Source organism: Sphingomonas jeddahensis (assembly GCF_001981525.1).
GTDB classification, from domain to species: Bacteria; Pseudomonadota; Alphaproteobacteria; order Sphingomonadales; family Sphingomonadaceae; genus Sphingomonas; species Sphingomonas jeddahensis.
This window is the reverse complement of record NZ_MPSB01000006.1, coordinates 114,822-170,772: the sequence shown is the minus strand read 5'-3', so window position 1 is coordinate 170,772 and position 55,951 is coordinate 114,822. Positions and strand designations below refer to the sequence as shown.

At 67.6% G+C, this 55,951-nt stretch carries 56 protein-coding genes (2 of these 56 only partly in view); 24 read left to right on the top strand and 32 right to left on the bottom strand.

Annotation, left to right across the window (positions count from 1 at the left end):
• The 4 genes from SPHI_RS08800 to SPHI_RS08785 form a co-directional block, all read right to left on the bottom strand.
• Positions 1-664 carry the 5' portion of an ATP phosphoribosyltransferase regulatory subunit gene (locus SPHI_RS08800; RefSeq protein ID WP_076744547.1) on the bottom strand. The gene continues 434 nt to the left of window position 1, outside the view, so the window shows 664 of its 1,098 coding nt (coding positions 1-664); it begins with the start codon at positions 662-664; its stop codon lies off the left edge, out of view.
• Entirely contained in the window at positions 661-1,068 is a 408-nt protein-coding gene (locus SPHI_RS08795; RefSeq protein WP_076744546.1) for an endonuclease domain-containing protein, read from the bottom strand. The genes SPHI_RS08800 and SPHI_RS08795 overlap by 4 nt, the downstream gene beginning before the upstream one ends.
• A 96-nt stretch (positions 1,069-1,164) precedes the next feature.
• Positions 1,165-2,742: a phosphoglycerate dehydrogenase gene (gene serA / locus SPHI_RS08790; protein ID WP_076744545.1), complete on the bottom strand. Its 1,578-nt coding sequence runs from the start codon at positions 2,740-2,742 to the stop codon at positions 1,165-1,167.
• Between the two features lie 120 nt (positions 2,743-2,862).
• The gene (locus SPHI_RS08785) at positions 2,863-4,014 is read right to left on the bottom strand and encodes a phosphoserine transaminase (RefSeq protein ID WP_076744544.1); all 1,152 of its coding nucleotides are present in this window, start codon (positions 4,012-4,014) and stop codon (positions 2,863-2,865) included.
• 316 nt (positions 4,015-4,330) lie between these two features.
• Between SPHI_RS08785 and SPHI_RS08780 the strand changes: the two genes are divergently transcribed.
• Entirely contained in the window at positions 4,331-4,978 is a 648-nt protein-coding gene (locus SPHI_RS08780; RefSeq protein ID WP_076744543.1) for an extensin family protein, read from the top strand.
• A gap of 11 nt (positions 4,979-4,989) precedes the next feature.
• Complete coding sequence (locus SPHI_RS08775; protein ID WP_076744542.1) at positions 4,990-5,874, top strand: LOG family protein; 885 nt, start codon at positions 4,990-4,992, stop codon at positions 5,872-5,874.
• Between the two features lie 146 nt (positions 5,875-6,020).
• Here the strand turns inward: SPHI_RS08775 and SPHI_RS08770 are convergent, their stop codons facing one another.
• Complete coding sequence (locus tag SPHI_RS08770) at positions 6,021-6,305, bottom strand: J domain-containing protein (protein WP_076744541.1); 285 nt, start codon at positions 6,303-6,305, stop codon at positions 6,021-6,023.
• On the bottom strand, positions 6,305-7,117 hold the full coding sequence (locus SPHI_RS08765; RefSeq protein ID WP_076744540.1) for a division plane positioning ATPase MipZ: 813 nt from the start codon (positions 7,115-7,117) through the stop codon (positions 6,305-6,307). Before SPHI_RS08765 ends, SPHI_RS08770 begins: the two co-directional genes overlap by 1 nt.
• 50 nt (positions 7,118-7,167) lie before the next feature.
• Between SPHI_RS08765 and panC the strand changes: the two genes are divergently transcribed.
• Positions 7,168-8,010, top strand: a complete 843-nt coding sequence (panC, locus tag SPHI_RS08760; protein ID WP_076744539.1) for a pantoate--beta-alanine ligase — start codon at positions 7,168-7,170, stop codon at positions 8,008-8,010.
• A 71-nt stretch (positions 8,011-8,081) separates the two neighbouring features.
• Entirely contained in the window at positions 8,082-8,378 is a 297-nt protein-coding gene (locus tag SPHI_RS08755; protein WP_076744538.1) for a hypothetical protein, read from the top strand.
• Between the two features lie 105 nt (positions 8,379-8,483).
• On the opposite strand, the gene SPHI_RS08750 is transcribed toward SPHI_RS08755, so the two are convergent.
• Positions 8,484-8,762, bottom strand: a complete 279-nt coding sequence (locus SPHI_RS08750; protein WP_076744537.1) for a hypothetical protein — start codon at positions 8,760-8,762, stop codon at positions 8,484-8,486.
• Positions 8,762-9,754: a glycerophosphodiester phosphodiesterase gene (locus tag SPHI_RS08745; RefSeq protein ID WP_076744536.1), complete on the bottom strand. Its 993-nt coding sequence runs from the start codon at positions 9,752-9,754 to the stop codon at positions 8,762-8,764. The genes SPHI_RS08750 and SPHI_RS08745 overlap by 1 nt, the downstream gene beginning before the upstream one ends.
• 99 nt (positions 9,755-9,853) lie before the next feature.
• Here SPHI_RS08745 and SPHI_RS08740 point away from each other — a divergent pair, with 99 nt between their 5' ends.
• From SPHI_RS08740 to SPHI_RS08720, 5 genes are read left to right on the top strand one after another with little or no spacing between them, the layout of a single operon-like run.
• A complete protein-coding gene (locus tag SPHI_RS08740) occupies positions 9,854-10,345 on the top strand; it encodes a 2Fe-2S iron-sulfur cluster-binding protein (protein WP_076744535.1) in 492 nt (163 codons plus the stop codon).
• The gene (locus SPHI_RS08735) at positions 10,342-11,316 is read left to right on the top strand and encodes an FAD binding domain-containing protein (protein ID WP_076744534.1); all 975 of its coding nucleotides are present in this window, start codon (positions 10,342-10,344) and stop codon (positions 11,314-11,316) included. Before SPHI_RS08740 ends, SPHI_RS08735 begins: the two co-directional genes overlap by 4 nt.
• Positions 11,313-13,517 carry a xanthine dehydrogenase family protein molybdopterin-binding subunit gene (locus tag SPHI_RS08730; protein ID WP_076744533.1) on the top strand — a complete coding sequence of 735 codons (2,205 nt, stop codon included), beginning with the start codon at positions 11,313-11,315 and terminating at the stop codon, positions 13,515-13,517. Before SPHI_RS08735 ends, SPHI_RS08730 begins: the two co-directional genes overlap by 4 nt.
• A gap of 5 nt (positions 13,518-13,522) precedes the next feature.
• Positions 13,523-14,446, top strand: a complete 924-nt coding sequence (locus SPHI_RS08725; protein ID WP_076744532.1) for an XdhC family protein — start codon at positions 13,523-13,525, stop codon at positions 14,444-14,446.
• Complete coding sequence (locus tag SPHI_RS08720; RefSeq protein ID WP_076744531.1) at positions 14,433-15,023, top strand: nucleotidyltransferase family protein; 591 nt, start codon at positions 14,433-14,435, stop codon at positions 15,021-15,023. The genes SPHI_RS08725 and SPHI_RS08720 overlap by 14 nt, the downstream gene beginning before the upstream one ends.
• A 395-nt stretch (positions 15,024-15,418) precedes the next feature.
• On the opposite strand, the gene grxD is transcribed toward SPHI_RS08720, so the two are convergent.
• The 6 genes from grxD to SPHI_RS08690 all read right to left on the bottom strand — a co-directional run bounded on the left by grxD (position 15,419) and on the right by SPHI_RS08690 (position 20,515).
• Positions 15,419-15,745, bottom strand: a complete 327-nt coding sequence (grxD, locus tag SPHI_RS08715) for a Grx4 family monothiol glutaredoxin (RefSeq protein WP_076744530.1) — start codon at positions 15,743-15,745, stop codon at positions 15,419-15,421.
• 38 nt (positions 15,746-15,783) lie between these two features.
• Positions 15,784-16,017 (bottom strand): BolA/IbaG family iron-sulfur metabolism protein, encoded by a 234-nt coding sequence (locus SPHI_RS08710; protein WP_076744529.1) that lies wholly within the window; start codon positions 16,015-16,017, stop codon positions 15,784-15,786.
• Position 16,018: 1 nt separating this feature from the next.
• Positions 16,019-16,342 carry a DUF1476 domain-containing protein gene (locus SPHI_RS08705; protein ID WP_076744528.1) on the bottom strand — a complete coding sequence of 108 codons (324 nt, stop codon included), beginning with the start codon at positions 16,340-16,342 and terminating at the stop codon, positions 16,019-16,021.
• Between the two features lie 69 nt (positions 16,343-16,411).
• Positions 16,412-18,595, bottom strand: a complete 2,184-nt coding sequence (locus tag SPHI_RS08700) for a sodium-translocating pyrophosphatase (protein WP_076744527.1) — start codon at positions 18,593-18,595, stop codon at positions 16,412-16,414.
• 261 nt (positions 18,596-18,856) lie between these two features.
• On the bottom strand, positions 18,857-19,747 hold the full coding sequence (thiL, locus tag SPHI_RS08695) for a thiamine-phosphate kinase (RefSeq protein ID WP_076744526.1): 891 nt from the start codon (positions 19,745-19,747) through the stop codon (positions 18,857-18,859).
• A gap of 132 nt (positions 19,748-19,879) precedes the next feature.
• A complete protein-coding gene (locus SPHI_RS08690; protein WP_076744573.1) occupies positions 19,880-20,515 on the bottom strand; it encodes an MBL fold metallo-hydrolase in 636 nt (211 codons plus the stop codon).
• Between the two features lie 102 nt (positions 20,516-20,617).
• Between SPHI_RS08690 and pabB the strand changes: the two genes are divergently transcribed.
• The 7 genes from pabB to SPHI_RS08655 all read left to right on the top strand — a co-directional run bounded on the left by pabB (position 20,618) and on the right by SPHI_RS08655 (position 28,244).
• Positions 20,618-22,417, top strand: a complete 1,800-nt coding sequence (pabB, locus tag SPHI_RS08685) for an aminodeoxychorismate synthase component I (RefSeq protein ID WP_233130798.1) — start codon at positions 20,618-20,620, stop codon at positions 22,415-22,417.
• Positions 22,418-22,610: 193 nt separating this feature from the next.
• Complete coding sequence (locus tag SPHI_RS08680) at positions 22,611-23,810, top strand: pyridoxal phosphate-dependent aminotransferase (RefSeq protein WP_076744525.1); 1,200 nt, start codon at positions 22,611-22,613, stop codon at positions 23,808-23,810.
• Positions 23,811-24,091: 281 nt separating this feature from the next.
• The gene (locus SPHI_RS15420; RefSeq protein ID WP_269844740.1) at positions 24,092-24,223 is read left to right on the top strand and encodes a hypothetical protein; all 132 of its coding nucleotides are present in this window, start codon (positions 24,092-24,094) and stop codon (positions 24,221-24,223) included.
• 138 nt (positions 24,224-24,361) lie between these two features.
• Positions 24,362-25,225, top strand: coding sequence for a UDP-2,3-diacylglucosamine diphosphatase (locus SPHI_RS08670; protein WP_076744523.1), 864 nt, complete (start codon positions 24,362-24,364; stop codon positions 25,223-25,225).
• A gap of 5 nt (positions 25,226-25,230) precedes the next feature.
• A complete protein-coding gene (locus SPHI_RS08665; protein ID WP_076744522.1) occupies positions 25,231-26,247 on the top strand; it encodes a glycosyltransferase family 4 protein in 1,017 nt (338 codons plus the stop codon).
• Between the two features lie 107 nt (positions 26,248-26,354).
• Positions 26,355-27,032 carry a DUF1013 domain-containing protein gene (locus tag SPHI_RS08660; protein ID WP_076744521.1) on the top strand — a complete coding sequence of 226 codons (678 nt, stop codon included), beginning with the start codon at positions 26,355-26,357 and terminating at the stop codon, positions 27,030-27,032.
• A gap of 123 nt (positions 27,033-27,155) precedes the next feature.
• Positions 27,156-28,244 (top strand): MBL fold metallo-hydrolase, encoded by a 1,089-nt coding sequence (locus SPHI_RS08655; RefSeq protein WP_076744520.1) that lies wholly within the window; start codon positions 27,156-27,158, stop codon positions 28,242-28,244.
• 141 nt (positions 28,245-28,385) lie between these two features.
• On the opposite strand, the gene purH is transcribed toward SPHI_RS08655, so the two are convergent.
• The 4 genes from purH to SPHI_RS08635 all read right to left on the bottom strand — a co-directional run bounded on the left by purH (position 28,386) and on the right by SPHI_RS08635 (position 33,866).
• Positions 28,386-29,957 (bottom strand): bifunctional phosphoribosylaminoimidazolecarboxamide formyltransferase/IMP cyclohydrolase, encoded by a 1,572-nt coding sequence (gene purH, locus SPHI_RS08650; RefSeq protein WP_076744519.1) that lies wholly within the window; start codon positions 29,955-29,957, stop codon positions 28,386-28,388.
• 161 nt (positions 29,958-30,118) lie between these two features.
• Positions 30,119-31,852 (bottom strand): heparinase II/III family protein, encoded by a 1,734-nt coding sequence (locus SPHI_RS08645; protein WP_076744518.1) that lies wholly within the window; start codon positions 31,850-31,852, stop codon positions 30,119-30,121.
• Entirely contained in the window at positions 31,849-32,508 is a 660-nt protein-coding gene (rpe, locus tag SPHI_RS08640) for a ribulose-phosphate 3-epimerase (RefSeq protein ID WP_076744517.1), read from the bottom strand. The genes SPHI_RS08645 and rpe overlap by 4 nt, the downstream gene beginning before the upstream one ends.
• Before the next feature lie 56 nt (positions 32,509-32,564).
• Positions 32,565-33,866: an RsmB/NOP family class I SAM-dependent RNA methyltransferase gene (locus tag SPHI_RS08635; RefSeq protein WP_076744571.1), complete on the bottom strand. Its 1,302-nt coding sequence runs from the start codon at positions 33,864-33,866 to the stop codon at positions 32,565-32,567.
• 41 nt (positions 33,867-33,907) lie between these two features.
• Here SPHI_RS08635 and SPHI_RS08630 point away from each other — a divergent pair, with 41 nt between their 5' ends.
• Both SPHI_RS08630 and SPHI_RS08625 read left to right on the top strand, forming a co-directional pair.
• A complete protein-coding gene (locus SPHI_RS08630; protein WP_076744516.1) occupies positions 33,908-34,069 on the top strand; it encodes a DUF1674 domain-containing protein in 162 nt (53 codons plus the stop codon).
• Between the two features lie 92 nt (positions 34,070-34,161).
• Positions 34,162-36,015 carry an AsmA family protein gene (locus SPHI_RS08625; RefSeq protein ID WP_076744515.1) on the top strand — a complete coding sequence of 618 codons (1,854 nt, stop codon included), beginning with the start codon at positions 34,162-34,164 and terminating at the stop codon, positions 36,013-36,015.
• 94 nt (positions 36,016-36,109) lie between these two features.
• On the opposite strand, the gene SPHI_RS08620 is transcribed toward SPHI_RS08625, so the two are convergent.
• Genes SPHI_RS08620 through tsaD form a run of 3 tightly spaced genes read right to left on the bottom strand, consistent with a single transcriptional unit; the run spans position 36,110 to position 38,639 of the window.
• Positions 36,110-36,634, bottom strand: coding sequence for a DUF1697 domain-containing protein (locus SPHI_RS08620; protein ID WP_076744514.1), 525 nt, complete (start codon positions 36,632-36,634; stop codon positions 36,110-36,112).
• A gap of 11 nt (positions 36,635-36,645) precedes the next feature.
• On the bottom strand, positions 36,646-37,617 hold the full coding sequence (locus SPHI_RS08615; protein ID WP_076744513.1) for an NAD(P)H-dependent glycerol-3-phosphate dehydrogenase: 972 nt from the start codon (positions 37,615-37,617) through the stop codon (positions 36,646-36,648).
• The gene (gene tsaD / locus SPHI_RS08610; RefSeq protein ID WP_076744512.1) at positions 37,614-38,639 is read right to left on the bottom strand and encodes a tRNA (adenosine(37)-N6)-threonylcarbamoyltransferase complex transferase subunit TsaD; all 1,026 of its coding nucleotides are present in this window, start codon (positions 38,637-38,639) and stop codon (positions 37,614-37,616) included. Before tsaD ends, SPHI_RS08615 begins: the two co-directional genes overlap by 4 nt.
• Before the next feature lie 65 nt (positions 38,640-38,704).
• Between tsaD and hemC the strand changes: the two genes are divergently transcribed.
• The 4 genes from hemC (at position 38,705) to SPHI_RS08590 (ending at position 42,883) form a co-directional block, all read left to right on the top strand.
• Positions 38,705-39,610, top strand: coding sequence for a hydroxymethylbilane synthase (gene hemC / locus SPHI_RS08605; RefSeq protein WP_076744511.1), 906 nt, complete (start codon positions 38,705-38,707; stop codon positions 39,608-39,610).
• Complete coding sequence (locus SPHI_RS08600; protein WP_076744510.1) at positions 39,607-40,275, top strand: uroporphyrinogen-III synthase; 669 nt, start codon at positions 39,607-39,609, stop codon at positions 40,273-40,275. Before hemC ends, SPHI_RS08600 begins: the two co-directional genes overlap by 4 nt.
• Before the next feature lie 23 nt (positions 40,276-40,298).
• Positions 40,299-41,189, top strand: coding sequence for a hypothetical protein (locus tag SPHI_RS08595; protein ID WP_076744509.1), 891 nt, complete (start codon positions 40,299-40,301; stop codon positions 41,187-41,189).
• Between the two features lie 290 nt (positions 41,190-41,479).
• Entirely contained in the window at positions 41,480-42,883 is a 1,404-nt protein-coding gene (locus SPHI_RS08590) for a M20/M25/M40 family metallo-hydrolase (protein WP_076744508.1), read from the top strand.
• Between the two features lie 135 nt (positions 42,884-43,018).
• Here SPHI_RS08590 and SPHI_RS08585 read toward each other — a convergent pair whose 3' ends face one another.
• From SPHI_RS08585 to SPHI_RS08555, 7 genes are all read right to left on the bottom strand, one after another.
• A complete protein-coding gene (locus SPHI_RS08585; RefSeq protein ID WP_076744507.1) occupies positions 43,019-43,600 on the bottom strand; it encodes an ABC-type transport auxiliary lipoprotein family protein in 582 nt (193 codons plus the stop codon).
• A gap of 1 nt (position 43,601) precedes the next feature.
• Positions 43,602-44,564: an MlaD family protein gene (locus tag SPHI_RS08580; protein ID WP_076744506.1), complete on the bottom strand. Its 963-nt coding sequence runs from the start codon at positions 44,562-44,564 to the stop codon at positions 43,602-43,604.
• A complete protein-coding gene (locus SPHI_RS08575) occupies positions 44,564-45,373 on the bottom strand; it encodes an ABC transporter ATP-binding protein (RefSeq protein WP_076744505.1) in 810 nt (269 codons plus the stop codon). The genes SPHI_RS08580 and SPHI_RS08575 overlap by 1 nt, the downstream gene beginning before the upstream one ends.
• Positions 45,373-46,470, bottom strand: coding sequence for an ABC transporter permease (locus SPHI_RS08570; RefSeq protein WP_076744504.1), 1,098 nt, complete (start codon positions 46,468-46,470; stop codon positions 45,373-45,375). Before SPHI_RS08570 ends, SPHI_RS08575 begins: the two co-directional genes overlap by 1 nt.
• Before the next feature lie 200 nt (positions 46,471-46,670).
• Positions 46,671-47,936, bottom strand: coding sequence for a DUF445 domain-containing protein (locus SPHI_RS08565; RefSeq protein ID WP_076744503.1), 1,266 nt, complete (start codon positions 47,934-47,936; stop codon positions 46,671-46,673).
• A 55-nt stretch (positions 47,937-47,991) separates the two neighbouring features.
• Positions 47,992-51,258, bottom strand: a complete 3,267-nt coding sequence (locus tag SPHI_RS08560; protein ID WP_076744502.1) for an efflux RND transporter permease subunit — start codon at positions 51,256-51,258, stop codon at positions 47,992-47,994.
• 4 nt (positions 51,259-51,262) lie between these two features.
• Positions 51,263-52,441 carry an efflux RND transporter periplasmic adaptor subunit gene (locus tag SPHI_RS08555; protein WP_076744501.1) on the bottom strand — a complete coding sequence of 393 codons (1,179 nt, stop codon included), beginning with the start codon at positions 52,439-52,441 and terminating at the stop codon, positions 51,263-51,265.
• Between the two features lie 212 nt (positions 52,442-52,653).
• Between SPHI_RS08555 and SPHI_RS08550 the strand changes: the two genes are divergently transcribed.
• A complete protein-coding gene (locus SPHI_RS08550; protein ID WP_076744500.1) occupies positions 52,654-53,373 on the top strand; it encodes an SIMPL domain-containing protein in 720 nt (239 codons plus the stop codon).
• A gap of 63 nt (positions 53,374-53,436) precedes the next feature.
• Here SPHI_RS08550 and SPHI_RS08545 read toward each other — a convergent pair whose 3' ends face one another.
• The 3 genes from SPHI_RS08545 to SPHI_RS08535 form a co-directional block, all read right to left on the bottom strand.
• Positions 53,437-53,694 carry a GlsB/YeaQ/YmgE family stress response membrane protein gene (locus SPHI_RS08545; protein WP_076744499.1) on the bottom strand — a complete coding sequence of 86 codons (258 nt, stop codon included), beginning with the start codon at positions 53,692-53,694 and terminating at the stop codon, positions 53,437-53,439.
• A gap of 97 nt (positions 53,695-53,791) precedes the next feature.
• Positions 53,792-54,091, bottom strand: a complete 300-nt coding sequence (sciP, locus tag SPHI_RS08540) for a CtrA inhibitor SciP (protein ID WP_076744570.1) — start codon at positions 54,089-54,091, stop codon at positions 53,792-53,794.
• Between the two features lie 103 nt (positions 54,092-54,194).
• Positions 54,195-54,422, bottom strand: a complete 228-nt coding sequence (locus SPHI_RS08535; protein WP_076744498.1) for a hypothetical protein — start codon at positions 54,420-54,422, stop codon at positions 54,195-54,197.
• A 127-nt stretch (positions 54,423-54,549) separates the two neighbouring features.
• Between SPHI_RS08535 and mnmA the strand changes: the two genes are divergently transcribed.
• Positions 54,550-55,656 carry a tRNA 2-thiouridine(34) synthase MnmA gene (gene mnmA, locus SPHI_RS08530; RefSeq protein ID WP_076744497.1) on the top strand — a complete coding sequence of 369 codons (1,107 nt, stop codon included), beginning with the start codon at positions 54,550-54,552 and terminating at the stop codon, positions 55,654-55,656.
• Positions 55,657-55,875: 219 nt separating this feature from the next.
• Here the strand turns inward: mnmA and SPHI_RS08525 are convergent, their stop codons facing one another.
• Positions 55,876-55,951, bottom strand: partial view of a PhzF family phenazine biosynthesis protein gene (locus tag SPHI_RS08525; protein WP_076744496.1) — the final stretch only. Its footprint extends 716 nt past the window's final position; only the last 76 of its 792 coding nucleotides appear in the window; its start codon lies beyond the right edge, outside the window; it ends in the stop codon at positions 55,876-55,878.

Genomic DNA, 55,951 nt, shown 5'->3' with positions numbered 1-55,951 from the left:
CGAATCCGCGCAGCCGCGCCACTGCCGCCGCAAACGGCCCCGCCGCTTCGATCAGCGGCAGATAGGCAGGCGCGATTTCGGCAACCGCGCCGGCATCCTTCGCGTCGAGCCGGTCGCGCAAATGCTCGACATCGTCCACCGGCAACGGCCCCGCCGCCAGCGTATCGACCAGATCGGGCAGCGTGAAATCGACCGACACCCCCGTCGCGCCCGCTGCGGCGAGCGCCTCGACGGCAACGGTCACCACCTCCCGCGCGGCCGCGACCGTATCGAGCCCGATCAGCTCGCACCCGATCTGCCGCGCCTCACGCTCGGGCTGCAACGCCCCGCCGCGCAGCTTGAGGACCGATCCGGCATAGCTCAGCCGCACCGGGCGCGGATGATGCGCCATGCGCGTGGCCGCGATGCGCGCGACCTGCGCGGTGATGTCCGGCCGAATCGCCATGGTACGCTGGCTGACCGGATCGACGAACCGCACCGCATCGGCCAGCCCGCCGTCCTTCAGCCGCGTACCCAGCCCCTCGGCAAATTCGGCGAGCGGCGGATCAACGCGCTCATAGCCATAGGAATGCGCCACGCCGAGCACGCGCGATTCCACCGACGCCGCACCATGGGCATGCGGCGGCAGCCGATCGCGGAATCCCTCAGGGAGAAGTGTGGTCATGCGGCAGGCGGGGCAGAAATCTCCCTCTCCCCTCGGGGGAGAGGGTCGGGGAGATGGGCAGTCACGAGCGCAGCGCTGATCGCTTCCAGCACACCCGCCTCGTTCCGCATCACGTCAGCGTTGGTGAAACGCAGCACACGATATCCTTCACGTTCCAGCACAGCCGTCCGCTGCGCGTCGCGCGCTTCGTTGCCCGCGTGGGTGTCGCCGTCAACCTCGATGATCAGCTTGCGCGCTCTGGCGCAGAAGTCGGCGATGTAGCGCCCGATCACGACCTGGCGACTGAACTTGACGTTGCCGAAGCGCTTGCCGCGCAGGTGATACCAGAGGCGTGCTTCAGCCGGCGTCATCTCGCTGCGCATTGCCTTGGCGCGCTTCAGCAGTTCGGCGTCGGTTCTTGTCACTGCCCCTCTCCCCTGCCCTCTCCCCGCCAGCGGGGAGAGGGAGAAGGAGTGCTCCTCCCGCTCGCGGGTCGCAAGCGTGAGGTGGAGCAGGCTAAATCAGAACCGCAGCCCCATCGCGGTCTTCACGCCCGGCAGCGCCTTGACCTTGGCCAGCAGTTCCGCCGTCACCGGCTCGTCCACCGAGAGCAGCAGCACCGCCTCGCCGCCTGCCTGGCGCCGGCCGAGATGGAACGTCCCGATGTTCACACCCGCCTCGCCGAGTGTCGTGCCGAGCCGCCCGATGAAGCCCGGCGCATCCTCGTTGACGACATACAGCATCGCCCCGGTCAGATCGGCCTCGACCTTGATGCCGAACAGCTCCACCAGCCGCGGCGCCGAATCGCCGAACAAGGTGCCCACCACCGAACGCTCGCCATCCGCGGTACGCACTGACACGCGCAACAGCGTGTGATAATCACCCTCGCGCTCGGTGCGGATCTCGCGCACTTCCATGCCGCGCTCGCGCGCGAGCACCGGCGCGTTGACCATGTTGACCGTGTCGGTCTGCGTGCCGAGGAAGCCCTTCAGCACCGCGCTGGTCAGCGGCTTCGGGTTCAGCTCCGCCGCCGCGCCTTCCATGTGCACCGACACCCGGTCGATCGCGCCATGCGCCAGCTGGCCGACGAGGCTGCCGAGCTTCTCGGCCAGGCCCATGTAGGGCTTCAGCTTGGGCGCTTCCTCCGCGGTCAGGCTCGGCATGTTGAGCGCGTTGGTGACGCCACCCGACACGAGATAATCCGCCATCTGCTCGGCGACCTGGATCGCCACGTTGACCTGCGCCTCGGTGGTCGACGCGCCGAGGTGCGGCGTGGAGATGAAGTTCGGCGTGTTGAACAGCGGGCTTTCCTTGGCCGGCTCGGTCACGAACACGTCGAGCGCCGCGCCGCCGATATGGCCGCTGTCGAGCCCTTCCTTGAGCGCCGCCTCGTCGATCAGCCCGCCACGCGCGCAGTTGATGATCCGCACGCCCTTCTTGGTCTTGGCGAGATTCTCGGCCGACAGGATGTTGCGTGTCTGGTCGGTCAGCGGCGTGTGGAGCGTGATGAAGTCGGCGCGCGCCAGCAGCTCGTCCAGCGTCACCTTCTGCACGCCCAGTTCAACCGCGCGCTCCTCGGTCAGAAACGGATCGAACGCGACGACCTTCATCTTCAGCCCCAGCGCGCGATCGGCGACGATCGAGCCGATGTTGCCCGCGCCGATCAGGCCGAGCGTCTTGGCCGTCACCTCGATGCCCATGAAGCGGTTCTTCTCCCACTTGCCTGCCTGGGTCGACCGATCCGCCTCCGGCAAGTCACGCGCCAGCGCGAACATCAGCGCAATGGCGTGCTCGGCGGTGGTGATCGAATTGCCGAATGGTGTGTTCATCACCACCACGCCCTTGGCTGAGGCAGCGGGAATGTCGACGTTATCGACGCCAATGCCGGCGCGCCCGACGACCTTCAAATTGGTCGCCGCTTCAAGGATCTCCTTGGTAACCTTGGTGGAGCTGCGGATCGCAAGGCCATCATATTCGCCGATGATCGCCTTCAGCTCGTCCGGCGTCTTGCCGGTGATTTCGTCCACCTCGACGCCGCGCTCGCGAAAGATCTGCGCGGCCTTGGGGTCCATCTTATCGGAAATGAGAACTTTTGGCATGGGTCGTGTCCTAGATACAGCCGTCATCCCCGCGGAGGCGGGGATCCATAGCCGCTGTCCGAGCGGCTCCATCGACGACTTGCGTGTATGGATTCCCGCCTTCGCGGGAATGACGAGCAATCAGGCGGCGCGTGCCGTTGCGTAGGCCCAGTCGAGCCATGGGCCGAGCGCCGCGATGTCGGCGGTATCGACGGTCGCGCCGCACCAGATGCGCAGCCCCGGCGGTGCATCACGATACCCGCCGATGTCATACGCCGCACCTTCGGCCTCGAGCAGCGAGACCATCTTCTTGATCACCGCTTCGTCGGCATCCACCGTCAGGCAAACGCTGGTGGTCGAGCGCGACGCTTCGTCCACCGCCAGATGCCCCAGCCAGTCACGCGCCTCGACGATCTCGTTCAGCGCCGCCGCATTGGCATCCGAGCGCGCGATCAGTCCGCGCTCGCCCAAGCTCTTGGCCCATTCGAGCGAGAAGATCGCGTCTTCCACCGCCAGCATCGACGGCGTGTTGATCGTCTCGCCCTTGAACACGCCCTCGGCAAGCTTGCCCTTGGAAACGAGGCGGAACACCTTGGGCAGCGGCCACGCCGGGGTGTAGCTTTCCAGCCGCTCGACCGCGCGAGGTCCAAGGATCAGCACGCCATGCGCGCCCTCGCCGCCCAGCACCTTCTGCCACGAGAAGGTCGCGACATCGATCTTGTCCCACGGCAGGTCGTAAGCGAACACACCGCTGGTCGCGTCGGCGAAGCTCAGCCCCCCACGGTCGTCGGCGATCCAGTCGCCGTTCGGCACGCGCACACCGCTGGTGGTGCCGTTCCAGGTGAACAGCACGTCGTTGGACCAATCGACCTGGCCCAAATCGGGCAACTGGCCGTAATCGGCGCGGATCACCGTCGGATCGATCTTGAGCTGCTTGACCGCATCGGTCACCCAGCCCTCGCCGAAGCTCTCCCAGGCGAGCGCGGTCACCGGGCGGGCGCCCAGCATCGTCCACATCGCCATCTCGAACGCGCCGGTGTCCGAGCCCGGAACAATGCCGATACGGTGCGTGTCGGGGATGCCCAGCAGCTCGCGCATCAGGTCAATGCAATATTGGAGGCGCTGCTTGCCGATCTTCGAGCGGTGCGAGCGGCCCAGCGAATCAGCCGCGAGCTTGGCGGCGTTCCAGCCCGGAGGCTTGGCGCAGGGGCCGGAGGAAAAGTAGGGTCGCGCCGGCTTTGCGGCGGGTTTCGCAGGCGCAGTGGTGGCGTCGGCGAGCGTCGTATCGGTCATGTCTGTCTCTCCTTACAGAGAGCACGCGCGGCGTTGGGACCGCGTGGCCCGCCGACGGCCCTAACGGCAGAAGGCGTGCTGTCAAGCGATCCACGATGAACGCCGTTCGTCCCGAGCGAAGTCGAGGGACAAGCCACACGCGCACCGCTTGGGAGCACGTGCCTCGACTTTGCTCGGCACGAACAGCGTGAAGAGCCACGCCCCATCCTGCCCCCACCTCCGTTCGCCCTGAGGCTGTCGAAGGGCCGCTTTCCTTCTGGAGCAAAGGGCTAAAAAGAAGCGCAGTGCTTCAACAAGATCAGCACGAACGGGGGATGTGTTGCGTACCGTTTATCTGCTCGCATTAGTGGTGAGCCTCGCCGCGTGCGGCCGCTCCGAGCCGCCGAGGCGATCCGATTCGCGAACGCCCACCAAGCGCGTCGAAGGGCCCTCGTCCCGCGAAACCGCCCAATGCCACCGCGACCTTCGCGAACTCGGCGTCGCGTTCGAGGCTTTGCCCGATCGCCAGTTCGGCCCAGGCTGCGGCATTGTCGGCACGGTGAAGCTGCTCGACATCGGCGTACCCACCACGAACCTCGGCGCGGTGCGCTGCGGCGCGGCGCGCACCTATGCGCAATGGGCGCGCAATGCGGTGGCCCCCGCCGCCTATCAGATCCTCGGCAGCGAGCTCGCCAAGGTCGAAAGCATGGGCACCTACAATTGCCGCAACGTCGCCGGGAGTTCGCGCCGCTCGGGCCATTCGATCGCAAATGCCATCGATATCGGCGGCTTTCAGCTCAAGGACGGCCGCCGCCTTACCCTACTGAACGACTGGAACTCGTCCGACCCCCAGATTCGCCGCTTCATGCAGGTGATCCATCGTTCCGCCTGCAAGCGTTTCGGCACGGTGCTCGGGCCCAACTACAACAGCGCGCACCGCAACCACTTCCATCTGGAGGACGACAAGGCCGATTTCTGCCGCTAAAGACCTACGAAATGACAGAAACACGCGTACCGAGCCGCACCTTCCCGCGCGCTCGCCAGGATGCCGAATCGGCGAAGGGCAACATTTCGACGCCCCAGACCGAGAACCCGGCCTACAAGCTCGCCTTCCAGGACATGGATTTCCTGCTGCGCGAGGATCTGCGCCCCGTCCGCTTCCAGCTTGAACTCTTGAAGACCGAGCTGCTGCTGGAAGAGGCGCATATCGGCTCCACTTTCGTGGTGTACGGTTCGGCGCGCATCCCCGAGCCGGCGAAGGCGCAGGCGATGCTCGACATGGCGGACCCCGAGCACCGCCACATCGCCGAGCGGCTGGTCGCCAAGTCCAAATATTACGACATGGCGCGCGAGCTCGCCCGCCTTGCCAGCAACTTTCCGCGCGACGAGCAGGGCAAGCGGCATTTCGTCGTTTGTTCAGGCGGCGGACCGTCGATCATGGAGGCCGCCAATCGCGGCGCGGCGGACGTTCATGCCGAATCGATCGGCCTCAACATCGTCCTGCCGCACGAACAGGCGCCCAATCCGTATGTGACGCCGTCGCTGTCGATGCAGTTCCACTATTTCGCGCTGAGGAAGATGCACTTCCTGCTCCGCGCCCGGGCGCTGGCGGCGTTCCCCGGCGGCTTCGGCACCTTCGACGAACTGTTCGAGCTTTTGACGCTGATCCAGACGGGCAAGGTTGCGCCGATTCCGGTGCTCCTCTTCGGCCGCGAATTCTGGGAGAAGGTCGTGAACTTCGAGGCGCTGGTCGAGGAAGGCGTAATCGCCGAGCGCGACCTTGGCATCTTCACCTATGTCGAAAGCGCTGCCGAGGGCTGGGCCGTGGTGCAGAAATTTTACCAGGAGCGCGCCGAGAGGGATCCGCAGCCGCCGGCGTGAAGCCTCTCAATCCTCCCACGCCAGGGGAAGGTGGCAGCGGGAAGCGCTGACGGAGAGGGCGGACGGCGGTGCCCTAACGGCTGTTCCGCTACCTCCCTCTCCGAGGCCTTTAGGCGCCACCTCCCTGGGCGGAGGAGGATCACAAACTACCCAACTCGCCCCAACAACAAATCGCGCGCTGCGTTAAGCGCGCGCGCGTCCTCTGCCGAACCGCCGCGATCCGGATGCGCGTCGGCCATCAGCCGGCGATGCGCCGAGCGAATCGTGGCCTCATCAGCCGCGCGATCCACGCCGAGCAGCCGCCGCGCAGCAGCCGTATCCACCGGCTCGCCCGCCGCGACACGGCGCGTCTTCGGCTTCGCGCCCCATCCATCCTTCCACAGCCGCCAGCCGGCATAAGCCACCAGGAGTGCGAGCAGCAGCTTCCACATCAGGCGACCTGCGGCACGACGGGCTCGGGGAGCGACAGCCCGGCCATCATCTCACGCAATTCCTGCCGCGCGGCGACATGGCCGAGGCCCATCCCGCCGAACTCCTTCGTGTCGAGCATCGTCAGCCCCGACGGAAACAGCTCGCGATAGATCACGCGCTCGCCCAGTCCCGGGATGATGCGGAAACCCACGCGCTTTGCCAGCTGATCCAGCGCTTCCGACACACGCCGCATGTTGCGCGCCTCGATATGCTGCAGGCGGTTGCGCAGCACCACCCAATCGATCGTCGATCCGTCCGCCTTGGCCCGCGCCTTGCGCGCATCCCAGATCAGCTCCGAATAAAAACTCGGCCGGGTCACCTTGAAGGTTTCGGGATGCACCTGCCCGATCAGGTCGAAATCGACAAAGCTGTCGTTCATCGGCGTCACCAGCGTGTCTGCGCGCGTGGCGGCGGCGCGGGCATAAGGATCGTCGCGGCCCGGCGTATCGATCACCAGAAAGTCGCTGCCCTCCAGCAGATCGGCATAGGCCTCCTCGAAATCCTCGTGCGCGGTCCGATAGCGGGGTATCGCAAGGTCCGAGCCGATGCGCCGTACCGTTTCGGTACGATTGTCGAGGTATCGCCCCATGGTCCGCTGACGGTGATCGAGGTCGAGGCACGCGACGCGCGCACCGCGCACCGCAAGGGCGATGGCGACGTGAACCGCCGTTGTGGACTTACCCGTTCCGCCCTTCTCGTTGGCGAACACGATCACATGGGTATTGTCGGAACCAGTCGGCAAATCGTCGCATCCTTTGTTGATCGCGTGCATCGATCCCCATAGATGCCCGCCGTTTCCGTTTCGAGTGGAGTTTCGCCCGCGTGCAGACTGTCCGTGATTTGAACGACCTGCGCGCCGCGATCGCCGCCTTCCGCGCAGAGGGCGCCCGCATCGCGCTGGTGCCGACGATGGGTGCGCTTCACGCCGGCCACATCGCGCTGGTCGAGGCCGCCAAGCGCACGGGCACGAAGGTGGTCGCGTCCATCTTCGTCAACCCCAGGCAGTTCGGCCCCAACGAGGATCTTGCGCGCTATCCGCGCCGCGAGGCGGCCGATTCGCGCATGCTGGTGGAAGCCGGGTGCGACCTGCTCTGGCTGCCGCCGGTGGAAGCGATGTATCCGGAAAGCTTTGCGACCTCGATCAGCGTCGCCGGCGTGACGGAGACGCTCGACGGCGCATCACGGCCCGGCCACTTCGATGGCGTCGCCACGGTCGTGGCCAAGCTGTTCAATCAGGTCGGCCCCGACGCGGCATATTTCGGGGAAAAGGATTATCAGCAGCTGCTGGTGATCCGCCGGCTGGCGGCGGATCTGGATTTCGCGATTGACGTCGTCGGCGTGCCCACGCAACGCGATGATGACGGGCTCGCGCTCTCCTCGCGCAATCTTTACCTCGACGAAGAGGAACGGGCCAAGGCGGTCGCGTTGCCGCGCGCACTGGGCGTCGCCGCCCGCGCGATCGCCCGCGGCGTCGCAACCGAGGATGCAACGGCGGAAGCACAGGCCAGCCTGGTCGCCGCAGGTTTCACCGTCGATTACGTTGCCGTGGTCGATGCAGAAACACTGGCGCCGGATCCTGGCCCCGCCCGTCCCCGCCGCTTGCTCGCCGCCGCACGAATGGGTCAGACCCGGCTGATCGACAACATCGCCGTCACCCTCGACTGAGCCGTTAACCATTTGGTGAAACGAATCACGCCATGGTTGCCCCATGGGGACTTGAAACAGGGGCAATCAAAATGGGTAACAGTCTGAAGAGTGCGTGTTTTCTGATCGACAGCCGGGTTAGCGATGCGCTGCGCGGCGACGATGATGCCTGCTACGACCTCGGCGTTGCCTATTCTACCGGCACTAACGGCGCCGCTTTCGACCTGATCGAGGCGCACAAATGGTTCAACCTCGCGGCAGTCGCCGGCAATGTCGCCGCACAAGCCGCCCGCGCCGAAATCGCCGACGACATGTCCGCGCGGGAGATCGCGACCGCGCAGCGTGCGGCACGCGCGATCCTGGCATTGGGTCAGCGCCGCGCGGCGTGACGGCTCTTCTGCCGTCACCCCCGCCCAGAGCCGGGGTCCCGCTTCTTCTTCACGCGTGCAAAGGCAACGGGCCCCCGGATCAAGTCCGGGGTGACGGATAGAAGCTCAGTTATCCCGTCCAGCGACATAGCCGTCGTACGATCCGCAAACTTCCGGATTCTTGCGGCAACGCTTTACCCAGTCGCGCCGCTCGCGGCCTTCCCGCGCCTCGGCCTTGCGCATCTTGCGGCCGTAGTTGCGGTCCGACTCGTCCTGGCTCGTCGTGGTCCAATCCACCGCCTTGCCCGCGACCTTGAACGGCGCCTTCACCACACTCGCGGCGGTGCTGATGCACCCGCCGGCCAGCAGCGGCAGCGCCGCGACAACGATCATCACTCTACGCATCACTTCGCTCCCAAGGACGCATGTCGCGCCTCGTCGCGCGCCTTTACGCCGATTGCCGGAAAGTCGGTGAAGAATCCATCGATACCAAGGCGAAGCGCTTCCGCGATCTCGCCCTGAAGATCACCACGGCCGCGCGGGTTGATGCCGTCGCGGTGACGGCCGGGCAGGAAGTAGTTCTCCGCGCGATAGGTCCACGGATGCACGCGCAGGCCCGCCGCATGCGCGTCGGCGACGATCGATGTCGGCGCATCGCCATCCCACAACATGCCCTTATTCGGCCCCAGCCCCCAGGCATATACCGCCACCGCCTTAAGCCCCGCCGGACTCACCATCGCGGCATAGCTCGGCGCGGCACCATCAGCCGGCGCGCCCGCGCCATCGACCAGCTGGATCAGCCGCACCTTGGTCATGCCCCTCAGCCGCTGGAGGTTCTTCACCTCGAACGACTGGATGAACACCGGGGCCTCGGCACTGTCCCACCCCGCCTTCTGCAGCGCGGCCACCAGCGGCGCGTCGGTCCCCTTGCCGATCGACGCGAAATAGCTCGGGTGCTTGGTCTCGGGATAGATCGCCACGCCATGTTTCTTGGCCAGCGCGATCACTTCCTCGAACGTCGGGATCGTCTCCTGTCCGTCAAACGCGCGATTGTCGGGCCGCATCAGCGGCAGCCGCTCCTTCGCGCGCAGCGTCTTCAGTTCGGCCAGCGTGAAATCCTCGGTGAACCAGCCGGTCAGTTCCTTGCCGTCGATCGTCTTGGTCGTCTTGCGACTTGCGAACTCCGGGTGATCGGCGACGTCTGTCGTCTCCGAAATCTCATTCTCGTGCCGCGCCACCAGCGCGCCGTCCTTGGTCGGCACCAGATCGGGCTCGATCACATCCGCCCCTTGCGCGATCGCCAGTTCGTAGGCGGCGATCGTATGTTCGGGCCGTTCGCCGGAGGCGCCGCGATGCGCGATGACGATCGGGTCGGACAGCGACGGAGCAGCCTGCATCGGGGGCACCTGTTTGGGGGCACAGCCGCTCGCCAGCGCGGCCAGAAGAATTAAGCGAATGGGCTTGGAACGTTTCGGTATGCAACGCATAGTGCGACCATGCGCTTCACCATCAACGGCAGCAAGCGCGAGGCCGATCCCGATATCCGCGCCTCGCTTCTCGACCTCCTTCGCGAGGAGTTTCGCCTTACCGGCACCAAGAAGGGCTGCGATCATGGCCAGTGCGGTGCCTGTACGGTGCTGGTCAACGGGCGGCGGATCAATGCGTGTCTCACGCTCGCGGTGATGCATCAGGAAGATGACATCGTGACGATCGAGGGGCTCGGCTCGGCGGACAACCTCCACCCGATGCAGGCCGCGTTCGTTCGCCACGACGGATATCAGTGCGGCTATTGCACGCCGGGGCAGATCTGCTCGGCAGTTGGCATGCTCGACGAAGTGGCGAAGGGCTGGCCGAGCCATGTGTCGGACGACCTGTCATCGCCCGTGCTCGACGAGGCGGAGATCAGCGAGCGGATGAGCGGCAACCTCTGCCGCTGCTCCGCCTACCCGACGATCGTCGATGCGATCCGCGAGGTGCATGACGCATGAAAACGTTCAACTATGAGCGCGTCGCCAGCCCCGAAGCGGCGGTCGCCGCGGGCGGCCGCTTCATCGCCGGCGGCACCAACCTTCTCGACCTCATGAAGCTGGGGGTCGAGACGCCCGAGCGGCTGGTCGACATCAGTCGACTCGATCTGAACACGATCGAGGAAAAGGACGGCGGTTTCCTCGTCGGCGCGCTCGTCCCCAACAGCGATCTCGCCGCCGATCCGCGCGTCATCGCCAATTACCCGGTGCTGAGCCGCGCGTTGCTCGCCGGTGCCTCGGGCCAGCTGCGCAACAAGGCGACCACTGGCGGAAACCTGCTCCAGCGCACCCGCTGCTATTTCTTTTACGACACCCACGCCGCCTGCAACAAACGCGTCCCCGGCAGCGGCTGCGATGCGCTCGGCGGGTTCAACCGCATCCACGCCATCCTCGGCGCCAGCGAGCAGTGCATCGCCACCCATCCCGGCGACATGCCCGTCGCGATGCGCGCGCTCGACGCCGCGGTGGTGACGCTGCGGCCCGACGGCGACCGCCGCCGCATCCCCCTTGCCGACTTCTACCGCCTGCCCGGCGACACGCCGCATATCGAAACGGTGCTCGAGTCGGGCGAGCTCATCACCCACATCGCCCTTCCCGCCCTGCCGCCGGGGGCCCGGCAGCTCTACCGCAAGGTCCGCGACCGCGCCTCCTACGCCTTCGCGCTCGTTTCGGTCGCCGGCGTGATTGCGGTCGAGAACGGCACCATCACCCACGCCGCGCTCGCCTTCGGCGGCCTCGCCCACCAGCCCTGGCGCGATCCAGCGGTGGAGGCTGCGCTGATCGGCCAGCCACCAATCGAAGCCGCCTTCGACGCCGCGGCCACGGCGCTGCTCAAGGACGCGCGCGGGCACGGCGATAACGACTTCAAGATCCCGCTCGCCCGCCGCGTCCTCATCGCCGCGCTACGCGACCTCACCGGAGAACCCGCATGAGCGATCTCGCCATGGACGCGCCGTACCGTCCCGCCGCGCTCGACCGCGCCGAGCAGGGCCTGTTGGGCAAGCCGATCGACCGCTACGAAGGCCCGCTCAAGGTCAGCGGCGCCGCCCCCTACGCCTATGAACAGGCACCCGAGGGCACCGCCTACATGGCCGTCGTCACGGCCGCGATCGGGCGCGGCCGCGTCACCGGCATCGACGCCGCCGCCGCAGAGGCGATCCCCGGCGTCCTCACGGTGATCCACGGCGATCCGCGCATGCCGGCCGGCGAAGGCAACTCCCGCGCCATGCCCGCCATGGGCAGCGACGAAGTGTTCCATTACGGCCAGGGCATCGCGCTGGTCGTTGCTGAGACGCAGGAAGTCGCTCGCGAAGCCGCCCGCCGCGTGACGGTCCACTACGACGAACAGCCCGGCCGCTTCGACGCCACCGCCGTCGAGGTGCAGCAGGACCACAAGCTCGGCTTCCTGCCCCCGGTGAACAGGGGCGATCTCGAGGCTGCGCTCGCCCAGGCCGAGGTCGTGCTCGACCGCACCTACACCACCCCGATCCACTTCCCCGCCGCGCTCGAGCCGCACGCCACGCTCGCCTGGTGGGAAGGCGACCAGCTCCTCGTGCGCACCAGCAACCAGGTGATCGGCGGCGCCAAGGGCACGATCGCCACCGCGCTCGGCATCGACAAGAGCCGCGTCCGCGTCCAAGCGCCCTATGTAGGCGGCGGCTTCGGAGGCAAGACCGGCGTCGGCCAGGAGGCGATATTCGCCGCCATCGCCGCCGAAGCGGTTGGTCGCCCCGTCAAGGTCGCGCTCACCCGCCGCCAGACCGCCTACATGGTCCACCACCGCTCCCCCACCACACAACGGCTGCGCATCGGCTGCGACCGCGAGGGGCGGATCAGCGCCATCGCCCACGAAAGCGTCGCCTACCAGAACGACGACAGCGCCTTCCTCGAGCCGGTTCCCTTCGGCACCTTGCCCCTCTACGCCGGCGAAGCCCGCCGCTTCCGCACCGATCTCGCCCGCATCGATCTCCCCGCCACCGGTGCGGTCCGCGCGCCGGGCGAGGCGATCGGCACCTTTGCGGTCGAATGCGCGATGGACGAACTCGCCGAACAGCTCGGCCTAGACCCCATCGAGCTGCGCCGCCGCAACGAACCCACGCGCGATCCCACCACGGGCAAGCGCTTCAGCACCCGCCGCCTGCTCGATTGCTACGACGAAGGCGCCCGCCGCTTCGGCTGGGACAAGCGCGAGACGACGCCCGGCAGCCGCCGCGAAGGCGAATGGCTGATCGGCATGGGCATGGCCGCCGCCCTGCGCGGGAACTTCACCGTCCAGGCGGAGGCCGAGGTGATCCTCGGTGCCGACGGCCGCGCCACGGTGAAGACCGACATGACCGACATCGGCACCGGCACCTACACGATCCTCGCCCAGACGGCCGGCGAGATGCTCGGTCTGCCGATCAGCGCGATAGACGTGGTGATCGGCGACACCGATCTGCCGCCCAGCGCCGGCTCAGGCGGCTCGTTCGGCGCGGGCAGCGCGTGTGCCGCCGCCGCGCTCGCCTGCGAGGACATCCTCACCGAACTCGGCCTGCGCATGAACGCCGCGACCGATGATCTCCGCCTCAAGGACGGCCAGGTCACCGCCGGCGCCCGCACCACCCCGCTCGCCGATCTCGTCCGCGGCTCCCCCATCGCAGCGAAAGGCAAGACCACGCCCGGCAAGGAATCGCAGGCCACCAGCCAGGCGAGCCACGGCGCGCAATTCGCCGAGGTCGCGGTCAACGCCGTCACCGGCGAGGTGCGCGTCCGCCGCATGCTAGGCGTATTCGACATCGGCCGCGTGCTGAACGAGAAGACCGCGCGCAACCAGATCGTCGGCGGCATGGTCTGGGGCCTAGCCTATGCGCTGACCGAGGATGCCGTGGTCGATCCGCGCAACGGGCGCTTCGTAAACCCCGATTTCGGTGAATATCACGTCGCGGTGAATGCCGACGTGCCGCAGATCGAGGCTTATTTCATCGAAGAAATCGACGATTCCGCCAACCCGGTCGGCGCCAAGGGCGTCGGCGAGCTCGGTATCGCCGGCTCGGGCGCGGCTGTGGTCAACGCGATCCACAATGCCACCGGCGTGCGCATCTACGACATGCCCGTGACGCTCGACAAACTGCTCTCCTCGCTTCCGCCGGTGTAACCTCCATGGCCGACAATGATTCCGTCCTTTCCGCGGCAGAGGCGTGGAAGGGCAGCCGCATGGCGCTCGCCACCGTCGTCTCCACCTGGGGCTCGGCCCCGCGCCCACGCGGCAGCCACATGCTGGTGCACGAGGACGGCCGCTTCGAAGGCTCCGTCTCGGGCGGCTGCGTCGAGGGCGACATCCTCGACACCGCCGCGCAAGTGATCGCCGGCGCCCCCTTCGCCGTAAAGAGATACGGTGTCGCCGACGCCAGCGCCTGGGAAGTCGGCCTGCCCTGCGGCGGCGAGATCAGCGTCATGGTCCAGCCGGTCAGCGCCGAAGGCTTCGACCCCGAATTGTTCGACCGCATCACCGAGGCACGCGGCAACGGCCAGGCGCTCACCGTCACCACCGATCTCGAGACAGGCCACTCCGATCTGCGTCCGGTGGAAACCGGAGAGATATTCGCCAACCGCTACGATCCCCCACGCAGGCTGGTCGTCGTCGGCGCGGTGCAGATCGCCCAATCGCTCGTCGGCCTCGCCCGCACGCTCGGCATCGAAACGGTGGTGATCGATCCCCGCGCGCGCTTCCTCACCGAAGAGCGCTTCCCCGACACCAAGCTCGACGATCGCTGGCCCGACGAGGCGGTCGCCGCCTACAAGCCCGGCCCCTCGACCGCGGTGGTGACGCTGAGCCACGATACCAAGATCGACGATCCCGCGCTGATCGCCGCCTTATCGGCGAACACCGGCTATGTCGGCGCGCTCGGCAGCCGCAAGAGCCACGCCGCCCGCCTTGAACGCCTCGCCGCCGCCGGCATCGCACCCGCCGATCTCGAGCGGATCGACGGACCCGTCGGCCTGTCGATCGGCGCGATCGGCCCGGCCGAAATCGCCCTCTCCATCGCGGGCGCGATGGTGAAGGCGTTCCATGATCGCGGCTGAGCACACGATCCTCGTCCTGCTCGCCGCGGGCAAGTCGGCGCGGTTCGAAGGCCACCGCAGCAAGCTGGACGAGCCGCTAGACGGGGTGCCGCTCGGCCTGCACGCCGCGCAGACGCTGGCGAGCGTGCCGTTCCGCCGCCGCGTCGCGATCGTCAGCCGTTGCCGGATCGACTATACCGCGCACGGCTTCCACACGGTCGAGAACGATGATTCGGTCGGCGACATGGCCTCGTCGCTCCGCCTCGGCGTCGCCGATGCGCAGAAGCATGACGCCGCCGCCATTCTCGTCGCGCTTGCCGACATGCCCCGCGTCACAGCAGCACACGTCCGCCGCCTGCTCGATACCGCGCAGGGGCCTGACGCAGTGGTCGCCTCCACCAGCCCCAACGCGCCGCCACGACCACCCGCCGTGTTCGGCCGCCACCTGTTCGCACCACTGCTGTCACTAACAGGCGACCACGGCGCCCGCGACCTCATCCGCACCGCCGGCCATGTCGAGGCGCCCGCATCGGAACTGGTGGACATCGACACACGCGATGACCTGGGGGCTCTCCAACCCTCGTCATCCCGCACTTGATCCGGGATCCCGCTGCCATGCCGACGCTGCTGCGGAGTGAGCGGGACCCCGGATCAAGTCCGGAGTGACGACCGTCGCGGAAGTGGCATGCGGCCACACAGCCACCCGCTCGTGCTGAGCTTGTCGAAGCAGATTCGCCAAACGCCACCGCAAAGTGGCAAGCCCGTCGACAGGCTCAAGACGAATGAACGCAGAGGAACACGGCAAACGTCGGCTGGCTTTACAGCTCCGCGACAACCGCGCCGGCCGTTAACCTCGAAAACGGAGCAAATCCGCGCCACGCCCAAACTGGCACGCGCACTGCATCACTCACCACGCACCGAGCGTAAAGTTGTACGCTTCAGCCGGGCGGGCGTCGCTTCTTCGATCTCGCGACCCCGCCCGCACCCGGTGCCTCACGCCGCCTTGGCGTGATCCTTCAGCAGCTCGGCCAGCTCGCCGCTCTCGTACATCTCCATCATGATGTCCGATCCGCCGACGAATTCGCCGCCGACATATAGCTGCGGGATCGTCGGCCAGTCCGAATAAGCCTTGATGCCCTGGCGGATGCCCTGGTCCTGCAGCACGTCGACGCTCTCGAACTCGGCGTTGAGGTGCTGAAGGATCGCGATCGCGCGGCTGGAGAAGCCGCACTGCGGGAACAGCGGCGATCCCTTCATGAACAGGACCACGGGATTGTTCTTCACCACCGCATCGATGCGGGCGTTGGTATCGTCGGTCATTCTCGGTCCTTCATGCGTCTGAACAGGCTTGCTGCGGGTTATTTCGGCACGCCCGTCGTCAACTGCAAGGCGTGGAGCACGCCACCCATCCGCCCGCCCAGCGCGGCATAGACCGCCTGGTGCTGCTTCACCCGCGGCATGCCGGCGAATGACGCCGACGTCACCTTGGCCGCATAGTGATCACCGTCCCCGGCGAGGTCGGTGATCTCCACCTCCGCATCGGGAATGCCCGCGCGGATCAGGTCCGCGATGTCGTCCGCCCGCATGGCCATGTTATTGCGCTTCCATCAGCTGGCGACGCGCCTCGATCGTCTGCTTGTCGAGCGCGTCGCGCACATCGGCCTCGCCCACGTCAACGCCGGCGGCGGTCAGGTCACCCAGCAGTTTGCGGATCACGTCGCCATCGCCGGCCTCTTCCAGATCGGCGTGGACCACCGTCTTGGCATAAGCGTCCGCCTCCTCGGGCGTCAGCTTCATCAGCTCGGCCGCCCACTGGCCCAGCAGGCGGTTGCGCCGCGCGATGATGCGAAAGGCCATTTCCTCGTCGCGCGCAAATTTGGTCTCGAAGGCGCGCTCGCGATCGTCGAAGGTCGTCATGGCTGCTACGTTGCTCCTTTGTTAGACGGGATAGGCAGCGCAGCAGCCCGACGCAATATAAGCGCGCCTTTACCCCGCCCCACCGGCGAGCGCCGCGAGCAGCAGCAGCGCGACGATGTTGGTGATCTTGATCATCGGGTTAACCGCCGGGCCTGCGGTGTCCTTGTAAGGATCACCGACAGTGTCGCCCGTCACCGCCGCCTTGTGCGCGTCGGATCCCTTGCCGCCGTGGTTGCCGTCTTCGATATATTTCTTGGCATTGTCCCACGCGCCGCCGCCGCTCGTCATCGACAGCGCGACGAACAGCCCGGAGACGATCACGCCCAGCAGCATCGCGCCGAGCGCCGCAAAGCCCGACGCCTGCCCATCGACCGCGGTGACGATGAAATACAGCGCGATCGGCGACAGCACCGGCAACAGCGAGGGGATGATCATTTCCTTGATCGCCGCGCGCGTGACGAGATCGACGGTGCGGCCGTAATTTGGCCGGCTGGTCCCCTGCATGATCCCGGGATTGTTGCGGAACTGGTCGCGCACCTCCTCCACGACGGCGCCCGCCGCGCGCCCCACGGCAGTCATCCCGAACGCGCCGAACAGATAGGGCAGCAGCGCGCCGAGCAGCAGCCCGACGATGACGTACGGATTGCTCAGGCTGAAATCGACTTGGATGTCAGGGAAGTAGGTCTGAAGATCGGTGGTGTACGCCCCGAACAGCACCAGTGCGGCAAGCCCCGCCGAACCGATCGCATAGCCCTTGGTCACCGCCTTGGTGGTGTTGCCCACCGCGTCGAGCGCATCGGTCTTGTGCCGCACCTCATCGTCGAGCCCGGCCATTTCGGCGATGCCACCGGCATTGTCGGTCACCGGGCCGTAAGCGTCGAGCGCCACCACCATGCCGGCGAGCGCCAGCATCGCGGTCGCGGCGAAGGCGATGCCGATCACACCGGCAAGCTTGTACGTCGCCACCACCGCGACGACGATGACGAGCGTCGGCAGCGCCGTCGCCTCCAGGCTGATCGCGAGGCCCTGGATCACGTTGGTGCCATGGCCGGTCTCGCTTGCCTTGGCGATCGACTTCACCGGACGATAATTGGTGCCGGTATAATATTCGGTGATCCACACGATCAGCCCGGTCACCGCCAGCCCGATCAGCATGCACCAGAACAGGTCCATCCCGGTGAAGGCATCCGCGCTCGGCGCGCCGGTCACATCGGTCGCGGCCAGATCGCCAAGCCCGCTCGCCACGCCGTCGCTTGGCGCATCCAAGAATCCCGCCGCCCCGATCGGTGCGTTGAGGTCACCCAGCGTCATCTGCGTCGCGACATAGATCGCGGGAATGGCGAGCAGCGCCGAGGTCCAGAACCCCTTGTACAGCGCGCCCATGATCGACCCCTTCGATCCGAGCCGCACCATGTAGGTGCCGATGATCGAGGTGACGATGCACACGCCGCCGACGATCAGCGGCAGGCTCATCAGGTTCATCAGTTCGCCGGGCGACGCCTGGATCAGCAGCGCGATCGAGATCATCGTCACGCCGAGCGTCACCACATAGGTCTCGAACAGATCGGCAGCCATGCCCGCGCAATCGCCGACGTTGTCCCCGACGTTGTCTGCGATCACGGCGGGGTTGCGGGGGTCGTCCTCCGGAATGCCCGCCTCGACCTTGCCGACGAGGTCAGCGCCGACGTCCGCCGCCTTGGTGAAGATGCCGCCACCCAGCCGCGCAAAGATCGAGATCAGCGACGCGCCGAACGCCAGCGCCGTCAGCGCCTCGACGATCGCGCGTGCATTGGGCGCGTAGCCCGCCGGCCCCGTCAGATACCAGAAGAACCCCGCGATCGCGAGCAACCCGAGGCCTGCGACCAGCATCCCGGTGACCGCGCCCGAACGGAACGCCATCGTCAGCCCGCCCTGCAAGCTGGTCCGCGCCGCCTCCGCGGTGCGCACATTGGCACGCACCGAAATGTTCATGCCGACATAGCCCGCCACGCCCGAGAGGATCGCCCCGATCAGGAAACCGACAGTGGAGAGCGTGCCCAAGGTGGCGAACAGGATCACCGCGACGATCACGCCGACGATTGCGATGGTGGTATATTGCCGCCCAAGATACGCCTTGGCGCCTTCCTGGATGGCGGCGGCGATATCCTGCATCCGCTCGTTGCCCGGCGATGCGCGTAGAACTTGCTGGCTCGTGACGATGCCATAGACCACGGCCAACAGGCCGCAGAGGATGGCGATAGTGACCGTGGTCATCGCGTTCCTTCCCCTAAACGTGGCCGATCGGCCCCGCCCGCGGGCGGTAACCGCCGGTCTCCTATGATTTATCGTTCTGTTACGGAACGTAAACGGATGAGGGGAAAGCGCAAGCGGGGTTGGAGAAACGGTAACGAGTGCCGTCATCCCCGCAAAGGCGGGGATCCATAAACTCCAAGGTGGCGGCTCCATCGCAAACGTTACGCGTCTGGATTCCCGCCTTCGCGGGAATGACGTTCCCTTTGTGGAGCTCGAGCCGTCTCAAACGCGGTGCTCGAACCCCAACCGCTCGGGCACCGCCACCGGCGCACCGCGATGCGTCAACGCCAGCGCCCTCCCCTCCGCAAATGCCCCGACACACGTCGCCACCCCCGTCGGCCGCTGATCCGGCGGCAGCGCACACAGGAGCTGATAATCGTCCCCCGCGGTCGCCGCGCGCAGCGGATCATTCCCCGCATAGGCCCGATACGCCGTCGACAGCGGTACCTGGTCGAGCGCGATCGTCACCGCCAAGCCGCTCGCCACCGCCATCCGCCACGCGTCGATCAGCAACCCGTCGGACACGTCCATCATCGCATGCGCAATCGGCCCGAGCACCCGCCCCTCGGCCAACCGCGGCCGCGGCCGGCGGTATGCGGCGAGCAGCGCCACCGGCCCCTCGCCCGCCCGCGCCACCGCAAGCCCCGCACCCGCATCGCCGATGCACCCCGTCACCCACAGATGATCGCCCGCCTGTGCCCCCGACCGCGCCGGCGCCGCCGCATCGCGGCCAAAGGCGGTGACCGTCAGGACCCGCGGCGCGCCAGCCGGCAGCGACACCGTATCGCCGCCAAGCAACGGACAGTCGAACACCGCCAGACAAGCATTAAGCCCGGCAAGGAACGCCCGGTCCCACGCGCCCCCCGACAGCGGATAGTTGAGCATGATACCCTCCGGCACCGCGCCCTTGGCCGCGAGATCGGACAGGTTCACCGCCACCACCTTCCACGCCACATCCCCAGGTGGATCGTCAGGCAGAAAATGAACGCCCTCGACCAGCGTATCGGTGGTGACGACAAACCCGCCGAGCCGCGCGGCATCGTCCGCTATCCCGAGCGCCCCGGGATGCAGCGGCAGGCGGCGCAGCGCGGCAATGAATTCGGCTTCGGTCATCTCGATCCTTCGCCGGACGCAACCGAGCCCGCAACCGTTCGCACCGAGCTTGTCGAAGTGCGTGTCACGAACGCTCCGCTCGCGGGACGTGCTTCGACAGGCTCAGCACAAACGGCGGAGAGGGCAATCCTCTCACGCCTTCATCGCATCATCGCTGACGAACATGTTCCACTGCCGCTCATGCGCGAAGGTGGAGGGCTTGCCATGCCCCGGAATGAACGCCGTCTCGCTCCCCAGCGGCCACAGCTTCGTCACGATCGAATGGAGCAGCGTCTTGTGGTTTCCCTGCGGCAGATCGGTCCGCCCCACCGACCCCTGGAACAGGACATCCCCCACCTGCGCGAACTTCGACGGCGCATGGTGGAAGATCACATGCCCCGCGGTGTGCCCCGGCGTATGGTACACGTCGAGCGTCAGCTCGCCGACCGTCACCGTGTCGCCATCCTCCAGCCAGCGATCCGGCTCGAACGGCACGCCGCGGATACCCCAGTTGCGCCCGTCGTCGCCCAGCCGCGCCAGCCAAAAGCGATCCTCCTCCTGCGGCCCCTCGATCGGCACGCCCAGATCGTCGGCAAGCGGCTTGGCCTCGCCGGCATGGTCGATATGGCCGTGGGTCAGCAGGATCTTCTCCACCGTGACGCCAGCCTGCGCCACCGCCGCCTTGATCTTGGGCAGGTCGCCGCCCGGATCGATCACCGCCGCCTTCATGGTTTTCGTGCACCAGATGATGGTGCAATTCTGTTCGATCGGCGTCACCGCGACGATCATCGCGCGCAGGGCGGGTTCGGTGGTCGTGTCGGTCACGAGATCGTTCCTCGAAGCTGGGGGATCGCACCTGCTAACCCGCCCGTGACGCTCACGGCAAGGCGGATGCGCGGGGTTGCGGCGCGGGGCGGCCGCGGGCATGGCCCGCACATGCCGCTCGCCGCGCCTTTCGTGCTGCTCGACGATGCCCGGACCAGCGGCGCGCCCGCGCGGCTGTACTGCGATCCGACCGCGGTGATCGAGGCAACAGCCATCGCAGAGGTGGAGCCGGCGCTGGCGCACATCCGAGCCGCGGTAGCGCGAGGTCGCCACGCCGCCGGCTTCCTCTCCTATGAGGCTGGCGCCGCGTTCGAGCCCCGCGCCGGCGCAGCAACGGCATCGCCCACCCCACTGCTCTGGTTCGGGCTGTTCGACCGTTATGAGGAACTCGCCGATCCGCGAACGCTCCTCCCCTCGCCGGCCGGCGCCTGGATCGGCGCGCCTCAACCGCACGTCACCCGCGACCAGTATGACGCGATGCTCGGCGAGGTACTGGAGCTGATCGCTGCGGGCGATATCTACCAGGCCAATCTCACCTTTCGCGCCCGCGCGCCGTTCGCCGGCGATCCGCTCGCGCTCTACGCCGCCGTGCGCGGCCGGGCGCAGGCCGGCTGGGGTGCGGTCGTCGCTACCGGCCGCGACACATTGCTCTCCTTCTCTCCCGAACTCTTCTTCCGGCTGGATGACGGCTCGCTCACCTGCCGCCCGATGAAGGGCACCGCCCGCCGCGATCCCGATCCGACCCGCGACGCCGCCATCGCCGAAGCGCTCGCGACGGACGAGAAGCAGCGCGCCGAAAACCTCATGATCGTCGATCTGATGCGCAACGATCTGTCGCGCGTCGCGGCACCGGGCAGCGTCCGGGTGCCCGAATTGTTTGCGGTTGAGCCATATCCCACCGTCCACCAGATGACCTCCACCGTCGCCGCCACGCTCGCGCCGGGGCAGGATGCGATGGACGTGCTGTCCGCGCTCTTCCCCTGCGGCTCGATCACCGGCGCCCCAAAGCTCCGCGCCATGCAAGTGATCGCCGCCACGGAGCAGGACGCGCGCGGCGCCTACACCGGCGCGATCGGGCGATCCGAAGCCAATGGCGACGCGCAATTCAATGTCGCGATCCGCACGCTCCACATCCGGGATGGCGACCAGCACGCCACACTTGGCCTCGGCGGCGGCATCGTCGCCGACAGCCGCGCCGACTGCGAATGGGACGAAGCGCTCGCCAAGGGCGCCTTCCTCACCCACGGCCAGCGTGACCCCGACCTGATCGAGACGATGCACTTCGATCCCGAGGCGGGCATCCTGCTGATCGAGCGCCACCTCGCCCGGATGAAGGCCAGCGCGACAACCTTCGGCTTCGTCTTCGACCGCCACGAGGCGCGCAATGAACTCCAGGCCGCCACCTTCCGCCTCCGCCGCCCCGCGCGCGTCCGCCTGCTCGCGAGCGCCAGCGGCAGGATCACCATCGAGGTCGGCCCGCTCCCGCCCGCTCGCGCCACGCCGATGCAGGTCGCGCTGGTCCCGCTCCCGGTCAGCCCCGCCGACTTCCGCCTGCACCACAAGACGAGCAACCGCGCCTTCTACGACGATGCTCGTCGCGCAAGCGGCGCAGACGAAGTACTGTTCCTCGATCCGCAAGGCTTCATCACCGAAGGCAGCTTCACCAACGTCTTCGTCGAACGTGACGGCCGGCTCCTGACACCCCCGCTCGTGCGCGGGCTGTTGCCCGGCGTGTTGCGCGCCGAACTGATCGATAACGGCCGCGCGATCGAGGCTGACCTCACGCCCGACGACCTTGCCGAGGGGCTCCACGTCGGCAATGCCTTGCGCGGCATCATGCCTGCCACTCTGAACACTGCAGCCTAACCAACTTCGTCATGCCGGCCTCGCGCCGGCATCCAGCCGTCCGCACACTCATCGGCCTCGGATGCGCGGTACGCTAGATGCCGGGACAAGCCCGGCATGACGGAAAGGTCACCGCTCATTTTGCCTTCGTTGCAGTTGCGAAAGCCGATCGGCGATCGCTATAGCCGCCCCGCCCCAACCAGGAGTGGCACTCATGAAGACGTCCGCCGCGCTCGATCGCATCAGCCCCTCGCCCACGCTGGCGATCACCACCAAGGTGCAGGAGCTGAAGCGCGCCGGTACCGACGTCATCGGCCTGGGCGCGGGCGAGCCGGATTTCGACACGCCCGATTTCGTCAAGGAAGCCGCGATTGAGGCGATCCGCCGCGGTCAGACGAAATACACCAACGTCGACGGCACGCCCGAGCTGAAGGACGCGATCGTCGCCAAGTTCAAGCGCGACAACAGCCTCACCTATACGCCTCAGCAGATCAGCGTGAACGTCGGCGGCAAGCATACTTTGTTCAACGCACTCGTCGCGACGGTCGAGGCCGGCGACGAAGTGATCGTGCCCGCGCCTTACTGGGTCAGCTACCCCGATGTGGTGCAGTTCGCCGGCGGCACCCCCGTCATCGTCGCGGCCGGACCGGAGCACGGCTACAAGCTCACCCCTGCGATGCTGGAAGCGGCGATCACCCCGCGCACCAAGTGGCTGATCCTCAATTCGCCGTCGAACCCGACCGGCGCCGCTTACACCGTGGCCGAGCTCAAGGCGCTGGGCGAGGTGCTCGAACGCCATCCGCACGTGTGGATCTTCGCCGACGACATGTACGAGCATATCGTCTATGATGACTTCAAGTTCGCCACGATCGCCGAGGTCTGCCCCTCGCTTTACGAGCGCACGCTGACCGTCAACGGCTGCTCCAAGGCCTATGCGATGACCGGCTGGCGCATCGGCTTTGCCGGCGGCGCGCCGTGGCTGATCAAGGCGATGGCCAAGCTCCAGTCGCAATCGACCAGCAATCCCTGCTCGATCGCCCAGGCAGCCGCGACGGCGGCGCTCAACGGCGACCAGTCGTTCCTCGCCGAGCGCAACGCGGCCTTCAAGACGCGCCGTGACCTCGTCGTCGCGATGCTCAACGACACGCCCGGCATCACCTGCCCGACACCCGAAGGCGCCTTCTACGTCTATCCCGAAGTCTCCGGCCTGATCGGCAAGACCACGCCCAAAGGCCTGAAGATCGAAACCGACAGCGATTTCGTCGGCTATCTGCTGGAGCACGCGCGTGTCGCCGCCGTACAGGGCGTTGCGTTCGGCCTCTCGCCGGCAATGCGCATCAGCTACGCCACCAACGACGAGATCCTTCGTGAGGCCTGCACCCGCATCCAGCAGGCATGTGGCGCTCTGAAGTAAGCGCCACCTTCGTATCCCGCGCTTGCCCCGGGGCTCCGCTTCTTCCTCCACACGGCTGAGGAAGCGGAGCCGTGGATCAAGCCGGGGCGACCTTTATACGCGCACGCGCGGTCGCAGCTTTGGTTCCGCGCTAGAAACGATTACTTTCCACCTTGAACGTACAAGGGCGACAAATTCGCCCCTATATGCCGAACCGCCGATGAACACCGGCCAAAGCCGTGGTTCAGATCACCGCGGCTAGATCAGTCCCCGCCGCCCTTAACGAGATACAGAGCACGCTTATGACCCGCCTCCTAAAGTCCAGCTTCCTGTGGCAGTTCGCCGGCGGGTTCGTGCTTGGCGCCGTGGGGCTGTTTACGCTCGTGCCAGCAACTGATCCCGTCACTGGCGCACCTGTCGAGCAGGTGCGCTGATCGGTCCCGCTTAACGTGGCAGGCCGCCGCTGCGGGATTGACGTCGAACCGTCATGAGATGGAGACTGAACGGTAACGGGATCGTGATCGCCCCGTAACGCGCGGCTGGTAGCGGTGAAAGGCAGGGAGGGCCCTGCCATGCCGACGACTGTCACGCTCGCCGACGTCACCGACCTCGCAGATTTTGCCAATTCGCGTCCGCATCTGCCCGAGCGGATCGTCGAGCGCACGCGCTATCGCACCATCTGGATCAGCGACATCCACCTGGGCACGCGCGGCTGCAACGCCGAGATGCTGATCGACTTTCTCGACCATGTCGACAGCGACACCATGTATCTGGTCGGCGACATCGTTGATGGCTGGCGGCTGCGCAAGCGCTTCTACTGGCCCGCCGCGCATAGCGACGTGGTGTGGCGCTTGCTCAAGCGCGCCAACCGCGGCACCAAAATGGTCTTTATCCCGGGCAATCACGACGAAGCGTTTCGGCAGTTCTGCGGCCTCGATTTCGGCGGCATCGCGATCAAGCGCAACGCCATCCACGAAACCGCCGACGGCCGCCGTCTGCTGGTGCTGCACGGCGATGAATTCGACGCCATCACCCTTGCGCACCGCTGGCTCGCCCATGTCGGGGACACGCTCTACAATCTGCTCATGGCGGCGAACCGCGGCGTGAATTCGTTCCGCCGTCGCTTCGGCATGCCTTATTGGTCACTCAGCAAGCATGCCAAGGCCAAGGTCAAGAACGCCGTCGCCTTCATCTCGCGCTTCGAAGAGATCGTCGCCGAGGCCGCCGGCGCACGCGGCGTCGATGGTGTCGTCTGCGGCCATATTCACACCGCCGAAATGCGCGAGATCGAAGGGGTAACCTACTATAACGACGGGGATTGGGTGGAGAGCGCCACCGCCCTGGTCGAGCATTTCGATGGCCGGATGGAGATCCTCCACTGGTCGGACATCATCGCGCGGCGCGAGACCGCCCCGGTGCTGGCGATCGCGGCCTGACGATCATGCGCATCGCCATCGTCACCGATGCTTGGACGCCGCAGGTCAACGGCGTGGTACGCACGCTCCAGTCGGTGACGCGCGAGCTTGCCGCCATGGGCCACCACGTAATGGTGATCGCACCTGACGCCTTTCGCTCGCTGCCGTGCCCTACTTATCCGGAGATCCGTCTCGCGATTGCCGGCCGGACGGCGGTGGGTCGCCGCGTTGCCGATTTCGGCGCGGAGGCGGTGCATATTGCGACCGAAGGCCCGCTCGGGCTGGCCGCACGACGCTGGTGTCTTGCCCGCGGCCTGCCCTTCACCACTGCCTATCACACCCAGTTTCCGGACTATGTGGCGGCCCGTACCGGCGCCAATCCCGAGTGGATCTGGCGCTTCATCCGCTGGTTCCATCAGCCGGCCGACGCGATCCTGGTATCCACGCCCACGATCCAGCGCGCGCTGGAGGCGCATGGCTTGACACGCATCCGTCGCTGGGGTCGCGGCGTGTCGCGCGAATTCTCCGCCGCCGGGCCAGTCAACGAACGCATGGCAGCGCTGCCAGGCCCGGTGATGCTTTATGTCGGCCGCGTGGCGGTCGAAAAGAACGTGGAGGCGTTCCTCTCCGCCACCCATCCGGGCAGCAAGGTCGTGGTCGGCGACGGCCCTGCCCGCGCTGCGCTTCAGCAGCGCTTCCCCGATGCCTTGTTCCTCGGCGCCCAGTTCGGCGAAGCCTTGGCGGCTTGCTATCGCGCGGCCGACCTGTTCGTCTTCCCCAGCCGCACCGACACGTTCGGACTGGTGATGATCGAAGCGCTCGCCTGCGGCACGCCCGTCGCCGCTTACCCAGTGCCGGGCCCCATCGATGTGCTGACGCCCGAGACTGGCGTAATGCACGCCGATCTGAACCAAGCGATTGCTGGCGCGCTGGCGCTGGACCCCGCGATCTGCGCCGCCGCGGGCGCGCGGCATACTTGGCGAGCGAGCGCCGAACAGTTCCTCGGCGCCTTGACTCCGATCAGGCTGGCGCACGCCGCCTGACGCAAGGACGCTTGCCCTCTCGGCATAGGCACATTAAGTCACAACAGGTTAGGCGGCCGCTCCGGTAAGGGGCGGCCCTATTTGTTTATACCGAAAGGCTTTCCCGCATGAACCAGCCGCTCATGCCCCATGCGACCGCTTCCTGGCTGGTCGACAATACCTCGCTCACCTTTGAGCAGATCGCGGAATTCTGCGGCCTTCACGTGCTTGAGGTTCAGGCGATCGCTGACGATACGGCAGCGACCAAGCTCACTGGGCGCGATCCGGTGCGCGCGCATGAACTGACCCAGGACGAAATCGACAAGGGTCAGGCCGACGCCAATTATCGGCTGAAGATGACCAAGGGCCCCGAGCAGGTCCGCCGCACCAAGGGGCCGCGCTACACGCCGGTGTCCAAGCGGCAGGACAAGCCCGATGGCATCGCCTGGATCATCCGCAACCATCCGGAGATCTCGGACGGGGCGATCTCCAACCTGATCGGCACCACGCGCACCACGATCGCCGCGATCCGCGACCGGACGCACTGGAACATCGGCAATATCACGCCGAAGGATCCGGTGACGCTCGGCCTCACCACCCAGCGCGAACTCGACTCGGCGGTGAACAAGGCGGCCAAGAGCGCTGGCGTCGAGGCGCAGCCGACCGATACCCGTCTCGATGGCGACCGTGAGGCGCTGATCGAACAGCTCCGTGCCGAGCGCGAGCAGGCTGCGCGCGACGCGGAACTGGCCGGTGACGAGGGCATCGCGCCCAAGCCGTTCTTCGAGGATCCGTTCCGCCGCTGATCGGCGCGGCGGTTGAATCTATACCGTCATTCCGGCCTCGTGCCGGCATGACGGTTCTGACTCGCCGGTCATCCCACCGAATCTCCTCGACGTAACGAATGTTATGCTGATAGCGTCGCTCTTATGGCGACCGCATTGAACCGCACGTTGATCGGCGACGAAGGGCTGACCCCCACCAGTTGGGCCGGCCTCACTTTCCCCTTCGGCGATCGCGGTCCGCAGCCGGGTGAGCTGCTGACGGTGATGGACGGGATCCGCTGGTGGCGCGTGCCAATGTCGGGGCCGTTGAAGCACGTCAACGGCCTGATCCTCGACGACGGGCCCGAGCTGCTCGCGATCGACACTGGCACCGCCAGCCCGCGCTCGACAGAGGCGTGGCGCACGATCCTGGAAGGTCCGCTCGACGGCCAGCGCATCGGCCGCATCCTGTGCACCCACATGCACCCCGATCACGTCGGCCTCGCCGGCTGGCTGTCGCGCCGCTTCGACGATGCCGAGATCGTGATGACGCGCACCGAATGGTTGATGGTGCGTATGCTCGCCGCCGACTCGCGCCCCGAAGTGCCCGAGGAGCAGGTCGCCTTCTGGCGTGGCGCCGGCTGGGATGAGGAACAGGTCGCGCATGGCTCGGCCAAGGGCTGGTCGAATTTCGGCAAGGCGATTGCGCGTATGCCGCTGATGTACCATCGCATTCAGGACGGCGAGACGCTGCGCATCGGCGGTAGCGACTGGCATGTCGTCACCGGCAGCGGCCACAGCCCCGAACACGCCTGCCTCGTCGATTACGACCGCCGCGTGCTGGTGGCGGGCGATCAGGTGCTACCCAAGATCAGCTCGAACATCTCGGTGCACGTCAGCCAGATCAACGACGATCCGCTCGGCGACTGGCTGCGCTCGATCGAGAAGTTCAAGCAATTGCCCGACGATTTGCTCGTCCTTCCGGGGCACGGCGATCCCTTCTATGGCCTCCACACCCGCCTCGACGCGCTTCGCGACGAACATCTCGACCGGCTCGACGCGATCGTCGACCTGATGGGGGACGGCCCGGTGCGCGCCACCGATTGCTTCAAGGTGCTGTTCCGCCGCCCGATCGGCCTGGACGTGATCGGCATGGCGACCGGCGAGTCGCTCGCGCATCTGCGCCGGCTCGAGGTGGAGGACCGCGCCGTGCGCGAGGAACGCGACGGCGTGTGGTGGTATGGGCGCTCCTGAGCGCTCTCAAAGGCCGTCATGCCGGGCTCGTCCCGGCATCCAGGCTTCCGCAAACTCATAACCTTCGAGTTCGCGGAAGACTAGCCCCCGGCACAAGGCCGGGATGACAATGCATTGGAGCTCAGCGCCCGACCTGCACCCTCAATGGCGGAAGTGGCGCATCCCCGTGAACACCATCGCCAGCCCCGCCTCATCGGCCGCCGCGATCACCTCGGCATCACGGATCGACCCACCCGGCTGGATCACCGCCGTCGCCCCGGCCTCAACCGCCGCAAGCAAACCATCAGCGAAGGGGAAGAAGGCGTCCGACGCGACCGCCGAACCGATCGTCCGCGGCTCTGCCCAGCCGGCCTTCTCCGCCGCATCCTTCGCCTTCCACGCCGCAATGCGGGCAGATTCCAGCCGGTTCATCTGCCCCGCCCCGACACCGGCGGTGCTGCCGTCCTTGGCATAGACGATTGCGTTCGACTTGACGTGCTTGGCTACCGTCCACGCAAAACGGCAGTCGGCGAGTTCCTGCGCGGTCGGCTGACGCTTGGTCACGACCTCGAGCATGTCATCCGTCAGCACACCGTTATCGCGCGACTGGACCAGCCACCCTCCCGCAATCGTCTTCGCCGTCAGCCCGCCACGCGCCGGATCAGGCAGCGCACCGGTCAGCAGCAGCCGGAGGTTCTTCTTCGCCGCGAACAGCGCGATAGCTTCCTCGTCGGCATCCGGCGCCACTACGACTTCGGTGAAGATACCGGTGATGGCCTTTGCCGTCGCCGCGTCGAGCGGACGATTGAGCGCGATGATCCCGCCAAACGCCGACACGGTGTCGCAAGCGAATGCCGCCTCATAGGCCTCGGCGAGAGTCGCGCCAGTCGCCACGCCGCAGGGATTGGCGTGCTTGACGATCACGCAGCTCGGTGCGGCATCGCGGAACTCGCTGACCAGTTCCAGCGCCGCATCGGCGTCGTTGAGATTGTTGTACGACAGCTCCTTGCCCTGCACCTGCCGCGCCTGGCCAATGCCGCGAACGGCGCTGCCGGACTGGCGATAGAAGGCCGCATGCTGGTGCGGGTTCTCGCCGTAGCGAAGCACCGTCGGCGCCTCGAGCGTGAGTGGCAGGGTCGCCGGGAATTCCTCGCCTTGATCGGTATGGCCGAACCAGCTGGCGATCATCGAATCATAGGTCGCGGTGGCGGCAAAGGCCTTGGCCGCCAGCCGCTTGCGCTCGTCCAGCGTCGTCTCACCGCGCGCGACAACCGCATAATCGGCCGGGTCGGTGACGATCGCCACAAACGCATGGTTCTTCGCCGCGGATCGCACCATGCTGGGGCCGCCGATGTCGATATTCTCGATCACCTCGGGGCGACCGGCACCCTTCGCCACTGTCTGCGCGAACGGGTAGAGATTAACGACGACGAGGTCGATCGCGCCAATCCCATGCTCCTCCATCGCCGCGGCGTGCGCCGCATCGTCGCGCACCGCCAGCAGCCCGCCATGTACCATCGGGTGCAGCGTCTTGACGCGCCCGTCCATCATCTCCGGAAAGTCAGTGAGGTCCGACACGTCGCGAACGGTGAGCCCCGCCTCGCGCAGCGCCTTGGCGGTGCCCCCGGTGGAGACCAGCTCCACGCCCTGATCGGCGAGGGTACGGGCGAGATCAACGACGCCCGTCTTGTCGGACACGGACAGGAGAGCGCGGCGGATGGAGATGGTGGTCATGACACTCTTTTCCACCCCTCCCTTTTAAGGGAGGGGCAAGGGGTGGGTGAGCGGCGGACCGGGCTCGATGCCCGGTTCGGCGCTGCGCGACGAGCGACCTCCTAGCGGCGGTCGCCCCCACCCCCAACCCCTCCCCTGAAGGGCAGGGACGAGAAATTCCGTCACCGCGCGCGCTTCAAGACCCAGCCGACCGTCGTCCCGCCCGCTTCCGCCGCCCCGCTGACCACCAGTTGCTGAGTCGCGATCGGCCGTCCTTCCGTATCGATCCACAAACTTTCGTCGATCGCCAGCGATTCGCCGCCGGTGCGAAACTGCCACATGGCACCACCCGGCACCCGCAACACCGCGCCTAGTCCGTCCGCGGTCGGCGATGCCTCAACCCCGCGCCCCAGGTGGAAGCGGATCGAGAAGGCGGTCGCACCAGGGTGTCGCCGCCGTCCCTTGGGCAGTAGCACGTCTTCGCCGCGCAACTCGCGGCCGTCGCCGGTGAGCACCAGTTGTCGCCGGTGAACGAACCCGTGGCGGCGGACATAGCCGTCATGGCTCGCCTCGATGCGGCTGGCATTCTCCGACTCCTGCCGTCTCAGCTCAAGCTCCGCCACGCCGCGGCCGAGCGTTCCGTCGGCGTGGATCGCGGTGGAATTGGTATCGGCAAGCGTCAGCGTCGAATGCGCCGCAGTGGTGCGCAGTCCTTCCACCAGCGCCTTGGGCAGCCGGGCGTCCGCCGCACGCGCGCCCCCGCAATTGACGATGATGCGCGCTGGCCCGTCAGAGAACTCGAACGCCAGCGTCGAGGCGCAGCCACCCTCCACCACCCGCGCGACCGGTGGGGGCGCGGCGTCCATGATCAGCACCGTGCTGCCGGCTACCAGCCGCTGATAGCCCCAGTCGCGCGCCTGGCGGAGCGGACGGGTGCGGATGCCACTGGCGTCGATCACCTGCGCCACTTGCTCCGCGGTTACCGGCCCGCCGCCCTGCCAGCTTGAAAGGCCGCGATCCGCGTGACAGATGCCCAGCAAGGCCGGCACCATCGACGCTAGTGCATCCTGCGCGAAGCCCGGCAGCTCCAGCCGGCGCGCGGCATAGCTTTCGCGCAGCATTGCCAGCAGCGCCACCAGGTCGAGCAACCCTTCGGGCGAGCGGCTCACCACCCCGCCGTCCTCGAACAGCGCGGTGCCGAGTGCGCGGTGCAGCCCACCCTCGCCGAAGGCGCGGCGCGGATCGCCGCCGGGGATCAGCAACCCCGCTGCAATCACGCCGCACCAGGCAGCGACTCGCGCCGGCCCTGCCGGGGCCTTATCGGCACTGCGATCGATGTGCCGCGCGCCGCGGGCAAGCGCATTGAGCACCTTGGAACGGTAGACAAGATCTGTCGACGAGAGGATCAGCGGCGCATGCGCGGTCCAGAACAGGATGCGCCGCCCCCACAGATCGGGGCGCCAGGCAAGCGCGGTCACCCGCTCGCCGTGAGCCGCCAGCCAGCGCTCCATCAGCCCCTCGGCGATCGGCGCGCCTTGCGCCCGCGTCGCGACGCTCGACAGGTCGCGCAACCAGGCGAAGCTGTGCAGATGCTCGGCCAGCGCCGCGCCGGCCGCAAAGCTACGCAAATCCAGCCCCTCGATCGCATGGCTCTCGCCGCGGAACGCGAATCGCCCCTCCAGCAGCGCACGGCCGCGTGCGAGATCACCGAACAAGGGGTCATCGGGCACGGCGATCAGCTTCAGGGGATAGCGGCCCTTCAGCCGCAGCCCGTGGATGGGCGTGCGCCATGTCAGGCGGTGAAAGCGATCGGAGAGCCGTTCGGCGAGCGACAGGCCCTTGTCGCCGCCGACCCGCATCAGCCGCTTGCCTTCGTCGATCCCGTCAGCGGCGGGAGCTTGGTCCCGGTCGCTCATCCGCCTCGCAAGCCGCGAATGTTCGCGGCGTAAGCCTCGGGCCCGCCGCGGAAGGTGGCGGTGCCGGCGACCAGCGCGTCGGCGCCAGCGTCGATGGCGAGCGCGGCAGTGCGCAGGTCAATGCCGCCATCGACCTCCAGGTCGATGTCGCGGCCGCTGGCGTCGATCATCTTGCGGATTGCCGCGATTTTCCGGAGCTGGCTATTGATAAAGCTCTGCCCGCCGAAACCGGGATTGACGCTCATCACCAGCACCAGATCGACTATGTCGATGAGGTAATCGAGCATCTTGGCGGGCGTACCCGGATTGAGCACCACCCCGGCACGCTTGCCCAGCGACTTGATGTGCTGGAGCGAGCGGTGGATGTGCGGCCCCGCCTCGGGATGAACGGTGATCGTGTCCGCCCCCGCCTCGGCGAAGGCATCGAGATAGGCGTCGATTGGCGAGATCATGAGGTGGACGTCGAACGGCAGGCGCGTATGCGGCCGCAGCGCCTTCACCACCGCCGGGCCGATGGTGATGTTGGGCACGAAATGCCCGTCCATCACGTCGATATGGATCCAGTCAGCGCCCGCGGCATCGATCGCGCGCACTTCTTCACCCAGTTTCGCGAAGTCGGCCGAAAGGATCGAAGGGGCGATACGGACAGGCTTCAACGGTTCACTCGCTGCAGGAGAGGGGCAGGACGCAGGATGCTTAACGCGCGTTTCGTTCAGGCGGAAGCACGCACAAGCCGGACGATGAAAAAGCCGTCACAGCCGCCCGCGTCGGCAAGCGTGCCCGGCAGGGTACGCACGTAGCCGTCGGCATGCAGGGTGATTCCCTCGGGCAGTTCACCGGCCTGCGGCGAGTCAATGCGGTAATCGGCATGCGCGGAAAGAAAGCGCGCCAGCTGCTCCTCCCCCTCAGCCGGCTCTAGCGAGCAGGTGGCGTATACCAAGGCTCCGCCCGGCCGCACCCAGGCCGCTGCGCGATCGAGCAGACGCGCCTGCAACACCGCCATCTCGGCGACGACGCCGGCATGCGCGCGATAGAGGACGTCGGGGTGGCGGCGGAAGATGCCGGTTGCGCTGCACGGCGCATCGATCAGCAGGGCATCGACCGGAGCCGCCGGCGACCAGTCGAGCGCATCGGCGATGACCACCTTGGCCGGCAGCCTGGTGCGCGCGAGATTCTCATGCAATCGCGCCGCACGCGACGGCGAAATCTCCAGCGCCGTCACGTCCCATCCGGCCGCGGCAAGCTGCATCGACTTGCCGCCGGGCGCAGCGCACAGATCGAGCGCGGCGCCGGGCCCGCGTCCGAGCAGCCGCGCCGGCAATGACGCGGCGACGTCCTGCACCCACCAACTGCCCTCGGCATAGCCGGGCAACTGCGTGACCGGTGCCGGATCGACCAGGCGCCGCTGATCGGGGGCGAGCACGACGCCCTCCGGCGCCAGACCATCGGGATCGGCAAGCGTCAGATCGAGCGGTGGCGGCGCCGCAATGGCCTGCGCCGCCGCCTGGGCGACCTCCTCGCCCCATGCCTCGCGCCAGCGATCGCCGACGATTGCAGGAAGCGTAGGTACCGCCGGCAGCGCCACGCCCGCGCGAGTGAGCGCGCCGAACACGCCGTGGACCAGCTTGCGCGGCCCCCCATCGACCAGCGGTAGCACCGTCGCGATTGCGGCATGCGGCGGCGTGCCAAGCGCCAGCGTCTGCACCAAGGCAATGCGCAAGGCCGTGCGTGCCTTGGCATCCTCGGGCAGCGGCTGGCGGGTCGCCGAATCGATCAGTGCGTCGAGATCGGGCAGCCGGCGCAGCGTCTCGGCGGCGATCGCATGCGCCAGGCCGCGATCGTTGGCCTCGCGAAGGTCACGCGTCGCTGCAGGTAGCGCCGCCTCCAGCGGGTCGCCGCGGCGAAGGACGGCATCGAGCAGGCGCATTGCCGCGCGGCGTGCAGCCGTGCCGGGGGGATCGGCCGGGCGACGCGGGCGAGACGGACGGGGGTGGGGGTTGGCGGGGGCAGACATCGCGCCCATGTGGCGGGTGAACGCCGCAACCGGAAGAGCCGATGTCGAAACGCCCCGCCAATGTGAAGCCGCCGGCTTACCTCACGCCCAACACGCCGGTGCCCCAGCCCGCGCCGATCGAGCGCCCGGCTGAAGACCCGCTGGGCCGCGATCCGGTGCGCTACGGCGATTGGGAGAAGAAGGGAATCGCGGTCGATTTCTGACGCCACCCCGCGCTGCTGACATTTCGGACAGGTGACGTAACGTCACCCTTTCGCTGCCGGAACGAACCGGATTTCCGGGCGTCTCAGCTTTGATGATCCAGCCGCTCGCCAATCGCCGCCTCCGGATCGCGGCGATCATCGTCACCGCGTTTCTCGCTGTGCTGGCGGTGGCGCTCGCGGCCTTTCCCTGGGGCTTGCTCAAGGGCGTGATCGAGAGCCGCATGACGGAGCGGTTCGGGCGTCCGGTGACGATCGGTGCGATGGAGCGCGTCGATCGGTTCGGCTTCACCACCAGCGTGCGCCTGCACGATGTGCGCGTGCCGGGGCCGGCCTGGGCCGGCGACGCGGATCTTGCTCTCGTCCGCGACATGGAAATCGGGTTCAGCGCATTGTCGCTCGTCACCGGGCGCCTGGCGTTGAGCCACGTCACGTTATCCGGCGCCCGCCTCCACCTGATCCGCGCTAGGGACGGGCGCGAGAATTGGCGCGGCAGCGCGCGGCGAGGCGGATCGGGCGGCGGTGGCCTCGACCGGCTGACCGTGCACGATTCGCGCCTGACCTATCGCGACGCCAAGCAGGATCGCAGCTTCGATCTCGCGCTCGCGTCGAACGCGGCGGCGGGCTTGCGGTTGAACGGCAGCGGCACGGTGCGCGGCACGCCCGTGCAGGTCGCGATCCGCGCGCCGGCGATCTCCGACAAGGCCGAGGGGCGCTGGCCCTTCGATGCGCGGATCGCCGGCGATGGGCTGACCATGCACGCCAAGGGCAGCATGGACGCGCCGCTCGACACCGATCGCATGACGCTCGACGTGACGGCGCAGGCGCGCGACCTGAAGCTGATCGACGCGATCATCGAGGCGGGGCTGTTCCGCACCCAGCCGGTCACGCTGTCGGCGCATGTACGCCGCGAGCCGGGGCGCTGGCTGATCGATCGGCTCGACGGGCGGATCGGCCGGTCGGACCTGTCGGGCACGCTCACCGTCGGCAAGCAGGACGGACGCACCAAGCTGGACGGCACCTTCACGTCGCGCCAGCTCGACTTCGACGATTTCGCCTCCGACGAAGGGCTGGCGCAACGCACCGCGAAGGAGCGCGCGACCGGCCCGCGCGTGGTGCCCGATACGCGCGTGAACCTCGCCAAGATCGGCAGCACCGACGGGCGGATCGCCTTTCGCGTCGGTCGGATCGTCAGCCGTGAAGGGCCATCGTCGCTGACCAGCCTTTCGGGCACGCTGGTGCTCGATCACCGCGTGCTCACCGTCGCGCCGCTGACGATCGGTGTGCGAGAGGGGCGGATCACCGGGCGCGCGGTGATCGACCAGCGCGACGATGGACCGGTGCCGCTGGTCCGGCTCGACTTTCGCCTGACCGACAGCAGCATTCCCGCATTGGGCGGGGGCGGCGGATCGGTGACCGGCCGCGTCGATGGCCGCGCGGTGCTGGCGGGGCGCGGCAGCACGATCCGTGAGGCGGTCGGCCGGGCCGACGGGCGCATCGGGCTGGTCGCCCGCAACGGCGAATTGCCGCGCGAGATTGCGGAAGCGCTCGGCTTCGACGCCGGCAGCGCCTTGCTCGCGCGTGACGATGCGCGCGCGGTGCTGCGCTGTGTGGTGGTCGGGCTGGACATGCGGGCAGGTCGCGGGCGCGCCGGGCCGTTCGTGGTCGATACCTCGCAGAGCCGACTGGATGGCGAAGGAACGGTAACCTTCCCCGGCGAGACCCTCGCGATCCGCCTGTCGGGCGCCCCGAAGCATGACGCGGTGCTGCGCCTGCCCGGCTCGGCAACGATGGGTGGCACGGTCAGCGCACCCGACATCGTGGTGCCGCGCGAGGTGAAGTCGGTCGGCAACGTCTTCAAGGCGCTCGGCCGGGCGATCACCGGGCGGCAGGGTCCGGTGGCGCAAGACGCCGATTGCGCCGGGCTGGCGGCGCGGGTGCTGCGCTGAGGCTGGCTCCACCCTGATCCGTTCGCCCTGAGCCTGTCGAAGGGCGTGCCCCACAACGCGCCGCCTCAGCACGAACGCGGTTGGTGGTTCGGCGCTAAGCCGCCCGAGTCGCCTCCACCAGCTTCAGCAGCGTGTTCCAGTTCCGCGCCGTGGAGGGCGGCAGCTTCGCGCGGTTGAGCGCCGGCTCCAGCTTCGACCGACCGATCCCGTCGGGGTAATCGACGAACAACTCGCGGCCGATCGCATGCAGCCGCTCCGGCCCGCCATAGCCGACCGGCAGCCGCGCCGGATCGACGGGCGCATGGTGGAACAGCACCAGCACCCGGTTGGGCCGCTCGATCGTGGCATCGGGAAACGGGTTGGCGGCAGTGACCGAGACAAGCTCGGCATGGCTGCGCACGAACCAATCGGTGTCCAGCGCCAGCCGCGAGCGTGCCGCAGCCTGCAACCGCGCCTCGATCGCCCCAGCGTCCTCCTCATCGCACGAGAACACCGCATTGCCCGACGCGAGCAGCGTCTGCACCTCACCCATGCCCTCACCGGCCAGGAAGGCGCGCAAATCCGCCATGGCCAGCGGCTTGCCGGCATTGATCGCGCGCGGGAGCGCCGCCCAGCGCATCAAGCCCCCCCCTAAGCTTCGTCGCGCAGCGGCCGGGCGAGCAGCCCCTCGATCACCTCGCCCGCCGGCACGCCTCCGAGCAGGCGGCACACCGCGGCGGTGATCGGCATGTCGATCCCCGCCTCCGCCGCCGCTTCTGCAAGCACCGGTGCGGTGAACGCACCCTCGGCTACTGTGCGGCGATCGGCCAGCAGGTCCGGCGCCCGCTCCCCGCGCCCCAGCCCGACGCCGAGCGAGAAATTGCGGCTGCTGGTTGAGGAACAGGTGAGCACGAGATCGCCCAGCCCCGACAGGCCCGCAAGCGTCTCCGCCCGTGCGCCACGCGCCATGCCGAAGCGGGTCATTTCGGCAAAACCCCGCGCAATCAGCGCCGCGCGCGCATTCTGGCCGAGGCCGGCGCCCTCCACCACGCCGCAGGCAATGGCGAGGACGTTCTTTACCGCCCCGCCGATCTCCGCCCCGATCACATCGGTGGAGGCATAGGGCCGGAACGTCGGGCTGGCGAGCCGCTCGGCCAGCCGCGCCTGCAAGGCCTCGTCGGCGCAGGCGAGCGTTACCGCCGTCGGCAGCCCGGCCGCGACTTCGTGCGCAAAGGTCGGTCCGGAGAGGACCGCGATCGGCGCGTCCGGATGCACCGCCTGCGCCACGTCGCCCACCAGCCGGCGCGATCCCGCCTCGATCCCCTTGGCGCACAGCACCAGCGGGGTGCGCCCGACCGGCGTCTCCGCCAGGACGGCGCCGACATGCTGCGCCGGTGCGACGACGAGCAAGGCGTCATGCTCGGCCAAGTCGCTCAGCAGCGCCGTCGCACGGATCGCCGGCGACAGCGGCACGCCCGGCAGGAACGCCGCATTCTCCTGCCGCGCGTTGATCCCCTCGACCACCTCGGTCTCGCGCGCCCACAGCAGCACGTCTCCACCACGCGCCGCCACTTGCGCCAGCGCCGTGCCCCAGGCGCCGCCGCCGATCACCCCGATTCTCATGCCTTCACCCCTGCCCCACGCACCGGCTCCGCCGAAGGGTCGAGCGGCCAGCGCGGCCGCGCCGCCACGTCGAGCGGATCGGTCAGCCCCGCGGCGAACCGCTCCGCCCCCGCCCAGGCGATCATCGCGGCATTGTCGGTGCACAGCCACAAGGGCGGGGCCACGAAGCGCAGACCATGCTCTGCCGCGAGCGAAGACAAGGCGCCCCGCACCGCGCTGTTCGCCGCCACGCCGCCTGCCACGACCAGCGCCGTGGCGCCGCCTGCGCGGTTCATCGCGCGGGTGGTGCGGTCGATCAGGCAATCGACCACCGCCGCCTGGAAGGAAGCGGCAATGTCCTCCGGCGCATATTGGCCCACCACCCGCGCCACCGCGGCCTTCAGCCCGGCGAAGGAGAAATGCGGCTCGGGCGAGCGCAGCAGCGGGCGCGGCAGCGGCACCGCCTTTGGATCGCCAGACAGCGCGGCGCGCTCCACCGCCGGCCCGCCGGGGAACCCGAGGCCGAGCAGCTTCGCCGTCTTGTCGAACGCCTCGCCCGCCGCATCGTCGATCGTGGTCGCCAGCCGGCGATAGCGGCCGACGCCCTCGACCAGCAGCAACTGGCAATGCCCGCCCGAAACCAGCAGCAGCAGATACGGAAATTCCAAGTCCGGATCGCTCAACCGCGGGCTCAAAGCATGTCCCTCGAGGTGGTTCACCGCCACCAGCGGCTTGCCCGCGGCATGCGCCAGCGCCTTGCCGGTAACCAGCCCGACCATCACCCCGCCGATCAGCCCGGGCCCCGCCGTCGCGGCCACCGCATCGACATCCGCCAGTGTCACGCCGGCATCGGCCAGCGCCGCCGCGATCAGCGGCTCCAGCGCTTCGACATGCGCGCGCGCCGCAATCTCCGGCACCACCCCGCCATAGGGCCGATGCGCCGCTTCCTGCCCCGCCAGCCGATGCGCCAGCAGCTGCCGATCGCCGGTGACGAGCGCGGCGGCGGTTTCGTCGCAGGATGATTCCAGGCCAAGGATCAGCATCGCTGCTGCTTACCTGCTCGCCTTGCGCTTGTCGAAGGGCGCTCGGCAGTCGATAGGGTCGGATCGTGACACGGATCTTCAAACTCGGCACGCGCGGCTCGCCGCTGGCATTGACCCAGGCCGGCATGGTGCGCGACGCGCTGATGGCCGCGCATGGCTGGGACGATGTCGAGATCGTCGTGGTGCGCACCACCGGCGATCGGGTGCAGGATCGCGCGCTTGCCGAAATCGGCGGCAAGGCGTTGTGGACAAAGGAGCTCGACCGCGCGCTGATCGCCGGCGAGGTCGACGCCTGCGTCCACTCGATGAAGGACGTGGAGACGATCCGCCCGGCGGAGATCGCCATCGCCGCGATGCTGCCGCGCGCCGACGTGCGCGACCGGCTGATCGGCGCGGATTCGATCGACGCGCTGCCGCAAGGCGCGTTGGTGGGCACCAGCTCACCGCGCCGCCGCGCGCAATTGCTGCGGCATCGCCCGGACCTTCAGATCGTGCTATTCCGCGGCAATGTCGATACGCGGCTGGGCAAGCTGGCGACCGGCGAGGTCGATGCGACCCTGCTCGCCGCGGCCGGCCTTGATCGGCTCGGCCGCCACGACACCGGCGTCGCGATCGAGACCGACACGATGCTCCCCGCTCCATCGCAAGGCGCGGTGGGGATCGAGACGCTGGCGGACGGGCCGGCGCGCGCACTGGTCGCGGCGATCGGCTGTTCGACCACATTCGCCTGTGTCGGCGCCGAGCGCGCGTTGCTCGCCGCGCTGGGGGCGAGCTGCCACTCGCCGGTCGGCGCGCTGGCGCGGTCGGAAGGCGGCGGAATGACGATCGCCGCCGAGCTGCTCGATGAAGATGGCACCGCGCATGTCACCGGCATCCTTGCCGGCGAGGATGGCGTGGCGCTCGGCACCGCGCTGGCCGCCGATCTTCTCGGTCGCGCCCCGCCGCAAGTGCGGCGGCTGTTCGCGGGATGAGCCGCCCGGCGCTGGTGCTGCGGCCCGCGCCCGGCGATTCCGCGACGGCGAACCGGCTCCACGCGGCAGGGCTGACCGCTATCCGCCTGCCGCTGTTTGCGGTCGTGCCACTGCCGTGGACGCTGCCTGAGGGGCGACCCGACGCGCTGCTGCTGACCAGCGCCAATGCGGTTCGCCATGCCGGTGCCGGACTGGACCGGCTGCGCGCGATGCCGGTGGTCGCGGTCGGCGCCGGAACGGCAGCGGCCGCGGCGCAGGCCGGCCTCCATGTCATCCTCACCGGGAGCACGGACGGCGCCGCTGCGGTGGCGCTCGCTCAGGAGCAGGGCTGGCGCCGCCTTCTTCGCCTCGGCGGTCGCGAGCGGACGCCGCTGGCGGGCGTCACCGATGTGGCGGTGTACGCCAGCGAGCCGCTCGATCTGCCCTTGGACGCGCTCGCAGCGGCACAGGGCAGCGTGGTGCTGCTCCATTCGACTCGCGCCGCCCGCCGCTTTGCCGAGCTGGCGGGACGTGACGGCATCCGCAGGAACGAGGTGCGCGTGGCGGCGATCAGTGACGCCGTGGCTGGTGCGGCGGGGCTGGGGTGGGATCAGATCGCCATCGCCTCCCGCCCGAGGGACGACGCCCTTGTCGCGGCGGCGGCGACACTCGCGATTGACCGCTAGCGCCTGGCTGGGGATAAGGCGCCATGGACGAAGCCGTGCCGCTCGATCCCGCTCCGCGCCGATCGCGAGCTGGACCCTTCATCCTCATCGTCGCACTGGCGTTCGCCATCGGCTTGGCGCTGATGTGGATGGCCGCCCGTGATGGCAGGGGATGGTGGGCGCCCGCGAAGCCGCAGGCTGCCGCGCCGGCCGCCACCGCCATGCCGACAACGCCGCCGGCACCCGGCGCGACCGATCCTCTCACCCTTGCGACCCGCGAAGCCGCCTTGGCGGCCCAACTCGCAGCGCTGGAAGCGCGCACCGCCGCGATCGGTGTTGACGTCACCACGGCCGCCGACCGTGCCGGGCGTGCCGAGGCGATCCTGATCGCCTTTGCCGCACGCCGGGCGATCGAGCGCGGTTCGCCCCTCGGCTACCTCGAGGAGCAGCTCGGCCGGCGCTTCGGCGCCACGCAACAAGCGGCGGTGGACGCGGTGGTCCAAGCCGGGCGAGAGCCGGTGACGATCGAATCGCTGCGTCAGGCGCTCGATGCCAATGCAGCGCTTCTGCTCAATCCAGGCTCGCAGGGCTGGTTCGGCGGGCTGATCACGGAACTACGCAGCCTGATCGTGCTGCACGACGCCAACACGCCATCGCCGCTGCCATCGGATCGCCTGGCGCGCGCGCGCCGCCGGCTCGACGCGGGGCAGGTCGATGCCGCGCTGGAGGAAATTCGCCGGCTGCCCGGGGGCACGCAGGTGAGCCAATGGACCGCCGACGCCCAGCGCTACCTCGCCGCCCACCGCGGTCTCGATACGCTGGAGACGGCGGCGATCGTCGGCACCATCCCGGCGGCGGTGCAGCCGGTGCAGCCCGCGCCGCCGGTGTTGGAGGGGGCGGCCGAGCCGGCGGAGCCTGAGGCGACGGGCGCCTGATCGGCTACGGTCGTTCCGCTCAATGGTTCGTCACCCAGGGTTCGCCCCGGGGTCTCACTTCTAAGCGCCGCGTCGAATAGCGGGACCCCGGCTCAAGGCCGGGGTGACGTCAACTTCGCTGATGCGTCACCACCCTCAACCCGTTCCTCCCGAGCAATGTCGAGGAACGCGCCCCGAACACTGCGGATGGTGCCTCGACGTCGCTCGACACGAACGGTCGTGTTCCCCCCGGTTGCGCGCGCCCCCATTCCCTGCAACCATCGGCGCATAAACGAAAAAAGGAGAGCGGGATGCAGGGCATGTGGCGGGCGATCGCCCTATTGGCGACAGGAACGGCGCTAGCACCTGTGGCGGCGGCGGCGCAGAACCGCCCCGACCAGAAGGCGTTCTTCGGCCTTTACAAGGAGCTGGTCGAGACCAACACCGTCGTTAACGAGGGCAGTTGCACACGCGCCGCGCAGCAGATCGCGACGCGGATGAAGGCGGCGGGCTTCCCGGATGACCGCATCACCGTCTTCACCACGCCCGATCACCCCAATGACGGCGGCATCGTCGCCAGCCTGCCGGGTTCCGACGAGAAAGCCGGCGCGATGCTGCTGCTCGGCCACCTCGACGTGGTCGCCGCCAAGCGCGCGGATTGGGAACGCGATCCGTTCAAGCTCGTCGAGGAGAACGGCTTCTACTATGCCCGCGGTGCGGTCGACGACAAGGCGATGTCGGCGATCTGGGCCGACGCCATGATCCGCTTCCAACAACAGGGGTTCCGCCCCAAGCGCACCATCAAGCTGGCGCTGACCTGCGGTGAGGAGACGACCTTCGCCTTCAACGGCGCGGAGTGGCTCGCCAACAACCGGCCCGAGCTGGTCCGCGCCGATTTCGTGCTCAACGAAGGCGGCGGCGGCCGCTTCGACGCGAACGGCAAGAAGCAGGCGCTCGCCATCCAGGTCGGTGAGAAAGCGGCGCAGAACTTCACCTTCGTCGCGACCAACCCCGGCGGCCACAGCTCGGCGCCGCCGCCCGACAATGCGATCTACGATCTCGCCGAGGCGATCGGGCGGGTGCAGAAACACGAATTCCCGATCAAGTTCACCGACACGACGCGCGCCTTCTTCACCGCCAGCGCACAGGCGCTGCCCGGCATGGCGCCGCCGATCCGGCGTCTGCTCGCTAACCCGAACGATGCCGAGGCCGATGCGCTGGTCAGCCGCGACAAGGTGATGCATTCGACGCTGCGCACCACCTGCGTGGCGACGCTGGTCGATGCCGGCCATGCCGAAAACGCGCTGCCGCAGCGCGCCACCGCCAACGTCAATTGCCGCATTTTCCCGGGCGAAACGGTGGACGGGACGCTCGCCACGCTGAAGGAGCTGGCCGGGCCGAAGGTGACGGTGACCGCGAACCAGCCGGTGCGGCCGATCGCCGTCCCGCCGCCGCTCAACCCAGCAATCCTCGGCGCGGTGACAACGCTGGCGGCGAAGCATTTCCCCGGCGTGCCGGTGGTGCCGATGATGTCGACCGGCGCGACGGACGGGGTATTCTTCGGCACGCTGAAGATGCCGGTCTATGGCGTGCCGGGGCTGTTCATGGAGCCGGACATGAACGGCACGCACGGGCTGAACGAGCGAATTCGCGTGACATCGCTCTATGAGGGGCGCGATTACCTCTACGATCTGGCGAAGACGCTGGCGGAGTAGTTCGGGCCACCGCTTGGGGGGTTTCTTCTGCTTCCCTCCCGCTTGCGGGAGGGGCTGGGGGTCGGCGTGTCCAACAGCGCTCCGCTCGGGGACAGTCCCTCCCCTAACCCCTCCCGCAAGCGGGAGGGGAATAGGTTACCGTCCCACCCAATCCGCCACTTCGCCCGCCACCCGGTTCGCTGCCTGGTTCAGCGCGGCACCCACCGGCGCCGGCTCGATCGCGGTCACCGGCACGCGCGCCTCGAAGCGGCGCTTCTCCAGCGCGCCGCCTTCATCGCGGACCAGCGCCGCATCATAGGTCACCACCGCCTCGCGCGTTGTCGCATCCACGCCAAAGCCGCGCAGCTCGCCCGCCAGCCGCGCGCCGGGATCGGCGAGCGACTGCGCGCCCGACATCACCACCCGCCCGGTCCGCGCCGCGACCGTGTCCGACAGCAGCCGCGCGAACTGGCGCGCGGGCGGCTCCACCCATTGCGCTTCCTTGACATAAGCGATGTCAGTCGCGCCGGTCTGCACCGGTACGCGATTGTTGGCGAGCGCCTGGGGCACGCTTGGCACCTGGATCGTGATCGTGCGCGCGCCGGCGGAGGATTGCGCCTGCCCCACCGGCACTTGCTCGGCCGCGGTGATGCTCAGCAGGGCCTCGGGCGGCTTCGCGCCGAAGCTGATGCACCCGGCGAGCGGCAGGGCAGTGAGACCGATCAGCAGCTTCTTCATGTCACTTGCCCTCATAATCCGGCAGCTTCTGCTGGCCGATCAGCGATCCCGCACCCTGGCGATCCACCTTCTCCGCCACCGAGGCGAGCGCCGCCGACATCTGGCGCAGGTCGAGCACCAATTGGTTGATCTCCGGCACCGTCCGCTTGGAGAAGGTCTGCAGCCCCGGTCGCGCATCGCCGATTGCGGCGTTCAGCGTCTCGGTGCTCTGCCGCGCTGAGCGGATCGTCTCGTTGAGATTGGCGATCGTTGGCCGCACATCCTCCGCGAGGATGCCGTTGGTGGTGGCGGCGAGTTCGCCGATCTGCGCGGAGGCGACACCCGCCTGCTGGATCGCAATCCGCGTCTGTGCCAGCGTCGCGGCGATTTCCGGCCCACGATCGGCGAGCGCGTCGGTCAGCCGGTTGGTGTTCTCGAGGATACCCGCGATCGACGCCTGGTTTCGGTCAGTGAGCAGGCCCGTCAGTCGCTCGGTCAGCGTCGACAATCGCTCCAGCAGCTGCGGCGCCGAATTGAGGATCGCGCCGATGCCGCCGGTACGCGTCGGGATCACCGGCACGCCATAGGGGCATTGGCTCGCCGTGTCGTTCTCCGGGCAGACGATCGGCGGCGCACCCTTGCGCGCGCCATCGAGGCTGACGGTGCTGGTGCCGGTGAAGCTGCCCTGGATCGTCGCTGCCGTGCCGCGCAGCACGGGCGTGTCGGCATTCACCTGGATCCGCACGCGCACGAACTGCGGATCGTTGCGCCACAGCTGGATCGATTCGACCTGGCCGGACGGCACGCCCGAATAGGTGACCTGCGAACCCTTCGCGAGGCCATCGACCGATTGCTTGAAAAAGATATCGTAATGCTTGGCCGTCGAGCCGCCGAGCCGCGCGATCCACACGGTGAACAGCGCAAGCATCGCCAGCAGGATCAGCACCACGGCACCGACAAGGACGTGGTTGGAACGGGTTTCCATCAATCAGCCCCTGATCGTTCGTGCGCCTGTTGCGCTTCCTGGGTCGCCACGGCGGCGCGGCCGCGCGGGCCTCGGAAATATTCCTGGATCCACGGATGATCCAGCGCGAGCAATTCGTCGATCGTGCCCACTGCGATCACGCGCTTGTCGGCGAGGACCGCCACCCGGTCACAGATGGCGTATAGCGTATCGAGATCGTGCGTGATCAGGAACACGGTAAGGCCGAGCGTCCTCTGCAGCGACTTGGTCAGCTCATCGAACGCCGCCGCGCCGATCGGATCGAGCCCCGCGGTCGGCTCGTCGAGGAACAACAGCTCCGGGTCGAGCGCCAGCGCGCGGGCGAGGCCGGCGCGCTTCTTCATGCCGCCCGACAGCTCCGCCGGATACTTCGGCCCGGCCTCGCCCGGCAGGCCGGTCATGATCACCTTGTACGAGGCGATCTCGTCGAGCAGCGCCAGATCGAGGTGTGGATAGAATTCGCGCAATGGAACCTGCACATTCTCCGCCACCGTCAGCGTGGAGAACAAGGCGCCACCCTGGAACAGCACGCCCCAGCGCTTGCGAATCTCGACCGCCTCGGTCTCCTCGCGCCCGATGGTGGGCTCCCCGAAGACCGTCACGTCGCCCTCGACCGGCGATTGCAGCCCGATGATCGACCGCATCAGCACGGATTTGCCCGTTCCGGACCCGCCAACCACGCCCAAAATCTCGCCGCGGCGAACGTCCAGGTCGAGTTTCTCGTGCACGACTTGGTCGCCGAACGCGTTCTTGAGCCCGCGCACCTCGATGATGTTCTTCGCGTCAGCCATCAGATCCAGCCGATTCGTTCGAAGAACACCGCGAAAAACGCGTCCAGCACGATGACGAGGAAGATCGCCTGCACCACCGCCGCGGTGGTGCGCGTCCCGACCTGTTCGGCGTCGCCCTCCACCTGCATGCCCTGAAAACAGCCGGCGACAGCAATGATCGCGCCGAACACCGGTGCCTTGATCAGGCCGACATAAAGGTCGGTGATCGGCACCACCTCGCGCAGCCGGGCCACATAAGTGACGGGCGGTATCTCGAGCTGCCACCAGCACAACAGCCCGCCGCCGATGATCGCGATCAGCGACGAATAGAAGCCCAAGAGCGGCATCATCAGGATCGCCGCAATGGTGCGCGGCAGCACCAACGCCTCCATCGGCGAGACGCCAATGGTGCGCATCGCGTCGACCTCTTCGGTCAGCTTCATCGTGCCGAGCTGCGCGGCGAACGCCGATCCGGATCGCCCGGCGACCATGATCGCGGTCATCAGCACGCCAAGCTCACGCAAGGTGATGCGGCCGATCAAGTTGATCGTGAACACCTCCGCGCCGAACTGGCGCAGCTGCACCGCGCCCTGCTGCGCGATGACGATGCCAATCAGGAAGCTCATCAGCCCGACGATGCCGAGCGCCGAGACGCCAACTACCTCGAAGCGCTGAATCGTGGCGTTGAAGCGGAAGCGGCGCGGATGGCGGATCACGTTGACGAACGCGATCATCGTCGCGCCCAAGAACCCTAAGAGACCGAGCATCGTGCGCCCGGCGGTGACGGTCGCCTCGCCCACCTCGCCCAGCACGCGGTTGAACGGGCTGACATGCGTGGGGCGCGTCGGCACTGCCTGATCGGCAGCTTCGACCTGTTCCAGCAGGTGCTGCTGTTCGGACCGCAGGCCCTCTATCGCGGCATCATGTTTCTTGGCGAAACGATGGATCACCCAGGCGCCGATCGTGTCGATCCGATCGATCGCGGAAAGATCGATCCGCGACACCGATCCGCCATGCGCATCGAGGCGAGCCGGCAGGTCGCCGATGCGCGCCAGCGAGAGATCGCCGGTGAAGCGCAGCGTTCCCCCGTGCTCGCTGAAGTCCGCCAATGCGCCCATTCCCCACCCTTTGCGGGAATCCCCGCATCTCGGCAAGACGAACGTACAGCGCGTCCGGTTGTTGCACGCTCGTTCAGAAGGTGGCTGCACGACTAAGGCGCTCCCCGGTCGGGCTGAGCCTGTCGAAGCCCTGCCCTTCCTCGCAACGCAAGGCAGCCCTTCGACAAGCTCAGGGCGAACGGTGAAAGCCTGTCAAAGCCTTACAACGCCACGTCCACCGCATGGATCGCCAGCCCCACCATGCCGCCCACTAAAGTGCCGTTGATGCGGATGAACTGCAGGTCCTTGCCCACCGCATGTTCCAGCCGCTGGGTGATGGTCTGCGCGTCCCAGCCGCGCACCGTTTCGGAGACCAGACCGACGATCACGTCGCCATAATCCGCTGCCGTCCCCACCGCGACGCGCCGCACATAGCGATTGAGCGTATTGCGCAGCCGCGCGTCACGTTCCAGCGTGTGGCCGAGCTGGCGCAGCATCTCGCCCATGCCACCCGCCAGCAGCCGCTCGGGATCTCGTGCGGCCCGCAGCATGGCGTGGCGCGCCTGTTCCCACAAGCCGTTGATCCAGCTTTGCATCGCCGGGTTCTCGAGTAAGGCAAGCTTGAGCGATTCCACCCGCTCGCGCATCTCCGGCTTGTGCTGGAGATCGCGCGCGAGCGTCGCTAGCCCTTCCTCCGCCTTGGTGCGCAGCGGGTGGTCGGGCTGTTCCGCCATGTCGACCAGCATCTTGTCGAGCCCGTCGATGATCTTGGTGGCGATCGTCTCGTCCAGCCCGGTCCAGCGCAGGATGCTGCCGGCGCGTTCGTGCACCATGTTGCGGATCAGCTGCTGGTTGCTGTCGAGTACGCGCCCCGCCCAGCGCACGATGCCGTCCAGGATCGGCTGGTGGCGGTTCTCCGCCATCGCCGCCTCCAACGCACGGCCGATCAGCGGCGACAGCTCGATGCGGCGCACCTGCTGCACCATCGCGCCGCGCACCATGCCGCCCAGCCGCTCCTGGTCGAGCGCCTGGAGCACCTCCACCGCCAGCCGCGACGCGCCGCGCGTCACCCGCTTGCTGCCGGCGGAGGGATTGGCGAGCCAGCGGCCGGCAACGCTGGCCACGTCCATCCGCCGCATCCGCCGCGCGACCACCACGGGGATCAGGAAGTAATCGCGCAGGAACACCGCAAGCTGGTCGCCGATGCGATCCTTGTTACGCGGGATGATCGCAGTGTGCGGGATCGGCAGCGCCAACGGATGGCGGAACAGCGCCGTCACCGCGAACCAATCCGCCAGCCCGCCGACCATCGCCGCCTCGGCAAAGGCGCGCACGAAGCCCCACCCCGGGTGGTTCGCCTCAAGCCCCCGCGCGACGAGGAACGCCACCGCCATCGCCACCAGCATGCCGGTGGCGATCAGGCGCATGCGCACCAGCCCCGCCGGCACAGGAATTCGCGATGGGCGCCGCAGCGCGAGGGGCATCATGCCTCGCACAATCCCCCAGAAGGGGGATTGTTCAAGAGTTCATTGCAACGCCCGCTCACTCGGCCGGCGCGTCACCGTCACGATAGCCGATGCGGCCATGCGGCGCCGGCAGCGGGCCGCCGCCGGGCTTGTGGTCGATCAGCGGCGTCTCGTCGTCGCCCGGCTGATAGGTCAGCAGCTTGCGCCCGAGCCACGGGCCGATACGCCGCTCGATCCCGACCGACAGGCTGAACGAGGCCGGCACGATCAGCAGCGTCAGCAAGGTGGAGACGATCAGACCGCCGATCACCACGATGCCCATCGGCGCGCGCCATGCGCCGTCGCCGGTCAGCGCTAGTGCGGTCGGCACCATGCCGGCGACCATCGCCACCGTGGTCATCACGATCGGCTGCGCACGCTTGTGCCCAGCATCGACCACCGCGTCGTAGATCGGCACACCCTGGTTCATCTCCTCCAGTGCGAAATCGATCAGCAGGATCGAATTCTTGGCGACGATGCCGAGCAGCATCAGCAGCCCGATAAACACCGGCATCGACAGCGGATGCCCGGTGATCATCAGCGCCAGGACGCCGCCCAACGGCGCGAGCAGCAGCGACCCCATGTTGACCAGCGGCGGCAGCAACCGGCGGTACAGCAGCACCAGCACCGAAAAGACGAGGAACACGCCTGCGATCACCGCGATGACGAAGTTGATCAGCATCTCCATCTGCCACTTGGCCTGGCCGACGCTCATCTTCTGCACGCCGATGGGCAGGTTCTTCATCGACGGCAGCTGGTTCACCTGCTGCATTGCATTGGAGAGGATCAGCCCCGGCGACAGATCAGCGCCGATCGTCAGCTGGCGTTGTTGGTTCAGCCGGTTGATCTTGGTTGGGCCCGAACCGAAGCCGATCTCCGCCACCACCGACAGCGGCACCGACCCGCCGTTCTGCGTCTGCACCGGCAGGTTGCGGATCGTCGCCATGCTGGTGCGCGACGATTGTTCCAGCGCGACGCGGATCGGGATCTGTCGATCGTTAAGCGAGAAGCGCGCGCTGTTCTGGTCGATATCGCCCAAAGTCGCGATGCGAATCGCACTGGACAGCGCGCTGGTCGTCACGCCCAGATCGGCCGCGAGGTTGAGCCGCGGCTTGATGACGATTTCAGGCCGGTTGAGATCGCCGGCGATGCGCGGCGCGAGCAAGCCCGGCACCCCGCCCATTTCCGCCACGATCTTGTCCGCCGTCTGGCGCAGCAGCACCGGATCGTCGCTACCCAGCGTCACTGACACGTCGCGGTTGTTGTCGCCCCAGCCGAACTGCGACTGGAAATTCACCCGCGCGTCCGGGATCTTGGCAAGCTCCGGCGCCAGGGCGCGCTCGAACTCGGTCGATGTCTTTTCACGCTTGTCGCCGATGTCACCGCCGAACAGCGCACGAATGCGGTCGTTGAGCGACGGCTTTTCCTTGAACTGCACGACCACGCGGCCATTGCCGACGAAGGAGCGGGTATAGATCGAGTCCACCTCCGGCTCGTCGCGCAGCAGCTCGTACACGCGGTGCACCGTTGCCTCGGTCTGCGCCAGCGTCGCGCCCGGCGCCATCGTGATGGTGACGGCGGAGCGCTCTTGGTCGATCGACGGCTGGAACTGCATCGGCAGGCTGGCAAAGCCCAGCACCGTCAGCAGGAACGCCAGCGCACCGATGCCCACCGTCCAGATACGATGGTCGTAGAGATAGCCCGTGACGCGCCGGAGTCCGCCGCGCGCACGCACCGCCAGCGACTTGCCCGGATCCATCGTCCAGCGCAGCACCGCCATATAGGCGTCCATCAGACGCCCCTCGCCATGCGATTCGGGGCCGGCGGATTTCAGGAAATAGGCCGCGATCATCGGCGTGATCATGCGCGCCACGGCAAGGCTCATCAGCACCGCAACGACGACGGTGAGGCCAAAATTCTTGAAGAACTGCCCCGACACGCCCGGCATCAGGCCGACGGGCAGGAACACCGCGACGATCGCCATTGTGGTCGCCAGCACGGCAAGCCCGATCTCGTCCGCGGCGTCGATCGATGCCTGATAGGCCGATTTGCCCATCCGCATGTGGCGGACGATATTCTCGATCTCGACGATCGCGTCATCGACCAGCACGCCTGCCACCAGGCTCAGCGCCAGCAACGTCATACTGTTCAGCGAAAAACCCATCAGGTCCATGAACCAGAAGGCGGGAATCGCTGACAGCGGAATGGCGAGGGCGGAGATAAAGGTTGCCCGTTTGTCGCGCAGGAACAGGAACACGATGAACACCGCGAGCACTGCGCCCTCGATCATCGCATGGATCGCGCTTTCATATTGCTCGACAGCATATTTGGAGCCGTCGATGCGCAGCCGGAACTTCACCTGCGGATTGCGCTTCTCCAGCTCCTCCAGCTTCTTCTTCGCTTCGCGGAAGACGCTGACTTCCGAATAGCCCTTGGCGCGCTTGAAATCGAAGGTGATGACTGGGCGCCCATCGACCGACGCGGCCGATCGTTGCTCCGCATAGAGGTCACGTACCGTCGCGACTGCGTTCAGCTTGATCGTGCGCCCGTTGCCGGCGATGATCTGGGTCTCGCCCAACGCATAAGCGGTGTCCGCATTGCCCAGCACGCGCACCGATTGCTCCGCCCCGGCGATCTCCGCCCGGCCGCCCGCCGCGTCGAGGTTCACCTGCCGCAGCTGCTGGTTGATCTGCGTCGCGGTCAGCCCATAAGCGGCGAGCTTGGCCGGATCGAGGATCACGCGGATCTCGCGATCGACCCCGCCGTTGCGCTCAACGCCGCCCATGCCCTCGACGGAAAGCAATTCCTTGGTGACGGTATTGTCGATGTACCAGCTGAGCTGTTCCACCGTCATGTCGGTGGCGGAGGCGGAATAGCTGCCGAGATCGTCGTCGTTGATCTTCACGCGGCTGATCTGCGGCTCCAATATGCCTTCGGGCAGGTTGGAGCGGATCTGGGTAACGGCGTCGCGCACCTCGTTCACCGCACGATCGACCGGCGTGCCGATGTCCAGCTGGATCATCGTCGTGGAATTGCCTTCGCTGACGAAGGACTGGAGCTCGTCGACGCCTTCCACGGTGCGCACCGCCGCCTCGACGCGCTGCGTGATCTGGGTTTCTAGCTCACTCGGCGCGGCGCCCGGCTGCGTAATCTCGACCGCGACGGCCGGGAAATCGATGTCCGGCTCGCGGTTGATGTCCATGCGGATGAAGCTGACGATGCCGGCCACCGTCAGGATCACGAACAGCACGATCACCGGAACCGGGTTCCGGATCGACCAGGCCGAGATGTTGCGGAAGTTCATGCCGTCATGCTCCCGGCTTGCTCAACACCGGGGCGATCTTCTGCCCCGGGTTGAGGAAAGCACCCGCCGACACCACCACGCGTTCGGTGCCGTCCAGGCCGTCGGCGACTGCCACGGACGTATCGCTGACTGTGCCGAGCCGCACGTTGCGTCGCTGCACGACGTTATCCTTGTTGACGATATAGACGTAATTGCCCTTTTCGTCGCTGAGGATCGCCGATTGTGGCAATTCGGGCAGACTGGCGTCGCCGCGAACAATGCTGGCGGAGGCGAAGCCGCCGGGCCGCAGCGCCGGATCGTAAGGCACCTGGATGCGGGCAATACCCTGGCGCGTCTGCGGATCGATCACCGGCGACACCTGCCACACGCGACCCGCAAACTTCCGCGTGCTGCCGACCGGGGTGACGGTGGCCGATGCGCCCGGCTTCAGCGTGACGAGATCGTCCTCCGCCATTTGCGCGCGCATCTCCATCTCGCCGCCCTTGGCCATGCGGAACAGCGTGCCCGAAGCGGAACTGATGATTTGCCCCGGCTCCACCTGCCGCGTCAGCACCAGGCCCGCTTCCGGCGCGCGGATGTCGAGCCGGCCGTTGCGCGCCCGCTGCTCGGAGGAGGCAGCCTGTGCCACCTTGACCCGCGCCGCCGCTGCATCGCGCGTCGCAATGCGCCGCTGCACATCCGCCTGGCTGATGAAGCCCCGCCCGACCAACTGCTGCGCTCGCTCCAGTTCGGCCTGCGCGAGCGTCAGGTCCGCCCGCGCGACATTTACCTGCGCAGCCAGGCTGGCGGCGGTCTGCGTCTGCACCGACCGATCGACCAGTGCGAGAACCTGGCCCTCGCGCACCCACTGGCCCGGCTCGACCAGCACGCGCGTCACCATGCCGCCCTCGCCCGCCACGCCGACCGGCATTTCGCGCTTCGCGGCAAGCGTGCCGTTGACGTTGATCGCGCGTGCGACATCGGCACGTCCGGGCACTACGACGGTGACGCTGGGCGCTTGACTGGCGGCGGAACTGGCGGCGGGCGCTGCTTCACCGTCGCGCAGCAGGAACCAGCCCACAAGTGCCAGCGCCAGCACCGCGACGATCGCGATGATGAGGATGCGACGCCGCCGCCGCGCGCCATTATCCGGCCCCTCGATCAGCAGTGTCTCGCCATCCAGACTGCCGGCTTCGTGATTCATGCACCCTACATCCCGCTCAGGCACCATGCGGTGACCGCCCGCTGCCTCTACCCACAGCTGTGTTATATGAATAAATCACCGGGCTCAAGCGCCGGTTACCCCCATTGGTTGCATGACAGATTCAGGAGGATGCCACAAGCGGCGCTCGTTCAGCCTATGTTGTTCAACGGCGCTCCAGAGGCGACGAACCGATTATCCGGAGTTAAACACGCATGCGCTATTTCGTCGCCTCAATGATGCTTGCCGCTGCGGCCGGCACCCCCGCGCTGGCCCAGAACGCGCCCGCCACCCCGATCCTTCCGGATGCGACAATCCTGGATGTGATGGCGACGGGCGAAGTCTCGCGCGTGCCCGACGTCGCGACGCTGCGCGCCGGCGTCGTCACCCAGGCGCCGACCGCCGCCGCTGCTTCCGCCGAGAACGCCGCGCGAATGGCCAGCGTCATCAAGGCGCTTCGCGCCGCGGGCATCGCGCCGCGTGACATCGCCACCGCCAGCGTCGGCCTGTCTCCGCAATATCGCTATGCCGAAAATCAGCCGCCAGCGATCACCGGCTATCAGGCAAGCAACACCGTGTCCGTCACCTTCCGGGACATCGCAAAGACTGGCGCGGCGCTGGATGCATTGGTCAAGGCTGGTGCGAACCAGATCGATGGCCCGCAATTGTCGATCGACGGGCCCGAGGCAGCGCTCGACGAAGCGCGAGTTGATGCGGTGAAGCGCGCCCGCGCCCGTGCCGAACTCTACGCTCAGGCCGCCGGCCTGCGCGTCGATCGTATCGTGTCGATCGGGGAGCAGGGCGAGAACCGCGGCGATCAACCCCGTCCGCCAGTGCTGTACGCCCGTGCTGTTAAGGCGGACGCAGCCACGGAGATGCTGCCCGGCGAAACCGAAGTCAGCGCGACCGTGGTTGTGCGCTTTCTGCTGAAATAAAAATGAAAACGGCCGCTCGGTCACCCGAGCGGCCGTTATTCCACGTCGTGGCGGTGGTGCGTGTTAGCGCACGCTGCCGCGACGGACCAGGTTGACGATCGCGAGCAGGATCACCGCACCAAGCAGCGACACCAAGAACGACGTCAGCGTCAGCGGCGCACTGTTGATCGAACCGCCCGAAACGACCAGGCCGCCGATGAACGCCCCAACGATGCCAACGACGATGTTGAGAAAGATGCCCTGCTGGGCGTCAGTGCGCATAATGATGCTGGCCAGCCAGCCAATCACGCCGCCGACGATCAACCAGAGAATGATACCCATAAACTTACTCCCCTGCGGTTAAACGGCCCGACCGGCCGGGCGCTGGGGAAAAGACTCTTGACAGCCGAAGTTTGTTCCGCCCGCGTAACCCGCTACCTCAGAACTTCTGCTGGCGCTCGTACAACGACTTGTAATGCTGGATGCGCGTGACCCGCAGTCCGGGCATGCCGGAGCGGTCGATCGCACGCTGCCAGCCGGCGAACTCCTCGACGGTGAGCCCATAGCGGGCGCACACCTCGTCCACCGTCAACAGCCCGCCATTCACGGCAGCGACCACTTCGGCCTTGCGCCTCACCACCCATCGCGTGGTGCTTGGGGGCGGCAGAGATTCGAGCGTCAACGGCTCGCCAAGCGGGCCGATGACCCGCGCCGGACGAATTTTCTGGTTCTCGATCATCATTCAACCTCGGCTAGGGGCGGGCGCCCCCTTTCCATCTGACAAATCCTGAGCGGGCGGTACGCCTGCCTCTGCCTTTACGGCCCATCGGTAAACAGGGTGTTCAATCGTCCTTCCATTGCATCATCGCTTGCGCCACCGGTCCGTTGAATGCCCCATCCACCGGCGCGAACAGCGGTGAATCGAGCCGCACGCGCGCCGAGCGGGCGTAAATTGTGGCGGTTGGCGACGCCGCCTGCCGCGCCGTCATTTCCACCAGCAGCACCGCCAGGTCACTCGGCAGTTCCACCACCGGTGTGCGCCGGTCGAACAGGGCAAAACTCAAGTCCACGCGCCGCCTGGTTCCTCATTCATGCGTCCGGAAGCGTCCTTGTACGCGGCATGAAGTGAAGGGTCGGTAAAGCCGCGATGGCGCAGTTGCGTTCGCGATCACCGTCATTTGTGCTATTGGCGGGTGCGTGACCGATTTCGCTGATTTCCAGCTGGCCGGCGGCCCCGCCGGCCGCCGCATTGTCGTCGCCATGTCCGGCGGCGTCGATTCGTCCGTCGTTGCAGCGCTTGCCAAGGCGAGCGGCGCCGAGACGATCGGCGTCACCCTGCAATTGTACGATCATGGCGAGGCGACCGCTCGGCCGGGTGCCTGCTGCGCCGGCCGCGACATCCGCGATGCGCGCGCGGTGTGCGACCGGCTGGGTATCGCACATTACGTATTCGATCACGAATCGAGCTTTCGCGCGCAGGTGGTCGACCATTTCGCCGACGAATATCTCGCCGGCCGCACGCCGATCCCCTGCGTCCAGTGCAACATGGGGCCGAAGTTCACCGATCTGTTCGCGCTCGCCCGCGATCTCGGCGCGGATTGCCTGGCAACTGGCCATTACGTGCGTCGCATGATCGGGGCTGACGGTTCGGAACTGCACCGGGCGGTCGATCCGGCGCGCGACCAGAGCTATTTCCTGTTCGCCACCACGCGCGACCAGCTCGATTTCCTGCGCTTCCCGCTCGGCGGCATGCCCAAGGATCGCGTCCGCGCGATCGCCGCCGAGATGGGCCTCGGCGTCGCGGCCAAGCCCGACAGCCAGGACATTTGCTTCGTCCCCGATGGCGATTATGCCGGGCTGGTGAAGAAGCTTCGCCCCGCAGCGAGCGACGGCGGCGAGATCGTCGACCTGTCGGGCCGTGCGCTCGGCCGGCACGAAGGGATCATCCATTACACCGTCGGCCAGCGTCGTGGCCTCGACATCGGCGGCCAGCCCGAGCCGCTCTATGTCGTGCGCCTGGAGCCGGAAGCGCGCCGCGTCGTCGTAGGCCCGCGCGCTGCGCTGGCGGTGAGCGCCGCGCGATTGGCCGACCTCAACGTGCTCGGCCCGCTCGAGGGCCCGCTCACGGCCAAGGTCCGCTCGATGGCCAAGCCGGTGCCGGCGCGGCTCCATGGCGACCAGTTGGTGTTCGACGCGCCCGAATATGGCGTCGCGCCGGGCCAGGCGGCGGTGCTGTACGATGGCGATCGCGTACTCGGCGGCGGCTGGATCGCAGCGACCGAAGGCGCCGCGCTGGCGGCGTGAGTGCGGCCGGGAACGAGTCGCGCCAGAAGCCACAAGCGAACGGTCGTCCCGGGCAGCAACGGGATGGCGAGACGAATTGTGCGAGGACTCGCCGCCTGTTGATCCGTTCGTGCTGAGCCTGTCGAAGGGCGTGTTCCGGACACGTGCTTCGACAGGCTCAGCACGAACGGTTGCAATCGTCATCTACGGTTGAAAAACCTGCGCCCGCCCGCCGCGAACTCAAGGCAGCAGGAACGTCCCCTCGATCACCGTCACGCAATCGCCGGTCAGCATCACCCGATCGCCCGCCAGGCGA

Coding starts and splice junctions, on each gene's coding strand:
- purH (WP_076744519.1), bottom strand. CDS start 29,957: ATGACCACCATCTCCATCCGCCGCGCTCTCCTGTCCGTGTCCGACAAG.
- tsaD (WP_076744512.1), bottom strand. CDS start 38,639: ATGCTGATCCTTGGCCTGGAATCATCCTGCGACGAAACCGCCGCCGCG.
- SPHI_RS08655 (WP_076744520.1), top strand. CDS start 27,156: ATGGCGACCGCATTGAACCGCACGTTGATCGGCGACGAAGGGCTGACC.
- SPHI_RS08725 (WP_076744532.1), top strand. CDS start 13,523: ATGGCCGACAATGATTCCGTCCTTTCCGCGGCAGAGGCGTGGAAGGGC.
- SPHI_RS08720 (WP_076744531.1), top strand. CDS start 14,433: ATGATCGCGGCTGAGCACACGATCCTCGTCCTGCTCGCCGCGGGCAAG.
- SPHI_RS08690 (WP_076744573.1), bottom strand. CDS start 20,515: ATGATCGTCGCGGTGACGCCGATCGAACAGAATTGCACCATCATCTGG.
- SPHI_RS08705 (WP_076744528.1), bottom strand. CDS start 16,342: ATGACGACCTTCGACGATCGCGAGCGCGCCTTCGAGACCAAATTTGCG.
- SPHI_RS08630 (WP_076744516.1), top strand. CDS start 33,908: ATGTCGAAACGCCCCGCCAATGTGAAGCCGCCGGCTTACCTCACGCCC.
- SPHI_RS08770 (WP_076744541.1), bottom strand. CDS start 6,305: ATGTGGAAGCTGCTGCTCGCACTCCTGGTGGCTTATGCCGGCTGGCGG.
- SPHI_RS08745 (WP_076744536.1), bottom strand. CDS start 9,754: ATGCAGGCTGCTCCGTCGCTGTCCGACCCGATCGTCATCGCGCATCGC.
- SPHI_RS08785 (WP_076744544.1), bottom strand. CDS start 4,014: ATGACCGATACGACGCTCGCCGACGCCACCACTGCGCCTGCGAAACCC.
- SPHI_RS08625 (WP_076744515.1), top strand. CDS start 34,162: ATGATCCAGCCGCTCGCCAATCGCCGCCTCCGGATCGCGGCGATCATC.
- SPHI_RS08595 (WP_076744509.1), top strand. CDS start 40,299: ATGGACGAAGCCGTGCCGCTCGATCCCGCTCCGCGCCGATCGCGAGCT.
- SPHI_RS08590 (WP_076744508.1), top strand. CDS start 41,480: ATGCAGGGCATGTGGCGGGCGATCGCCCTATTGGCGACAGGAACGGCG.
- SPHI_RS08755 (WP_076744538.1), top strand. CDS start 8,082: ATGGGTAACAGTCTGAAGAGTGCGTGTTTTCTGATCGACAGCCGGGTT.
- SPHI_RS08710 (WP_076744529.1), bottom strand. CDS start 16,017: ATGGCCATGCGGGCGGACGACATCGCGGACCTGATCCGCGCGGGCATT.
- SPHI_RS08620 (WP_076744514.1), bottom strand. CDS start 36,634: ATGCGCTGGGCGGCGCTCCCGCGCGCGATCAATGCCGGCAAGCCGCTG.
- SPHI_RS08735 (WP_076744534.1), top strand. CDS start 10,342: ATGAAAACGTTCAACTATGAGCGCGTCGCCAGCCCCGAAGCGGCGGTC.
- SPHI_RS08545 (WP_076744499.1), bottom strand. CDS start 53,694: ATGGGTATCATTCTCTGGTTGATCGTCGGCGGCGTGATTGGCTGGCTG.
- SPHI_RS08565 (WP_076744503.1), bottom strand. CDS start 47,936: ATGATGCCCCTCGCGCTGCGGCGCCCATCGCGAATTCCTGTGCCGGCG.
- SPHI_RS08635 (WP_076744571.1), bottom strand. CDS start 33,866: ATGTCTGCCCCCGCCAACCCCCACCCCCGTCCGTCTCGCCCGCGTCGC.
- SPHI_RS08560 (WP_076744502.1), bottom strand. CDS start 51,258: ATGAACTTCCGCAACATCTCGGCCTGGTCGATCCGGAACCCGGTTCCG.
- SPHI_RS08585 (WP_076744507.1), bottom strand. CDS start 43,600: ATGAAGAAGCTGCTGATCGGTCTCACTGCCCTGCCGCTCGCCGGGTGC.
- serA (WP_076744545.1), bottom strand. CDS start 2,742: ATGCCAAAAGTTCTCATTTCCGATAAGATGGACCCCAAGGCCGCGCAG.
- SPHI_RS08600 (WP_076744510.1), top strand. CDS start 39,607: ATGAGCCGCCCGGCGCTGGTGCTGCGGCCCGCGCCCGGCGATTCCGCG.
- SPHI_RS08730 (WP_076744533.1), top strand. CDS start 11,313: ATGAGCGATCTCGCCATGGACGCGCCGTACCGTCCCGCCGCGCTCGAC.
- thiL (WP_076744526.1), bottom strand. CDS start 19,747: ATGACCGAAGCCGAATTCATTGCCGCGCTGCGCCGCCTGCCGCTGCAT.
- SPHI_RS08580 (WP_076744506.1), bottom strand. CDS start 44,564: ATGGAAACCCGTTCCAACCACGTCCTTGTCGGTGCCGTGGTGCTGATC.
- SPHI_RS08660 (WP_076744521.1), top strand. CDS start 26,355: ATGAACCAGCCGCTCATGCCCCATGCGACCGCTTCCTGGCTGGTCGAC.
- pabB (WP_233130798.1), top strand. CDS start 20,618: ATGCGCGGGGTTGCGGCGCGGGGCGGCCGCGGGCATGGCCCGCACATG.
- SPHI_RS08740 (WP_076744535.1), top strand. CDS start 9,854: ATGCGCTTCACCATCAACGGCAGCAAGCGCGAGGCCGATCCCGATATC.
- SPHI_RS08645 (WP_076744518.1), bottom strand. CDS start 31,852: ATGAGCGACCGGGACCAAGCTCCCGCCGCTGACGGGATCGACGAAGGC.
- SPHI_RS08750 (WP_076744537.1), bottom strand. CDS start 8,762: ATGCGTAGAGTGATGATCGTTGTCGCGGCGCTGCCGCTGCTGGCCGGC.
- SPHI_RS08555 (WP_076744501.1), bottom strand. CDS start 52,441: ATGAATCACGAAGCCGGCAGTCTGGATGGCGAGACACTGCTGATCGAG.
- SPHI_RS08680 (WP_076744525.1), top strand. CDS start 22,611: ATGAAGACGTCCGCCGCGCTCGATCGCATCAGCCCCTCGCCCACGCTG.
- SPHI_RS15420 (WP_269844740.1), top strand. CDS start 24,092: ATGACCCGCCTCCTAAAGTCCAGCTTCCTGTGGCAGTTCGCCGGCGGG.
- SPHI_RS08700 (WP_076744527.1), bottom strand. CDS start 18,595: ATGACCACGGTCACTATCGCCATCCTCTGCGGCCTGTTGGCCGTGGTC.
- SPHI_RS08670 (WP_076744523.1), top strand. CDS start 24,362: ATGCCGACGACTGTCACGCTCGCCGACGTCACCGACCTCGCAGATTTT.
- SPHI_RS08550 (WP_076744500.1), top strand. CDS start 52,654: ATGCGCTATTTCGTCGCCTCAATGATGCTTGCCGCTGCGGCCGGCACC.
- SPHI_RS08570 (WP_076744504.1), bottom strand. CDS start 46,470: ATGGGCGCATTGGCGGACTTCAGCGAGCACGGGGGAACGCTGCGCTTC.
- SPHI_RS08765 (WP_076744540.1), bottom strand. CDS start 7,117: ATGCACGCGATCAACAAAGGATGCGACGATTTGCCGACTGGTTCCGAC.
- SPHI_RS08575 (WP_076744505.1), bottom strand. CDS start 45,373: ATGGCTGACGCGAAGAACATCATCGAGGTGCGCGGGCTCAAGAACGCG.
- SPHI_RS08665 (WP_076744522.1), top strand. CDS start 25,231: ATGCGCATCGCCATCGTCACCGATGCTTGGACGCCGCAGGTCAACGGC.
- sciP (WP_076744570.1), bottom strand. CDS start 54,091: ATGATCGAGAACCAGAAAATTCGTCCGGCGCGGGTCATCGGCCCGCTT.
- grxD (WP_076744530.1), bottom strand. CDS start 15,745: ATGACCGACGATACCAACGCCCGCATCGATGCGGTGGTGAAGAACAAT.
- SPHI_RS08775 (WP_076744542.1), top strand. CDS start 4,990: ATGACAGAAACACGCGTACCGAGCCGCACCTTCCCGCGCGCTCGCCAG.
- SPHI_RS08615 (WP_076744513.1), bottom strand. CDS start 37,617: ATGAGAATCGGGGTGATCGGCGGCGGCGCCTGGGGCACGGCGCTGGCG.